46 protein-coding genes, 2 tRNA genes, 1 other RNA gene, 1 pseudogene and 1 other annotated feature (2 of these 51 only partly in view) are annotated in these 57,671 nt (G+C 56.5%); of the genes and pseudogenes, 17 read left to right on the forward strand and 33 right to left on the reverse strand.

What is annotated here, in order from left to right; genetic code table 11:
• Nucleotides 1-557, forward strand: partial view of a ribonuclease T gene (gene rnt / locus EH164_RS12570; protein WP_124968458.1) — the 3' portion only. 100 nt of this gene lie to the left of the window's left edge; the window shows 557 of its 657 coding nt (coding positions 101-657); its start codon lies off the left edge, out of view; it ends in the stop codon at nucleotides 555-557.
• A gap of 29 nt (nucleotides 558-586) precedes the next feature.
• Here rnt and EH164_RS12575 read toward each other — a convergent pair whose 3' ends face one another.
• Nucleotides 587-1,522, reverse strand: coding sequence for an omptin family outer membrane protease (locus tag EH164_RS12575; protein ID WP_124968459.1), 936 nt, complete (start codon nucleotides 1,520-1,522; stop codon nucleotides 587-589).
• A gap of 232 nt (nucleotides 1,523-1,754) precedes the next feature.
• Nucleotides 1,755-2,099 carry a Grx4 family monothiol glutaredoxin gene (locus EH164_RS12580; protein WP_023481856.1) on the reverse strand — a complete coding sequence of 115 codons (345 nt, stop codon included), beginning with the start codon at nucleotides 2,097-2,099 and terminating at the stop codon, nucleotides 1,755-1,757.
• Nucleotides 2,100-2,432: 333 nt separating this feature from the next.
• Between EH164_RS12580 and EH164_RS12585 the strand changes: the two genes are divergently transcribed.
• Nucleotides 2,433-3,278 carry a C40 family peptidase gene (locus EH164_RS12585; RefSeq protein WP_124968460.1) on the forward strand — a complete coding sequence of 282 codons (846 nt, stop codon included), beginning with the start codon at nucleotides 2,433-2,435 and terminating at the stop codon, nucleotides 3,276-3,278.
• Nucleotides 3,279-3,322: 44 nt separating this feature from the next.
• Here the strand turns inward: EH164_RS12585 and EH164_RS12590 are convergent, their stop codons facing one another.
• Both EH164_RS12590 and EH164_RS12595 read right to left on the reverse strand, forming a co-directional pair.
• A complete protein-coding gene (locus EH164_RS12590; protein WP_124968461.1) occupies nucleotides 3,323-4,492 on the reverse strand; it encodes an MFS transporter in 1,170 nt (389 codons plus the stop codon).
• 166 nt (nucleotides 4,493-4,658) lie between these two features.
• Complete coding sequence (locus EH164_RS12595; RefSeq protein ID WP_094192965.1) at nucleotides 4,659-4,748, reverse strand: YnhF family membrane protein; 90 nt, start codon at nucleotides 4,746-4,748, stop codon at nucleotides 4,659-4,661.
• Nucleotides 4,749-5,045: 297 nt separating this feature from the next.
• On the opposite strand from EH164_RS12595, the gene purR reads away from it, so the two are divergent.
• The gene (gene purR / locus EH164_RS12600) at nucleotides 5,046-6,071 is read left to right on the forward strand and encodes an HTH-type transcriptional repressor PurR (RefSeq protein WP_023481848.1); all 1,026 of its coding nucleotides are present in this window, start codon (nucleotides 5,046-5,048) and stop codon (nucleotides 6,069-6,071) included.
• On the opposite strand, the pseudogene punR reads toward purR, so the two are convergent.
• Nucleotides 6,068-7,001 (reverse strand): annotated as a pseudogene (punR, locus tag EH164_RS12605) (DNA-binding transcriptional activator PunR). The gene purR and the pseudogene punR sit on opposite strands and share 4 nt — an antisense overlap.
• 112 nt (nucleotides 7,002-7,113) lie before the next feature.
• Here punR and punC point away from each other — a divergent pair.
• The gene (gene punC / locus EH164_RS12610) at nucleotides 7,114-8,310 is read left to right on the forward strand and encodes a purine nucleoside transporter PunC (protein WP_124968463.1); all 1,197 of its coding nucleotides are present in this window, start codon (nucleotides 7,114-7,116) and stop codon (nucleotides 8,308-8,310) included.
• Between the two features lie 297 nt (nucleotides 8,311-8,607).
• The gene (gene cfa, locus EH164_RS12615) at nucleotides 8,608-9,756 is read left to right on the forward strand and encodes a cyclopropane fatty acyl phospholipid synthase (protein ID WP_124968464.1); all 1,149 of its coding nucleotides are present in this window, start codon (nucleotides 8,608-8,610) and stop codon (nucleotides 9,754-9,756) included.
• Between the two features lie 68 nt (nucleotides 9,757-9,824).
• On the opposite strand, the gene EH164_RS12620 is transcribed toward cfa, so the two are convergent.
• On the reverse strand, nucleotides 9,825-10,463 hold the full coding sequence (locus tag EH164_RS12620; protein WP_023481404.1) for a riboflavin synthase: 639 nt from the start codon (nucleotides 10,461-10,463) through the stop codon (nucleotides 9,825-9,827).
• A 268-nt stretch (nucleotides 10,464-10,731) separates the two neighbouring features.
• On the opposite strand from EH164_RS12620, the gene mdtK reads away from it, so the two are divergent.
• The 3 genes from mdtK to EH164_RS12635 all read left to right on the forward strand — a co-directional run bounded on the left by mdtK (nucleotide 10,732) and on the right by EH164_RS12635 (nucleotide 12,421).
• Nucleotides 10,732-12,105 carry an MdtK family multidrug efflux MATE transporter gene (gene mdtK / locus EH164_RS12625; protein WP_124968465.1) on the forward strand — a complete coding sequence of 458 codons (1,374 nt, stop codon included), beginning with the start codon at nucleotides 10,732-10,734 and terminating at the stop codon, nucleotides 12,103-12,105.
• Between the two features lie 150 nt (nucleotides 12,106-12,255).
• A tRNA-Val gene (locus EH164_RS12630) sits at nucleotides 12,256-12,332 on the forward strand.
• A 12-nt stretch (nucleotides 12,333-12,344) separates the two neighbouring features.
• Nucleotides 12,345-12,421 (forward strand) — tRNA-Val (locus EH164_RS12635).
• A 163-nt stretch (nucleotides 12,422-12,584) separates the two neighbouring features.
• Here EH164_RS12635 and EH164_RS12640 read toward each other — a convergent pair.
• Together EH164_RS12640 and EH164_RS12645 are read right to left on the reverse strand one after the other, a co-directional pair.
• Nucleotides 12,585-19,115 (reverse strand): AIDA repeat-containing protein, encoded by a 6,531-nt coding sequence (locus EH164_RS12640; protein ID WP_124968466.1) that lies wholly within the window; start codon nucleotides 19,113-19,115, stop codon nucleotides 12,585-12,587.
• Nucleotides 19,116-19,146: 31 nt separating this feature from the next.
• Complete coding sequence (locus EH164_RS12645) at nucleotides 19,147-20,403, reverse strand: autotransporter strand-loop-strand O-heptosyltransferase (protein WP_124968467.1); 1,257 nt, start codon at nucleotides 20,401-20,403, stop codon at nucleotides 19,147-19,149.
• A gap of 1,011 nt (nucleotides 20,404-21,414) precedes the next feature.
• On the opposite strand from EH164_RS12645, the gene pykF reads away from it, so the two are divergent.
• Both pykF and EH164_RS12655 read left to right on the forward strand, forming a co-directional pair.
• Nucleotides 21,415-22,827: a pyruvate kinase PykF gene (pykF, locus tag EH164_RS12650; RefSeq protein ID WP_054802861.1), complete on the forward strand. Its 1,413-nt coding sequence runs from the start codon at nucleotides 21,415-21,417 to the stop codon at nucleotides 22,825-22,827.
• Nucleotides 22,828-23,139: 312 nt separating this feature from the next.
• Nucleotides 23,140-23,376: a major outer membrane lipoprotein gene (locus tag EH164_RS12655; protein WP_006118977.1), complete on the forward strand. Its 237-nt coding sequence runs from the start codon at nucleotides 23,140-23,142 to the stop codon at nucleotides 23,374-23,376.
• Between the two features lie 67 nt (nucleotides 23,377-23,443).
• On the opposite strand, the gene EH164_RS12660 is transcribed toward EH164_RS12655, so the two are convergent.
• From EH164_RS12660 to sufA, 7 genes are all read right to left on the reverse strand, one after another.
• Nucleotides 23,444-24,454, reverse strand: coding sequence for a L,D-transpeptidase family protein (locus EH164_RS12660; RefSeq protein WP_124968468.1), 1,011 nt, complete (start codon nucleotides 24,452-24,454; stop codon nucleotides 23,444-23,446).
• A 98-nt stretch (nucleotides 24,455-24,552) separates the two neighbouring features.
• A complete protein-coding gene (sufE, locus tag EH164_RS12665) occupies nucleotides 24,553-24,969 on the reverse strand; it encodes a cysteine desulfuration protein SufE (protein ID WP_124968469.1) in 417 nt (138 codons plus the stop codon).
• 12 nt (nucleotides 24,970-24,981) lie between these two features.
• On the reverse strand, nucleotides 24,982-26,202 hold the full coding sequence (sufS, locus tag EH164_RS12670) for a cysteine desulfurase SufS (RefSeq protein ID WP_124968470.1): 1,221 nt from the start codon (nucleotides 26,200-26,202) through the stop codon (nucleotides 24,982-24,984).
• Nucleotides 26,199-27,470 (reverse strand): Fe-S cluster assembly protein SufD, encoded by a 1,272-nt coding sequence (sufD, locus tag EH164_RS12675; protein ID WP_124968471.1) that lies wholly within the window; start codon nucleotides 27,468-27,470, stop codon nucleotides 26,199-26,201. Before sufD ends, sufS begins: the two co-directional genes overlap by 4 nt.
• Nucleotides 27,445-28,191, reverse strand: coding sequence for a Fe-S cluster assembly ATPase SufC (gene sufC, locus EH164_RS12680; protein ID WP_023481658.1), 747 nt, complete (start codon nucleotides 28,189-28,191; stop codon nucleotides 27,445-27,447). Before sufC ends, sufD begins: the two co-directional genes overlap by 26 nt.
• A 17-nt stretch (nucleotides 28,192-28,208) precedes the next feature.
• Nucleotides 28,209-29,693 (reverse strand): Fe-S cluster assembly protein SufB, encoded by a 1,485-nt coding sequence (gene sufB, locus EH164_RS12685; protein ID WP_023481479.1) that lies wholly within the window; start codon nucleotides 29,691-29,693, stop codon nucleotides 28,209-28,211.
• 8 nt (nucleotides 29,694-29,701) lie between these two features.
• Complete coding sequence (gene sufA / locus EH164_RS12690) at nucleotides 29,702-30,058, reverse strand: Fe-S cluster assembly scaffold SufA (RefSeq protein WP_124968472.1); 357 nt, start codon at nucleotides 30,056-30,058, stop codon at nucleotides 29,702-29,704.
• A 390-nt stretch (nucleotides 30,059-30,448) separates the two neighbouring features.
• On the opposite strand from sufA, the gene EH164_RS12695 reads away from it, so the two are divergent.
• Both EH164_RS12695 and EH164_RS12700 read left to right on the forward strand, forming a co-directional pair.
• Nucleotides 30,449-31,240, forward strand: coding sequence for an alpha/beta fold hydrolase (locus tag EH164_RS12695; RefSeq protein WP_124968473.1), 792 nt, complete (start codon nucleotides 30,449-30,451; stop codon nucleotides 31,238-31,240).
• A 469-nt stretch (nucleotides 31,241-31,709) separates the two neighbouring features.
• Complete coding sequence (locus tag EH164_RS12700) at nucleotides 31,710-32,282, forward strand: hypothetical protein (protein ID WP_124968474.1); 573 nt, start codon at nucleotides 31,710-31,712, stop codon at nucleotides 32,280-32,282.
• Nucleotides 32,283-32,296: 14 nt separating this feature from the next.
• Here the strand turns inward: EH164_RS12700 and EH164_RS12705 are convergent, their stop codons facing one another.
• The 4 genes from EH164_RS12705 to EH164_RS12720 form a co-directional block, all read right to left on the reverse strand.
• Entirely contained in the window at nucleotides 32,297-32,653 is a 357-nt protein-coding gene (locus EH164_RS12705; RefSeq protein WP_241174961.1) for a hypothetical protein, read from the reverse strand.
• 55 nt (nucleotides 32,654-32,708) lie between these two features.
• Nucleotides 32,709-33,623 (reverse strand): kdo(2)-lipid IV(A) palmitoleoyltransferase, encoded by a 915-nt coding sequence (gene lpxP, locus EH164_RS12710; protein WP_023481826.1) that lies wholly within the window; start codon nucleotides 33,621-33,623, stop codon nucleotides 32,709-32,711.
• Nucleotides 33,624-33,830: 207 nt separating this feature from the next.
• Nucleotides 33,831-34,241, reverse strand: a complete 411-nt coding sequence (gene menI / locus EH164_RS12715; protein ID WP_124968476.1) for a 1,4-dihydroxy-2-naphthoyl-CoA hydrolase — start codon at nucleotides 34,239-34,241, stop codon at nucleotides 33,831-33,833.
• Nucleotides 34,241-37,294 (reverse strand): FAD-binding and (Fe-S)-binding domain-containing protein, encoded by a 3,054-nt coding sequence (locus EH164_RS12720; RefSeq protein ID WP_124968477.1) that lies wholly within the window; start codon nucleotides 37,292-37,294, stop codon nucleotides 34,241-34,243. The genes menI and EH164_RS12720 overlap by 1 nt, the downstream gene beginning before the upstream one ends.
• A gap of 200 nt (nucleotides 37,295-37,494) precedes the next feature.
• Between EH164_RS12720 and ydiK the strand changes: the two genes are divergently transcribed.
• Nucleotides 37,495-38,610, forward strand: a complete 1,116-nt coding sequence (ydiK, locus tag EH164_RS12725) for an AI-2E family transporter YdiK (RefSeq protein ID WP_124968478.1) — start codon at nucleotides 37,495-37,497, stop codon at nucleotides 38,608-38,610.
• Between the two features lie 188 nt (nucleotides 38,611-38,798).
• Nucleotides 38,799-38,906: antisense sRNA RprA (rprA, locus tag EH164_RS12730), an RNA gene on the forward strand.
• Between the two features lie 64 nt (nucleotides 38,907-38,970).
• Here rprA and EH164_RS12735 read toward each other — a convergent pair.
• From EH164_RS12735 to ppsA, 3 genes are all read right to left on the reverse strand, one after another.
• The gene (locus EH164_RS12735; protein WP_124968479.1) at nucleotides 38,971-41,343 is read right to left on the reverse strand and encodes a glycoside hydrolase family 3 N-terminal domain-containing protein; all 2,373 of its coding nucleotides are present in this window, start codon (nucleotides 41,341-41,343) and stop codon (nucleotides 38,971-38,973) included.
• Nucleotides 41,340-42,749 (reverse strand): MFS transporter, encoded by a 1,410-nt coding sequence (locus EH164_RS12740; RefSeq protein ID WP_094420031.1) that lies wholly within the window; start codon nucleotides 42,747-42,749, stop codon nucleotides 41,340-41,342. Before EH164_RS12740 ends, EH164_RS12735 begins: the two co-directional genes overlap by 4 nt.
• Nucleotides 42,750-42,965: 216 nt before the next feature.
• Nucleotides 42,966-45,344 carry a phosphoenolpyruvate synthase gene (gene ppsA / locus EH164_RS12745; protein ID WP_124968480.1) on the reverse strand — a complete coding sequence of 793 codons (2,379 nt, stop codon included), beginning with the start codon at nucleotides 45,342-45,344 and terminating at the stop codon, nucleotides 42,966-42,968.
• Between the two features lie 331 nt (nucleotides 45,345-45,675).
• On the opposite strand from ppsA, the gene EH164_RS12750 reads away from it, so the two are divergent.
• The 3 genes from EH164_RS12750 (at nucleotide 45,676) to hemP (ending at nucleotide 48,029) form a co-directional block, all read left to right on the forward strand.
• Complete coding sequence (locus EH164_RS12750) at nucleotides 45,676-46,509, forward strand: pyruvate, water dikinase regulatory protein (RefSeq protein ID WP_023481661.1); 834 nt, start codon at nucleotides 45,676-45,678, stop codon at nucleotides 46,507-46,509.
• 151 nt (nucleotides 46,510-46,660) lie between these two features.
• Nucleotides 46,661-47,707 carry a 3-deoxy-7-phosphoheptulonate synthase AroH gene (gene aroH, locus EH164_RS12755; RefSeq protein ID WP_124968481.1) on the forward strand — a complete coding sequence of 349 codons (1,047 nt, stop codon included), beginning with the start codon at nucleotides 46,661-46,663 and terminating at the stop codon, nucleotides 47,705-47,707.
• A 142-nt stretch (nucleotides 47,708-47,849) separates the two neighbouring features.
• Nucleotides 47,850-48,029, forward strand: a complete 180-nt coding sequence (gene hemP, locus EH164_RS12760; protein WP_124968482.1) for a hemin uptake protein HemP — start codon at nucleotides 47,850-47,852, stop codon at nucleotides 48,027-48,029.
• 1 nt (nucleotide 48,030) lies between these two features.
• On the opposite strand, the gene selO is transcribed toward hemP, so the two are convergent.
• The 11 genes from selO to rplT all read right to left on the reverse strand — a co-directional run.
• Nucleotides 48,031-49,473: a protein adenylyltransferase SelO gene (selO, locus tag EH164_RS12765; RefSeq protein WP_124968483.1), complete on the reverse strand. Its 1,443-nt coding sequence runs from the start codon at nucleotides 49,471-49,473 to the stop codon at nucleotides 48,031-48,033.
• A gap of 62 nt (nucleotides 49,474-49,535) precedes the next feature.
• Nucleotides 49,536-50,249, reverse strand: a complete 714-nt coding sequence (locus EH164_RS12770) for an EAL domain-containing protein (RefSeq protein ID WP_034814005.1) — start codon at nucleotides 50,247-50,249, stop codon at nucleotides 49,536-49,538.
• Nucleotides 50,250-50,564: 315 nt separating this feature from the next.
• Nucleotides 50,565-51,029, reverse strand: coding sequence for an NlpC/P60 family protein (locus EH164_RS12775; protein ID WP_124968484.1), 465 nt, complete (start codon nucleotides 51,027-51,029; stop codon nucleotides 50,565-50,567).
• Between the two features lie 78 nt (nucleotides 51,030-51,107).
• On the reverse strand, nucleotides 51,108-51,857 hold the full coding sequence (btuD, locus tag EH164_RS12780; RefSeq protein WP_124968485.1) for a vitamin B12 ABC transporter ATP-binding protein BtuD: 750 nt from the start codon (nucleotides 51,855-51,857) through the stop codon (nucleotides 51,108-51,110).
• The gene (locus EH164_RS12785) at nucleotides 51,857-52,408 is read right to left on the reverse strand and encodes a glutathione peroxidase (protein WP_124968486.1); all 552 of its coding nucleotides are present in this window, start codon (nucleotides 52,406-52,408) and stop codon (nucleotides 51,857-51,859) included. The genes btuD and EH164_RS12785 overlap by 1 nt, the downstream gene beginning before the upstream one ends.
• A 34-nt stretch (nucleotides 52,409-52,442) precedes the next feature.
• Nucleotides 52,443-53,423 carry a vitamin B12 ABC transporter permease BtuC gene (gene btuC / locus EH164_RS12790; RefSeq protein WP_124971436.1) on the reverse strand — a complete coding sequence of 327 codons (981 nt, stop codon included), beginning with the start codon at nucleotides 53,421-53,423 and terminating at the stop codon, nucleotides 52,443-52,445.
• Between the two features lie 104 nt (nucleotides 53,424-53,527).
• Entirely contained in the window at nucleotides 53,528-53,827 is a 300-nt protein-coding gene (gene ihfA / locus EH164_RS12795; protein ID WP_006820203.1) for an integration host factor subunit alpha, read from the reverse strand.
• Nucleotides 53,828-53,831: 4 nt separating this feature from the next.
• The gene (pheT, locus tag EH164_RS12800; RefSeq protein WP_124968487.1) at nucleotides 53,832-56,219 is read right to left on the reverse strand and encodes a phenylalanine--tRNA ligase subunit beta; all 2,388 of its coding nucleotides are present in this window, start codon (nucleotides 56,217-56,219) and stop codon (nucleotides 53,832-53,834) included.
• Between the two features lie 14 nt (nucleotides 56,220-56,233).
• Nucleotides 56,234-57,217, reverse strand: a complete 984-nt coding sequence (gene pheS / locus EH164_RS12805; RefSeq protein WP_023481633.1) for a phenylalanine--tRNA ligase subunit alpha — start codon at nucleotides 57,215-57,217, stop codon at nucleotides 56,234-56,236.
• A 40-nt stretch (nucleotides 57,218-57,257) separates the two neighbouring features.
• Nucleotides 57,258-57,382, reverse strand: a sequence feature (Phe leader region).
• Nucleotides 57,333-57,377: a pheST operon leader peptide PheM gene (pheM, locus tag EH164_RS22590; protein ID WP_001386830.1), complete on the reverse strand. Its 45-nt coding sequence runs from the start codon at nucleotides 57,375-57,377 to the stop codon at nucleotides 57,333-57,335. Its footprint overlaps the feature before it by 45 nt.
• A gap of 119 nt (nucleotides 57,383-57,501) precedes the next feature.
• Nucleotides 57,502-57,671 carry the end of a 50S ribosomal protein L20 gene (rplT, locus tag EH164_RS12810; protein WP_007374646.1) on the reverse strand. 187 nt of this gene lie beyond the right edge of the window, so only the last 170 of its 357 coding nucleotides appear in the window; its start codon lies beyond the right edge, outside the window — the gene reads right to left on this strand; it ends in the stop codon at nucleotides 57,502-57,504.

Raw genomic sequence — 57,671 nt, forward strand, 5'->3', positions numbered from 1 at the left:
ACGCCCTGCTGGAAGTCGCCGCCGTTACGTTAAAAATGGATGAGCAAGGCTGGCTGATGCCTGACAGCACCCTGCACTTTCACGTTGAGCCATTCGAAGGAGCTAATTTACAACCGGAAGCGCTGGCGTTTAATGGGATCGACCCGACGAACCCGCTACGCGGCGCGGTGAGCGAATATGACGCCCTGCACGCCATTTTCAAAATGGTGCGCAAAGGGATGAAAGAGCAGAACTGCAACCGCGCGATCATGGTGGCGCACAACGCGACCTTCGATCACGGTTTTATGATGGCCGCCGCCGAGCGTGCGGCGATGAAACGCAATCCGTTTCACCCCTTTGTCACCTTTGATACCGCGTCATTAAGCGGGCTGGCGCTGGGTCAGACCGTGCTCTCTAAAGCCTGTGCGGCCGCTGGCATCGCTTTTGACGCCACGCAGGCACACTCCGCGTTGTATGACACGGAGCAGACCGCACAGCTGTTTTGTGAAATCGTTAATCGCTGGAAGCGGCTTGGCGGCTGGCCGTTGCCGACGCCAGAAGTCGATTCAGAAGCCTGAAAAAAACCGGTCTGTTGACCGGTTTTTTATTAAAAGTGGTAGACCAGCCCGGCGGTGGTGAGCAGCGCGTACTGTTCGATGCCAGCGATATTCCTGAAAGAGGCGCGCGCATAGATATCTCCGTTAGAGAAGACAGAGATATTGTCCCCTTTTTTGTTTAACGTGCGGTTCCATGTGCTTTCCAGATAGAGCTTTACCTGCTGCGTGAGGTAATACCCGACGCTGGCAGAGAGGGAAAAGCTCTGCTGCTGCCGGGTACTATCCCTGAAGGTGAGGCTGCGCAGGTAGTGCTGGTCTGTTGTTTGCGCCCCTCCCCAACGGCTGTATTTCAGGCTGGTTGCCGCTTCAATATTTTCATGGCGATAGCGCCCGGTAAGGCCAACATAGGGGATGCCGAAGCGCTGTGCGTAACCGATGGCTTTTACATTGGGGAAGCGACCAATCTCTGCGCCATTATTATTGCTGAACGTGCCGCCACGCGCGGAGAAGCTGGTACGATCTTGTCGATAACCGCCCATCACGCCGAACCGCCAGCGAGGTTGGTGAACCAGCCAGCCGGTTAAATGGAGATCCCACTGATTAGCGAAATTGAGCCGCGTATTCGGGTGTGAACTGTGATTGGACCACTTTTTTTGCGACGCCAGCAGCCAGTCAAAATCCTCCATGTTGGCGCTATTTTGTGACAAGGTCGTCCATCCCTGCGCACCAAAAGATAACCAACCGCGCACCTGCCACTCCATAAACCCCTGAACCACGGCGACGTGACGGTAGCGCCAGTCAAGCTGGCTCACTTTGCGCCCGCCCTCTTCGGGTTCGTAGACCCGCTCCTTTGCTACTCCGCTCAGCGTGCCGAGTGAGATCCCGGTCGTCACCTCGTAGGAGCTAACCGCCGTTTGCGGCTGCGCCGCCACTGAAAAAGAGAGTGGAAGCACCATAAACGCAATTAATTTGTCCTTTTTTTCCATAATTCATCCTGCATTAATGCGATCTTATTAATAGCGCGATCATCAGAAAAATCATGCCGGCGTTTATTAAAACTCCTAAAATAAGATATTTTACAATGACTTAACTAAAAACCTCGAACAGTAATACCCAATGATTTAGGTTAAGTCAACGCAATGTGGGCAGGTGACGGGCAATAAAAAAGGGCTCATGTCGCAACATGAGCCCTTTCAAGGCAGAGCGAGGAACGCCAGATTATTCGGCGTCCGGTACGCCTTTATATTTAGCGGCAGCCTCTTTGATCAGCGGCTGCAATTCACCGCGCTGATACATTTCGATAATGATATCGCAGCCGCCAACCAGCTCACCCTCAACCCACAGCTGCGGGAAGGTTGGCCAGTTTGCGTATTTTGGCAGTTCAGCACGGATATCCGGATTTTGCAGGATATCCACATAGGCAAAACGCTCGCCGCATGCAGAGAGCGCCTGTACCGCCTGGGCGGAGAAACCGCAGCTTGGCAGTTTCGGCGAGCCTTTCATGTACAGCAGAATCGGGTTCTCAGCGATCTGGCGCTGAATTTTCTCAAGAGTCTCACTCATTGTCTTTGCTTCCTTCAACTTCTTCTACGGCAGAGATCGAACATTGTAGCGGGTCAGGCTGGCTTCGGAAAATAACATTTTATTCACCGCGCGGATTTAAGGTGTTACAGGCACGATAAGGTAAAGGTGACTTAAGCCAACCCGGCGCGGTTCAGGTGATGGAAAAACCGTTTTTAGCGAAACGTTTTGCTCGTTTTTTTGCGCTTGTTAACGAAACGACGCTATAGATGCAAAAACAGTATTAACGTTTGGGCTTTTTATAGATTAGAATCGACGAGTTTTTTAAATCATACGCAAGCATTATAGATGCCTGCCCTAACAGGGGATTGCTCAGTGGCGCGGATACCAAAAGCTTCAATCACGCTCTGTGCTTTGTTGTTCACCACGTTGTCTTTCACGCCATTAGCGAGCGCTTCTGAACAAGCGCCAGCCTCGGCCGTGCAAAAAACACATCTGGCGAAAGCATCCGAACGTAAGAAAAAAAACAGTTCTACAAAAACAGCAAAGAAAAGCAGTGGCACTCCAGCAGAAAAAGCCAGCAGTAAAAAAACCGCAAAAACCAAAACGTCGACCAAAACGATAAAAAAGAAAAACAGCGCTACCCCGCAGAAAACCGCTAAAACTCCCTCGCGTCGTAAAGCATCCAGTTCACAGAAAACCGCAACCGTTAGCTGGACTGAGAAGTGTACGCCGCGCAAAGGCCACAAGCCGCACTGTATTAAAGTGAAAAGCAGCCAGGCGGGCACGCTGGCAGACGTGCATAAACTGCGCGTGCAAAAAGTGCAAAAAACCGCGATGTCGAAGCTGATGAACCAGCTCGGCAAACCCTACCACTGGGGCGGTACCTCACCGAAAACCGGTTTTGATTGCAGCGGGCTGGTCTATTACGCCTATAAAGATCTGGTGAAATTCCGTATTCCGCGTACCGCCAATGAGATGTATCACCTGCGTGATGCCTCGCCGGTTAACCTGCGCGAACTGGAGAGCGGCGATCTGGTCTTCTTCCGCACCCAGGGCCGGGGTACCGCCGATCACGTTGGTGTCTATGTTGGCAACGGCAAATTTATCCAGTCACCGCGCAGCGGCCAGGATATTCAGGTCACTTCATTAAGCGAAGATTACTGGCAGCGCCACTATGTTGGTGCGCGCCGCGTGGTCACGCCGAAAACCATTCGCTAATCCCCTCTCCCACCTGCCGCTCGCGCGGCAGGTGTTACTTCGCCTTACTCCGCTGCCGCGCAGACGCGCGACGCTGAATTACGCCCGGAGAAGAGCACCAGCAGCAGCCCCAGCCCGGCAATAATCGCCCCCATAACCGGAACAAAGCTGTAGCCGAGGCCGCCGGAGATCACCGCCCCGCCTGCCGCCGCGCCAAGGGCATTACCGAGGTTAAAGGCGCCAATATTGACCGATGACGACAGCCCCGGGGCTTCATGGGCAACACGCATTACGCGCATCTGCAACGGCGGCACCACCGCGAAGGTTGCTGCGCCCCACACCACCATGGCGATCGCCGCACCGATCTCGCTACGCGCCAGCAGCGGGATCGCCAGCATGATGGCAATCAGCAGCAGTAAAAAGCCTTTCAGCGTGCCGGTCACCGAGCGGTCCGCCAGTTTCCCACCCAAAAAGTTACCAATCGAGAAACCAACGCCAATCAGCACCAGCATGGCGGTGACAAACACCGGCGTGGCGTCCGTCAGCGTGCGCAACACCGGCGAGATGTAGGTATAGAGGGTAAACATTGCCCCGGCACCGAGCACGGTGGTCAGCAGCGCCGTCAGCACCTGCGGACGCATCAGTACCGCCAGTTCGTTGCGCACGTTGGGTCGCGCGCCCGCGCCGCCTTTCGGTAATGAGAAGAAGAGCGAAACCATGGAGATCACCCCAAGCCCGGCTGTTGCCATAAAGGACATGCGCCAGCCGATGGTCTCCCCAAGCCAGGTGGCGGCAGGCACACCGCCGATATTGGCGATAGTCAGCCCCATAAACATCGTCGCCACCGCGCTGGCCTGCTTCTCTTTCGCGACAACGCTTGCGGCGACGACCGAGCCAAGGCCGAAGAACGCGCCGTGGTTAAGGCTGGTGATGATACGGGCGATCATCAGGGTGGCGTAATCCGGCGCAATGGCAGAGAGCACATTGCCGACGGTGAAAATAGCCATTAAGAAAATCAGCGCATTACGACGGCCGCGATGGGAAAGCAGCAACGTCATCAGCGGCGCGCCCACCATAACGCCGATGGCGTAGGCGCTGATCAGCATCCCCGCCGCCGGAATAGAGACCCCAACACCCTGCGCAATCACCGGCAGTAACCCCATCGGTGAAAACTCGGTGGTGCCAATGCCAAAGGCACCAATTGCCAGCGCAAGCAGGGGGAAATTTATTTTCATCTTTTGACTCCGAAATGGACATGCCGACCCTCTGGCGGGTCGCGAAAGGCAAAAGTATGACAGGAGTCACAAAAAACAGAAGTGAGCGTACGGAGAAAAGTTTATTGCGCAACGGGGAACAATGGTGGCGCAAGAACCGAGGGAGAGGGCTCTCCCTCGCATCAGATCAATGCAGTGCAGCGGTCAGCGCGCCGAAAACGATCAGGCTCAGAACGATGACGGTGGTGAAGAGTGAATACTTAAGATCGGTGCTCATCAATTTTTCTCCATTTAATTTCCCCACAAAAAGTGAGCCTGCGCATTTTTGCACAAATTATGGGAAAAATCTTGCGTGATTTGCCAGCAGAACCGTTTTAATACTTCCCCTTTTGCTCAAGATCAGACAAAATTCGACGCTAAATTTATTAGCGTACCGGCCATTGACTCCCCTCCTGACGTCCAGTGTCGTTTTCCCGGCGTACCGCACTCACTTTGATGGGTTCAGGGTGATTAAAGGCAAACGTTTACCTCAAGAATTATCAGGAGCTTACGATATGGTCTGGAGTAATATCTGATGGCAACGATTAAAGATGTCGCGAAACGAGCAAACGTTTCCACTACAACCGTATCACATGTAATTAACAAAACCCGTTTTGTCGCTGAAGAGACGCGCAACGCCGTCTGGGCGGCAATCAAAGAGCTGCACTATTCGCCAAGCGCCGTCGCGCGCAGCCTGAAAGTGAATCACACCAAATCGATTGGTCTGCTGGCGACCAGCAGTGAAGCGGCCTACTTCGCCGAGATCATCGAAGCGGTTGAGAAGAAGTGTTTCCAGAAGGGTTACACCCTTATCCTCGGCAACGCCTGGAACAGCCAGGAGAAGCAGCGCGCCTATCTGTCGATGATGGCGCAAAAGCGTGTCGATGGCCTGCTGGTGATGTGCTCTGAGTACCCGGAAACCGTGCTCACCATGCTCGAGGAGTATCGCCATATTCCGATGGTGGTGATGGACTGGGGCGAATCGAAGGCGGACTTCACCGATTCGGTGATCGATAACGCCTTCCAGGGCGGCTATATGGCCGGTCGTTACCTGATCGAGCGCGGCCATCGCGACATCGGCGTGATCCCGGGCCCGCTGGAGCGCAACACCGGTGCAGGCCGTCTTGCCGGTTTTATGAAGGCGATGAACGAGGCGATGATCAACGTGCCGGAGAACTGGATTGTGCAGGGCGACTTTGAGCCGGAGTCCGGCTACCGCGCCATGCAGCAGATCCTCGGCCAGTCCTCGCGCCCCACCGCGGTCTTCTGCGGCGGCGACATTATGGCGATGGGCGCACTCTGCGCCGCCGATGAGATGGGGCTGCGCGTGCCGCAGGATATCTCCGTCATTGGCTATGACAACGTGCGCAACTCGCGCTTCTTTACTCCGGCGTTGACGACGATTCATCAGCCGAAAGACTCGCTGGGCGAAACGGCATTCACCATGCTGCTCGATCGCATTGTGAATAAGCGCGAACAGTCGCAGTCGATTGAAGTGCATCCGCGCCTGGTGGAGCGCCGCTCGGTGGCCGATGGCCCCTTCCGCGATTACCGCCGTTAATCCCCTCCCGCGGGAGCCTTACTCCGGCTCCCGCAGCCACTCCTTATTCAACGTTTCACTGTCACCCAGGTAATCGAGCAGCCAGTTCAGCGCAGGCGACGCCTCGTTTTGTTGCCATGTCAGGCAGCAGGCGGCATCCGGAAACGGGTTTTCCAGTTCAAGCGCCACCCAGTCGCCGCTATCGAGCCACGGGCGGGCAAAATGGGCCGGTACCATCCCCACGCAAAGCCCCGCCGACAGGCACGCTTCCGACGAGGCCCAGTCGGGCACCATTACCCTTTTCTGGTTATCCAGCAGCCAGGTAATGCGCTTCGGCAGCGAGCGGGAGGTATCCTCCTGAATCAGCGACGGCCAGTTGCGCAACGTCTCATCGCTTAACGGACCGTTGAGTTGTGCCAGCGGATGTTGACGTGAAACAACACACTTCCAGCTCAAAGTGCCCATATCGCGAAAAGCATAGCGCCCCCCGACGGGGATCGCCTGCGTAGCGCCAATCGCCAGTTCAACACGGCCATCGGCGAGCGCATCCCAGACGCCGTTGAACACCTCCTGGTAGACCACCAGCTCGACATCGCTGAAGTGACGGTAGAAATCGACGATCATCTGCCGGGTACGTGCGGGTTTCACAATGTTATCAACAGCAATCGGCAACTGCCCGCGCCAGCCGTTGGCAATCTGCTGACACTGCTGGCGGGTGATCAGCATTTTTTTGATAACAGATCGCCCCTCCTTTAAAAACCAGACCCCGGCAGGGGTGAGTTCCACATCGCGGTGGCGGCGCACGAACAGCGGCACCGCCAGCCACTCCTCCAGCTGGCGCACGGTGTAGCTCACCGCCGAAGGCACGCGGTGCAACTCCTGCGCCGCGCCGCTAAAGCTGCCGTTACGCGCTACGGCATCCACCACTTCAAGGGAGTATTCTGACCACATATTCTGCCTGCAAAATTTTTGAAACCAATGTGCAAATATTAGCGTTTCACAACCAGGAAAGCACTCCTTACACTTCCCCACCCTGATTACCTGCAATTAAAGAGAAATGAGAATGCAACCTGGCAAAGGATTTATAGTCTGGCTCGCGGGCTTAAGCGTGCTGGGCTTTTTAGCCACCGACATGTATCTGCCCGCTTTCAGCGCGATTCAGCAAGATTTAAACACCTCCCCCGCCGTGATCAGCGCCTCGCTGAGTCTGTTCCTGGCCGGGTTCGCGGTGGCGCAGCTGCTGTGGGGGCCGCTGTCGGATCGCTATGGTCGCAAACCGATTCTGCTGATTGGGCTGTCGATTTTCGCCCTGGGCTGTCTTGGCACCCTCTGGGTGCGCGACGCCACCTGGCTGCTGGTGCTGCGTTTCGTGCAGGCCGTCGGCGTCTGTGCCGCTACCGTTAGCTGGCAGGCGCTGGTGACGGATCACTATCCGGCGCACCGCGTTAACCGTATTTTCGCCACCATTATGCCGCTGGTCGGCTTCACACCGGCGCTGGCCCCGCTGCTCGGTGCCTGGCTGCTGGCCCATATTGAATGGCAGGCAATTTTCGCCACCCTGCTGGCCATCACCGTGGTGTTGATGATCCCGGCTTTCCGCCTCAAATCGCCGGTAAAAAAAGTGGCGCACGACCAGCAGGCGCTCACCTTCCTCGATCTGCTGCGCGCCCGTGATTATCGCGGCAACGTAATGATCTACGCTGCCTGCTCCGCCAGCTTCTTTGCCTGGCTAACCGGTTCGCCGTTTATCCTGCACGAAATGGGCTATGGCCCGTCGGTGATTGGCCTGAGCTATGTGCCGCAGACCTTCGCCTTCCTGATTGGTGGTTACGGCTGTCGCGCCGCGCTGCAAAAATGGCAGGGATCGCGCATGTTACCGTGGTTACTGAGTGGCTACGCCCTGAGCGTACTGGCGACCTGGGCAGTCGGCTTTATTCCCGGCGTCTCGCTGACCGCGCTGATGATCCCCTTCTGCCTGATGGCGGTGGCGAACGGGGCTATTTACCCTATCGTGGTTGCGCGGGCATTGCGTCCCTTCCCGCAGGCGACAGGGCGCGCAGCGGCGTTGCAGAATACCCTGCAACTGGGGCTCTGCTTCCTGGCAAGCCTTGTCGTCTCGTGGCTGATCGTTACCCCACTGCTGACCACCACCAGCGTAATGCTCGCCATGGTGCTGCTCGCCGCGCTCGGTTATGGCATTCAGCATCGTGCAGGCGAAGAGCAGGATGAGGTGCGTGAGCCCTCCTCCGCGCGCGGGTAGTTGCCGGGGGGACTGTCGCTGATGGCGTAATTAGCACGCTATTAGCGACAAGTTGAATCACCTGATATTGAGGCCTATACTGATTTTCGGCTATCTCATAAATACGATAAATATTATGCAGTAACGGGCACCGGAGCGTGCTCGTTTCCCCAAGGAGGGCCTTTTCTGGCAAGGGTCTCTCCCTTCCTCTGTTCTACGTCTGATATCAGCCTCACGGTGCAAACCGTGAGATCTCTCACAAATTCTGCCAGCGTCTACGCTTGTAGAGTTCTGATCGCTATTCGTGATGGAGAAGGTATGAGTTCATCGTGTATAGAAGAAGTGAGCGTGCGGGATGACAACTGGTTCCGTATAGCAAACGAACTGCTGGGCCGCGCAGGCATTCATATTAATGGTCCCGCCCCCGCAGATATTCAGGTGAAAAATCCTGATTTTTTTAAACGCGTTTTACAGGAGGGATCGCTCGGACTCGGCGAAAGTTATATGGACGGCTGGTGGGAGTGCGAACGGCTGGACATCTTCTTTACCCAGGTACTGCGCGCCGGCCTGGAAAAACAGCTTCCACACCATCTCAAAGATACCCTGCGCATTGCCGCCGCCCGGCTCTTCAACCTGCAAAGTAAAAAGCGGGCGTGGATTGTCGGCAAAGAGCACTACGATCTCGGCAACGATCTCTTTACCCGCATGCTCGACCCCGCAATGCAGTACTCCTGCGGTTACTGGAAAGAGGCGACTACCCTTGCCGAGGCGCAGCAGGCAAAATTGCGGCTTATTTGTGAAAAATTGCAGTTAACGCCCGGCATGCGCGTGCTGGATATCGGCTGCGGCTGGGGCGGCCTGGCGCAATTTATGGCACAGCACTATGGTGTCCGCGTGGTCGGCGTCACTATTTCGGCAGAGCAGCAGAAAATGGCGCAACAGCGCTGCGCCGGGCTGGATGTGGAGATTCTGTTGCAGGATTATCGCGATCTGCGCGATCAGTTTGACCGCATCGTCTCCGTCGGCATGTTTGAACACGTCGGGCCAAAAAACTACGCCACCTACTTTGATGTGGTGGACAGAAACCTGAAGCCGGACGGTCTCTTTTTACTCCACACCATCGGCTCCAGACAGACCGACAACAATGTTGATCCGTGGATCAACCGCTATATCTTCCCGAACGGCTGCCTGCCCTCGGTGCGCCACATCGCTACCGCCAGTGAGCCGCACTTTGTGATGGAGGACTGGCACAACTTCGGCGCTGATTATGACCGCACGCTGATGGCCTGGTATGGGCGCTTTCTCGCCGCGTGGCCGGAGATCGCCGACAACTACTCCGAACGTTTTAAACGCATGTTCAGCTACTATCTGAATGCCTGCGCCGGGGCGTTTCGCGCCCGCGATATTCAGCTCTGGCAGGTGGTGTTTAGCCGCGGCATCGAAAAAGGGCTGCGCGTCGCGCGTTAATGCCATGTTTGACTAACAAAAAAGCCGCAACGGGGACGCTGCGGCTTTTTGTTCTCTGCGACGTCGGATTATTCGACGACATTCACTACGACAGCGGCCTCTTTTGCCGCCAGCACGCGCTCGACGGTGTCGACGACGGCCTGGGTTTGCGGATCGATCTCAATATTGACGCGCTGGCCCAGTTTTTTGGCACTCAGGGTGGTGCGTTGCAGCGTTTCCGGGATCAGATGCACGCAAAAACGCGTGGCGGTCACTTCGCCGACCGTCAGGCTGATGCCGTCGATGCCGATAAACCCTTTATAGAGGATGTATTTCATCAGCGTCGGATCCTGCACCTTAAACCAGATCTGGCGGTTATTTTCCGAGGCGAGGATTTTGACGATTTCCGCGGTCGACATAATATGGCCCGACATTAAATGCCCGCCGATCTCATCGCTGAATTTCGCCGCGCGCTCAACGTTGACGATATCCCCGACTTCGAGCTCGCCAAGGTTGGTAATACGCAGCGTCTCTTTCATCAAATCGAAGCTGATATGGCTACCGTTGATCTCGGTGACGGTCAGGCAGCAGCCGTTATGCGCAATGGACGCCCCGGTTTCAATTCCGTCCAGCATCGTTTCAGGCAGCTCAACAACGTGGGTGCGAAAATTCGGTTTTTCGTCAATCGACACCACTTTTGCCGTGCCCTGTACAATACCCGTAAACATAATCATCACTCCTGTTTCATTCTTACGGCATTACCGTGTGCTTCACGCACAATAACAGGTGAAAAATCCCCTTGCCAGCCTGAAGCCCGCTTTGCGGCGAAAGATAATTTTGATTTATGGATAACGTGGCAAAAAGGGGCGTTAACAGGTACTATTTGAGCAGATGTCGCACTTATCGCAGTGCGGCATTTTTTGTCGCACAAGGATATAACTCCTTTCTCTTAAGTATTTCCATTCTCTTTTATAACAACAATATATAGGTGTTAGTGTGCAGAAGTATGTAACAGAGGCGCGTCAATTACTGGCACTTGCCCTGCCGGTGATTTTTGCGCAGGTTGCCCAGACGGCGATGGGCTTCGTCGATACCGTGATGGCCGGGGGCTATAGCGCCACGGATATGGCCGCGGTCGCTATCGGTACCTCTATCTGGTTCCCCGCGATTCTGTTTGGTCACGGCCTGCTGCTGGCGATGACGCCGGTTATTGCGCAGCTGAATGGTTCCGGACGTCGCGATCGCATTGCCCATCAGGTGAGCCAGGGGTTTTGGCTGGCGGGTGCCGTTTCAGTACTGATTATGATTGTGCTGTGGAACGCCGGGCATATTATTCGCACCATGCATAACATCGACCCGCTGATGGCCGATAAAGCGGTCCACTTTTTACGTGCGCTGATGTGGGGCGCGCCGGGTTACCTCTTCTTCCAGGTGTTGCGCAACCAGTGCGAAGGGCTGGCGCGCACCAAACCCGGGATGGTGATGGGCTTTATCGGCCTGCTGGTCAATATTCCGGTTAACTACGCCTTTATCTATGGCCGTTTCGGCATGCCGGAACTGGGCGGCGTCGGCTGCGGCGTGGCGACCGCGTCGGTCTACTGGGTGATGTTTATCTTTATGCGCCTCTACGTGAAGCACGCCGGTGCCATGCGCGACATTAAACATGCTGCCCGCTTCGCACGGCCCGATATGGAGGTGCTGAAACGGCTGACCCAGCTTGGCTTGCCGATTGCGCTGGCGCTCTTCTTCGAAGTGACCCTGTTCGCCGTGGTCGCGCTGCTGGTCTCGCCTCTCGGCATTGTCGATGTTGCCGGGCACCAGATTGCGCTTAACTTCAGTTCACTGATGTTTGTGTTGCCGATGTCGCTGGCGGCGGCGGTCACCATTCGCGTCGGCTTTCGCCTCGGCCAGGGCTCGACGATTGATGCCAAAACCTCGGCGCGTACCGGGTTGATGGTCGGCGTTTGTATGGCGGCTATTACCGCGGTGTTTACGGTGCTGATGCGCGAGCAGATCGCCCTGCTCTATAACGACAACCCGGAAGTGGTGGCGCTGGCGTCGCATCTGATGATGCTGGCGGCAATCTATCAGATCTCTGATTCGATTCAGGTCATCGGTAGCGGCATCCTGCGTGGGTATAAAGATACGCGCTCGATCTTCTTTATTACCTTTATCGCCTACTGGGTGCTGGGGCTGCCGACTGGCTATATTCTGGCGCTGACGGATCTGGTGGTCGCACCAATGGGTCCGGCAGGTTTCTGGATGGGCTTTATTATTGGCCTCACCTCGGCGGCGGTAATGATGATGCTGCGCATGCGTCATTTGCAGCGTCAGCCTTCGAGCCGTATTTTGCAGCGCGCGGCACGCTAAACCGCTGTAGCCGCCTGCGGGCGGCTACTTTCAGCGCGTTTTGCTCAGTTGTTCCGCAATCGAGTGAATTCAGTAAGAAATCTGCCATTTTCCGCTTGCCACATCTGCGGCCTGCCGCTAATATTCGTCCCCGTTGTCAACCACAACATTGCGTTCATAGCTCAGTTGGTTAGAGCACCACCTTGACATGGTGGGGGTCGTTGGTTCGAGTCCAATTGAACGCACCATCCTTCTTCAGTGCGTCCGTAGCTCAGTTGGTTAGAGCACCACCTTGACATGGTGGGGGTCGGTGGTTCGAGTCCACTCGGACGCACCATTCGTTGTTACTCTCTGTTTTATCCCCTTTATTTCATCTCAGCTTCAGCATCACCCGCACGCCTTCTGCGCGTTACCGGTCGTGATAAAAATTTTCCTACAGAAATAAGAGATAAAAAAAGCCGCACCTTGCGGCGCGGCTTTTCATACTACTGCAAGGCTTATCAGAAGCCGACTTTCAGCGTGATTTGACCGCCGTAGCCGCCGGTTCCCGCGTCATCGATGCTGCGGGTATAGCCCGCGCGCACCCCGAGGGTCACGTTATCGCGGATCTGGCCGTCGATGCCGATATCCAGCGCTGCCGCGGTGCCATCCTGATCCGGATTGAACGACGTTTCGCTGCCAGCCACACCCGGCGCGCTGACGTTCAGCGTACCCTTCGAGTCGAAGGTCTGAATAAAGGATGGACGGATAAACCAGCTTACCGGTACCGGTTTGCCACTCTCTTTCAGCGTCGCGTTGTTGCCAAGACGCAGACCGGCACGCACCTGCTGGCTGTGACCATCACCGAACTGAACGTCGGCCACATCATCACTGCCATCTTTCAGGTTCACGCCGCGATACTGGTACTGCACCTGCGGTTCCAGCACCAGGCCGCTGCCAATCTCAAACGGCAGACCGGTTTCGAAGGAGCCAACGTAGCCCCAGCCGTGGGTTTTCAGGCCGTCGCCGTCGCGCGGATTGGTGTCGAAGTTGTGGCGAGTACCCTGTGCCACTACGTCCATCCACCAGCCGCTCTCATGCACGCCATTGAGGTAGAGACCGCCGCTGTAAGCGTCATCGCGAACCGTACCGGCTTTTGACTTGTTGTTACGCTGCACGTCGATGGCAGAGAGGCCTGCCGCGCCGTAGATCCCAGCGGTCCACTCCATGCCCGAGCCTGAACCCTGCCACAGATCGCTACCGATCTGCAGGAAGGTGTAGCCGCCTTTGCTTTCCGGCGTGTTGCCGTTGCTCAGGTCACTGCCGCCGTGATCGTGGCTCAGCTGACCGGCCTGAAAACGGGCCCACATATTGCTGCCGCCTTCAGTTGGGGTACGCGCCGCATAGCGACGGGCATCCAGCGAGCCGAGCAGCGCACTGTCATAGTCCATCGCCTGAGCGTAGACGGAGCTGTAGAGGTACATCGCCGAACGGTAGTTCTGCGGGCCGTCTGCGTTACCGCCTGCTTCAGCGGTGGTCAGATACCAGCTCTCGTCGGCGCTGCCCTGTTGCAGGGTGTAGTTATACGCACCCGCCTGCAGGCTGCCGTCAAGACGGAACGCATCATCGGTAGTGGTCGCGCCGTTAATGGCGTTCACCACCTGAATGCCGTTACCGGCGGTACGCGCCCCGAGGCCGCCCTGGCTGCGAATGGCGATATTGGTGTTACCGGTGGCGGTACCGCCATCCAGTACCAGGCTGTCACTCACTGCGGTGTTGCCAGCAAACAGGGTATTGAGGGTGATGGTGCCGCCATTGCCCACCAGGTTAGTGACGGTCAGGGTTTTCGGTACAAATGCCCCGGTCGGTGCCTGGTAATCAATAGTGCCGCCCAGCGTCAGGTTATCGAGCAGGGAGCTGTCGGTCATGAGCCAGTTGGAACCCGCATCGACGGTCAGGTCGGTCGGGTCAATCATCCCGGTCAGCGTCGAGCCATTGGTAAGTTGCAACGAGGTTCCGGCCTGGGCGATGATATCGGTCACCGCATCCAGCCCGCTGAATACCAGCGCACCGCTCTGCAGGAAGGTGCCGCCCGCCTGATTAAGCGCCCCGCTCAGGGTCAGGGTGTTGTTACCCTCTTTATAGAGCGTACCGTTGCCGTTGATCGCCGCGTTAACGGTGCTGGCGCTGTTCTCAGTGGTAATACGCAGTTCGCCGTCGTTGTTCACATTACCGGCCAGCGTACCGCCATCATTGACTTTGGTAACCCCGGTCAGCATGCCGCCCTCGGCAACACTCAGCGTACCGTTCTCGCTGACCACGGTGTTGTTGGCGCTACCGTCTGCGGCAACCGCCAGCAGACCGCCGCTTTCCAGCAGCAGGCTATCGGCGATCTTATTGGCAATGGAGAAGCTGCCGTTAGCGTTGGTGCCGTTAAGGGTGGTGTCGGTGCCCGCCATCAGCGCTGCACCGCTGTTGAGATTGATATTGGTGACCGTGGCGCCATCTTCCAGCGCCAGCATGCCGCCGCGTTCAATGGCCGTCAGATCCGCCACGCCCCCGGCGCGAACGAACTGTGCCCCGCCTTTGCTGACGGTGGTGGCGATAGCCTTGCCGCCGAAAGTGACGCTCTGAGCGCCGTTTTCGCTGACGGTGGAAGATGCGACAGTGCCGCCCTGGTTAACCACCTGATCGCCCACCACTTTGTTGTCGATGACGATCGCGCCGTCATTGACATTCTGGATCCCGCCTTCGCGGATGATGGTGGAGATCACCGTCCCGCCGCTGTTGACGTTCTGCGTACCACCACCGTTAATGGTAGTGTTGCTGGCGGTGCCGCCGGTCAGCACGTTCTGGATCCCGCCGACGTTGATAACAGCAAAATCAGATGAACCACCGCTGTAGATATTCTGCGTGCCGCGCTCGTAGAGCGTGGTGCGTGTCGCCGTACCGCCGCGGTAGACGTTCTGTACGCCGTTCGAGGAGAGATCGGTATCCACCGCGCTGCCGCGCACGTTCTGCTGGCTGTCGTTACCCAACGAGGTGTTGACCGCGGTTCCCCCGGCGGCGATATTCTGCACCGCAAAGTTATCCATCAGGTTATTTTCCGCACGGCCACCGCTGTAGATATTCTGGATGCCGTGACGGTTGCGGGTATCGGTGACCACGGCGCCGTCGTAAATCCCCTGTACCGCATCGTCGTTCAGCACGGTTGAGGTAGCTGAACCGCCGCTGTAGATACGCTGTTCTGCACGGGTGATTTCTGAACCGGTAGTGGTGCCGAATACCTCCTGGATACCGCCATCAATGACGATAGAGACTTCGGCGTTGGCATTTTTGTTGATTATCTGACGCCCGCCGTTTTTCACGATGCTGACAATCGACGTGCCGTCAACGACCTGCAGGCCTCCATCAACAAAGGTGAAGTCGGTGACGCCGCCAGCCGCAACGTTTTGTCTGCCACCCTCAGAGATAGTGCCGCCGTAGGTATAACCGCCATTATTAACGTTCTGCACGCCGCCCTTCTCAATACGCGCTTCGAAAGCCTGGCCACCGCTGCCGATATTCTGCGTCCCGCCCAGCACGCGCGCAGCGAAGGATTTCGCGCCGTTATTGACGTGCTGCTCACCGCCGTTGAGCACGGTGGAGATTGCCACCGCCGCGTTGCTGAGGATCTGCTTGCCGCCCGCGTTAATTACGCTCTGGCGCGACCAGCCGTACGGGTCAACGATCTGCTGCCCGCCGTTATTGATCACCGCATCGAACGACTGGCCGTCGACGCGCTGTACACCGCCGCTGTTCACCAGCGTGCCGCGAGCCTGGCCGCCTTTGGTGACCAGCTGCACACCGCCGTCGCTGATGCTGGTGCCGGAAGCCGTACCCTGAACCAGCTGCGTACCGCCGCCAAACACCGTGCCGTCAGAGGCTGCGCCACCGGCTGAAATATGCTGCACGCCGCCGTTTTTGACGATTGAACCGGCAGCGAGGCCGCCGTTGTTGACGATCTGCTGACCGCCATCGTTAACGACTGACGAGATGGCGGTGCCATCTACGCTCTGCACGCCGCCGTTGTTAATGTGGGTATCAGTGGTTTTACCGCTCGTCTGCACGATCTGCTGACCGCCATCGCTCAGGCTGGTGCCGGACGCCGTGCCCGCAACCACCTGTTTGCCGCCGCCAAATACCGTACCGTCGGATGCCGCGCCGCCAACATTGATATGCTGCAGACCGCCGCTGTGCACGGTTGTGCCTGCCGCCAGACCGCCCCGGTTCACCAGCTGCGTACCGCCGTCGCGCACGACCGATGAGGTAGCGTTACCGTCGACGCTCTGCACACCGCCATTGTTGATTTGGGTATTGGTGGTTTTACCGCTCGCCTGCACGATCTGCTGACCGCCATCGCTGACGCTGGTACCGGAAGCCGTACCTGCCACCAGCTGTTTGCCGCCGCCGAAGATCGTGCCGTCAGAGGCCGCGCCGCCGACATTAATGTGTTGCAGGCCACCGCTGTTAACGATTGAGCCCGCAGCAAGCCCGCCGCTGTTAACCAGCTGCACGCCGCCGTTGTTGACCACGGCTGAGGTCGCCGAACCGTCAACGCGCTGCAAACCGCCGCTGTTGATAAGCGATCCCGTTGCGATGCCGCCCACCTGCACGTGCTGAATGCCGCCGTCGCCGATGACCGTATCACCCGCCAGACCGGCAACCTGCTGCGTTCCGCCCAGCAGGGTGGTTTTTGACGCCGCACCGTTGGCCCGCACAATCTGCACGCCATCTTTATCAACGCGGGTATCGTTCGCGTGAGCGCCGCTGCGGATCAGCTGTTTGCCGCCGCTGTAGACGGTGGTGCCGTTCGCCGTGCCGTCAACATCCTGGAAACCGCCGTCATAGATTTTGCTGTCGGTGGTTTTGCCGGTCACATGAACTTGCTGCACGCCGCCTGCATCGACACGGGTGTTGGAAGCTGTCCCTTCAACAACCTGGGTACCGCCAAACAGCAGCGCATCCGACGCTGCACCGCCTTCGTTGATATGTTGCAGACCGCCGCTGTTCACTTGCGAACCGCTGGCCAGCGCGCCGGAGTGGATCAGCTGTACGCCGCCGTCGTTGACCACGGCAGCAATTGCCGCGCCGTCTACCGCCTGGGTGCCGCCGCTATTGATGATGGTATCGGTAGCTTTACCGGTGGCCTGCACCAGCTGATGACCGCCGTTATTGATGCTGGTCCCGGATGCCGTCCCGGCGACAACCTGCTTGCCGCCGCCAAACACCGTGGTGTCGGACGCCGCTCCGCCTTCATTAATGTGCTGCAGCCCGCCGCTGTTAACGGTCGCGCTCTTCGCCAGACCGCCGCGGTTCACCAACTGGGTGCCGCCGTCATAGATAACCGAGGAGGTGGCCGTGCCATCCACGCGTTGCAGGCCGCCGTCGTTGATAAGCGATCCGGTCGCGCTGCCGCCCACCTGCACGTGCTGTACGCCGCCCGCACCGATAATGGTGTCTGCCGCCACGCCCGCCAGTTGCTGAATACCGCCCAGCAGCGTGGTGGCAACGGTTGAACCGCCCGCAAGCACGCTCTGGATGCCGCCGGTGTTGATCACCGCGCTGGTCGCGCTGCCGCCGCTGCGCACTTTTTGCAGGCCGCCGTCGTTCACCTCTGCCGAGAGCGAAACGCCGTCAACATCCTGTTCACCGCCCGCGTTAACAATCGCGTCTTTGCTCATGCCGCTGGCGTGGATCTGCTGCAAACCGCGGTTATTGATGACGGTACCGGAGGTCATGCCTTCCACCAGTTGGGTGCCGCCGAGCAGAGTGGCGTCGGATGCCGCACCGCCTACGCTGATATGCTGTAGCCCGCCGGTGTTGACCACGCCGCCAGTCGCCAGACCGCCGCGGTTAACCAGCTGCGTACCGCCCGCGTTGACCACGGAGTCGATCGCCTGGCCGTCAACGGTCTGGGTGCCGCGATTGTTGATGATGGTCCCGGTGGATTTACCGGTTGCCTGGACTAACTGCGCACCGCCGTCGCTGACGCTGGTGCCGGATGCGGTTCCCGAGAGAACCTGGGTGCCGCCGCCGAATACAACGCCGTCGGAGGCTGCGCCGCCCTGTTTGATATGCTGGATGCCGCCGCTGTTGACGGTGGTGCCCGCTGCCAGCCCGCCGCTATGCACCAGTTGGGTACCGCCGCCGTTGACCACCGCAGAGATCGCGGTGCCGTCGACGGTCTGGGTACCACGATTATTGACGATGGTGCCGATGGCTTTACCGGTTTGCTGAACCAGCTGCGCGCCGCCGTCGTTGAGGTGGGCGCCGGATACCGTACCGGCAACAATTTGATTACCGCCGCCAAAGATAGCGGTATCGGCGGCGGAACCCCCGACGTTAACGTGCTGGATGCCGCCGCTGTTTACCGTCGCATCCTGGGAAAAACCGCCGTTGTTGATAAGCTGCGTGCCGCCAGCGTTGACCACGCCCTCGACCGATTTGCCGCTAACGGCCTGTACGCCGCCGTTGTTAATCACTGTCTGGCTAGCCAGCCCGCTTTGCAGCACGGTTTGCACGCCGCCTGCACCAACCACGGTACCGCTCGCCTTACCGGAGACCGCCTGCGTGCCGCCGCTGTTAAGCTGCGAGCCGGTTGCCGTGCCGTCCACTTCCACAATCTGTACACCGTTAGTAACAACGGTCCCGGTGGTCTGGCCGTTCTGGCGCACAATCTGCGAACCGCCATCCTGCACGCGGGTGTCAACGGTCTGACCGCCCGCCACGATCTGGGTGCCACGGGTGCCGATAGTATGGTTAGTGGTTAACCCACCGGTGCGCACATTCTGTACGCCCTCCTGCACTACCTCATCCCGCACCGAATCAGTGACATCGGGGGTGAATGCCATTGCCCCGCTGCTGGCGAACAGACCGCCTACCGCCGCCGAGATCAATACCGCGCCGCCTGCGCGCTTGCCTTTTGCCCGTGTCAGTTCGGAAACCACCACGAACGCCCGCTGAACGTCATTCCACACCAGCCGGTAACTGCAGTTAAGACTTTTCTTCATTTCAATGTCCTCGAAACCCGTCTCTCATCCGCTATGCGGCGTGTTGATCGGGGTCTGCCAATGCTGTTGTTTTGATGCCAAAGGGATTGCTTCGCAGGGCCATCAGCCGGCGTAAATGGCCGATGACCTGCTTGCCAGTGATAAATCGTGTGCATTCGTACTGCCGGTCCGTGCCTTTGTGGCGCGGACACCAGAAATAGTCCTGATGATCGAAATTGAGCCGCACGTCATCCCAGCAGCCGTTGCAGACATGGGTGTTGATGACGCGCCAGGGGGTATAAAACTCGCTGTTGGGCAGGCTGAAACCGCTGATCAGCACCACCGGGATATGGCAGCCCCAGGCAAGCCAGGAGAGGCCGCTGCCGAGGCCGATAAAAAAGTCGGCGTGCTCCAGCAGCGCCACGCGTTCAGCCAGCGGCAGATTGCCGGTGAAATCTTCCGCGCCGTGGGGGATTTTGTTCCAGACGTAACCGCGGCCGACCACGCGCTCTTTGTCGATGCAGAGCACGCGGTAGCCCTGGGCTTTCAGATAGTCGATGACCTCATGCCAGCCGGTGCCGTTGTTCCAGAATTTGGCCTGGCTGGTGGACTGGGTGGCGATGCAGACATAGGGCTCAGCGATGCGGCGCGGCGTATGCTGGCGCAGATCGGGAATGATTTCGCTCGGATCGACGCCGAGAATATGCCCGGCGGTGCGGTGCAGGCCGACAGAGCGGAAATCAAAGGGCTGCTTGTCGAGATCGCCATTAAAAAAGAGTCCGACGCGCCAGCTGGCGTAGGGTGGCGTGCTCTCGCCCGGCCCGGCCAACCAGCTTTCCGGGGTGTAGAAATTGAGCTGCGGATAGACCGGCGAGAAGAGATCGGCGATCGGCTGCGCCAGGGTGCAGTCAACACCGCACTGGAAGGTCTGACGGAAGCGTTCAGCGTAAGGCACCCAGCCGACCAGGTCGCCAAGTGTGCCGCTGGGGAAAGAGATCAGTACCCTTTTGCCGCGCATATCCAGCGCATGATCCAGCACGGGCTCCGACTGCACCCCGTCCCAGACCCGCAGACGAAACGGCACATAATATTTTTTCGTACTGATGACCCACCCCTGCCCGACATTGTCAGCAAAGAGGATATTTCCCGTTTCGTCATCGCTTATTTCTACCCGCCAGTTACCGGCCGGCAACAATAAACGGGCACCGTCATTAAAATCATACAGGATACCCATTGGCCCCTGCTGGGTCGGAATTTCTGGCGGTGAAATAAAAGCATATTCATGACCAACAACTGTGGAAGTCGTCATCGCCTAACCTTCATCAAGAGTCATCGCATTAAATAGGGCTGGCGGTAAATAACGAGCAGGCACCAGCCGACCTCCGGGAGTCATTCCCCGGAACGAATGTTTTTATAAATTTTTTGGGTCTCATTAAGAGTCGCTTAAGAGTAGTTACGCCGTGCTTTATTGCAAATTATCTCAAAAAGTTAAGATCTATATATTTCAATGATTTAGATTTTTGGCTTTGTTACGCTCCGTTACAAGAAACTAACTAAAACAAAAAGTTAGCCACGCTTAAATGCAAGCATTTTAGGATTTTCCTTAATCTAAATTTCGTGCAAAAACGTGATATTGATTCGGAAATATAAAATATATTTCTGCGATATTGATGACGTAATGAACGATATATCCGCCTGGTCAAAGGTCAATGTGATTAAAAAATTAGCTATCGTGGTAATTAATTAGAGTGCAAGCAGTTTATCTTTTATTTATTTAATCCCCCTGCGTGTACAGTTAGTCAACCGAAATATAGAGAACTTTCTTATTGCTAATTCTTTTGAGTAAAAGAGTGGCTCGAGAAATAAGCACTTGCGCAGGTGTACAATATTGTTGCCGCAAAATGCGGTCATTCTCACACTACTGTTAGCTTTGTGTTGGGTAGCCGAGGGAACGCATACGGTAGTGCAACGGTTGCGCAATTATGTGATAACGGTTGCATAACGAAACGATGCTGCTCATCAATTCGCATTTTGAAACAGCGTTTTTAATTCCTTTCTGTCACTGTGGACGCTATAATGCCGCAATCCTAATTTGAATGGATTCAGCTGATTGAACTGTAAAGCAGATAACTCACATCAATGTTTTCCCAGACTGGCTGAACCTCAGGCACACATTCCTCTGCACGCTTTTTTGATGTCACCTATCCTTAGTCTGTGGCATCGCTCTTTTCGCAACACAGGTTTGACTCCGGCGCCGTGCGCATCCCGGAGCGTGAATTCCCATTCCTTCTCAACCCAAACTTAAAGACCAGAAACTGTCATGAAAAAGACCAAAATTGTATGCACCATCGGGCCGAAAACCGAATCCGAAGAGATGTTGACCAAAATGCTGGACGCAGGCATGAACGTCATGCGTCTGAACTTCTCTCACGGTGACTATGCTGAGCACGGCCAGCGCATCCAGAACCTGCGCAACGTGATGAGCAAAACCGGTAAGAAAGCGGCCATCCTGCTGGACACCAAAGGTCCGGAAATCCGTACCATCAAACTGGAAGGCGGTAACGACGTTTCGCTGAAAGCGGGTCAGACTTTCACCTTCACCACCGACAAATCCGTTGTTGGCAATAGCGACACCGTTGCCGTGACCTATGAAGGCTTCACCAACGATCTGAGCGTCGGCGATACCGTGCTGGTCGACGATGGTCTGATCGGGATGGAAGTGACCGCCATCGAAGGGAATAAAGTTGTTTGTAAAGTGCTGAACAACGGCGATCTCGGCGAAAACAAAGGCGTGAACCTGCCGGGCGTCTCCATCGCCCTGCCGGCGCTGGCAGAAAAAGATAAGCAGGATCTGATCTTCGGCTGCGAGCAAGGCGTCGATTTCGTTGCTGCTTCCTTTATCCGTAAGCGTTCTGACGTGGTTGAAATCCGTGAGCACCTGAAAGCGCACGGCGGCGAAAACATCCAGATCATCTCCAAAATTGAAAACCAGGAAGGCCTGAACAACTTCGACGAGATCCTTGAAGCGTCGGACGGCATCATGGTTGCCCGTGGCGACCTGGGCGTTGAGATCCCGGTTGAAGAGGTGATCTTCGCGCAGAAGATGATGATCGAAAAATGTATTCGCGCACGTAAAGTGGTGATCACCGCTACCCAGATGCTCGATTCCATGATCAAAAACCCGCGTCCGACCCGCGCTGAAGCTGGCGACGTGGCGAACGCCATCCTCGACGGCACCGATGCCGTGATGCTCTCTGGCGAATCTGCAAAAGGGAAATACCCGCTGGAGTCCGTCTCCATCATGGCAACCATCTGCGAGCGTACTGACCGCGTGATGACCAGCCGTCTGGACTACAACAACGACAGCCGCAAACTGCGTATTACCGAAGCTGTCTGCCGTGGCGCAGTGGAAACCGCTGAGAAGCTGGAAGCGCCGCTGATCGTTGTGGCAACTCAGGGCGGTAAATCTGCGCGCGCTGTGCGTAAATACTTCCCGGATGCGACTATCCTGGCGCTGACCACCAATGAAGTGACTGCGCGTCAGCTGGTGCTGAGCAAAGGTGTTGTTGCCCAACTGGTGAAAGAGATCTCCTCTACGGATGATTTCTACCGTCTGGGTAAAGAAGTGGCGCTGGAAAGCGGTCTGGCAAGCAAAGGCGACGTGGTAGTGATGGTCTCCGGCGCGCTGGTTCCGAGCGGCACCACCAACACTGCATCTGTCCACGTACTGTAATAATTACCGGACTTTTTGGCAGATTAAAAAAGCGTCCTTGCGGCGCTTTTTTTTAAATATTTTTGCTTGCGGATGGAATTAAAAATTTCAATCGGATTTTGCTATTTAAATCGCCCTTTATCTAAGATGAATCCGATGAGAATCCGCTGTTTTAATAGGCGTTTTTAGCAAGTTAAATCAAAGTCGGTGCTTCTTTGAGCGAACGATCAAATTTAAGTGCATTCTCATCAAAAAAATATTCTCAACATAAAAAACTTTGTGTAATACTTGTAACGCTACATGGAGATTAACTCAATCTAGAGGGTATTAATAATGAATCGTACTAAACTGGTACTGGGCGCGGTAATCCTGGGTTCTACTCTGCTGGCTGGTTGCTCCAGCAACGCTAAAATCGATCAGCTGTCTTCTGACGTTCAGACTCTGAACGCTAAAGTTGACCAGCTGAGCAACGACGTGAACGCAGTGCGTTCTGACGTTCAGGCTGCTAAAGACGACGCAGCTCGCGCTAACCAGCGTCTGGACAACCAGGCTCACTCTTACCGTAAGTAAGAGTACCTGTAATGAAAATGGCGCACATTGTGCGCCATTTTTTTTGCCTTCCTTCTATCCCTCAAACCTACTGCATCACCACTTCGCTCTGCCCTTCAACGCTGGCTGTCGGCTTAATGCTGTTCTGTACCGACAATACCGCGGTTGACGCAGAGGTGGCTTTCCCGCCCGCAATCACTACCGGATAACCGGCACGGCGCGAGAGCGCTTTCTCAATCATCGAATGGTCGCCGCCAGACTGCTTAATCAACGCGCCCAGCGCCGGTGAGAAGACGATAGGCTGCGTCTGCGTGTCCTGTTCAACGGTCTGCGCCAGTGGGCGATGCACTTCAATGTAGTGCTTACCATCAGGCTCGACGGCATACTTCACCGGTTCATTGATGATAGCTACCCGCGTACCCGCAGCGACCTGCGCAAACAGCGCTTCAATATCGGGCGCGTTCATGCGGATACAGCCGGAGCTAACGCGTAAGCCGACGCTGTCCTGTGCATTGGTGCCGTGAATCAGATACTCGCCATTGCCAATCCCCAGACGCATGGCAAAGCGTCCCAGCGGGTTATTTGGCCCGGCGGGCACCACTTTCGGCAACTCTACGCCACGCTCCAGCGAGCGCGCACGGATGCCAGCAGTCGGCGTCCAGGTCGGGTTAGGGATTTTCTGACTGATGCGGGTTACCGACACCGGCGTTTCCAGCCCCTGCTGGCCAATGCCAATCGGGTAGACCTGCACGCTATTTTTACCCGGAGGGTAGAAGTAGAGCCGCAGCTCCGCGAGGTTGACGACAATCCCCTCCCTGGGTGTATCCGGCAGCAGCATTTGTGTTGGGATCGTCACCGTCGTGCCCGGTGCAGGAACTGGCGCGATGGTGTTATTCGCCTCAAGGATCAGCATTGCCGCCGTATCAAAATGGCGGGCGATGGCCTGCAGGTTTTTATCGCTGGCCTGTACGGTGTAGGTCTGGTTCTGGCCAATCAGGCGACCGCCGTTCGCAGGCAGGCTGTATTCCGCCGCATGGGCCAGCTGAAGTGTGCTTAGTGCACCAAAAAGGGAAAGAAAAAGTAAAGACGCGCGTTTCATGCTGTGTTTCCTGTAATCACTGACAGGCTGTCAGAAAGCTGAAGAATCAGCGAGGCGGCAAACGCCCCGCGTAAACAGGATAGAAGGGTCTTTTGAGTTTAGCTAAGATTGGCAGCTTTGGTACGGATGGCGCGGATCATCGCTTCCAGCCCCTGCGAGCGGGAGGGGGTTAAGTGCTGCGTCAGGGCAAGTTTTTCAAACCACGGGCGGACATCGAAGGCCACGATGTCCTGCGGGGTCATCTGCTGATAGAGGGCAAAAACAATGGCGATAAGCCCTTTGACGATGGCGGCATCGCTGTCGCCGGTCAGCTCAATCACGCCCTCTGCATTACGCTGCATCACAATCCACACCTGGCTCTGACAGCCCTGAATAAGATTGTCTGCGTTATGCGCTTCAGCGCTCAGCGCCGGTAAGCGCTGGCCCAGTTCAATGATGTAGAGGTACTTCTCTTCCCAGTTGGCGCAACGGTTAAAGTTGCGCACCAGCTTCTCTTTATCGGGTAGTGCGGCCATGTGTGCTCCCTGTTAGCCCAGTAACTGATGAATACGTTTCAGGCCGGTAACCAGACGATCCACCTCTTCATGCGTGTTGTACATCGCAAACGACGCACGACACATTGCCGGGACATTATAGAAGGCCATCAGCGGCATCGCACAGTGGTGGCCGGTACGCACCGCAATACCGTAATTATCCAGGAAGCTGCCCACGTCATAGGCGTGATGTTTGCCGAGATTAAAGGCAATCACCCCTTTTCTGTCGGCCGGGCCGTAGAGCGTCAGATCCGGCACCTCGCGCAGCGCATCGAGGGCGTAGCGCATCAGCGTCTGCTCATACTCGCCAATCGCGTTCAGACCAAGGCGCGTGACGTATTCCATCGCCGCGCCAAAGCCCATGATGCTGCCGGTATTCGGCGTACCGGCCTCGAAGCGCCACGGCGCTTTCGCATATGTTGTGCCTTCCGTCAGGCTGACGGTGGCGATCATCGCCCCGCCCCCTTCCCACGGCGGCATCGCCTGCAAAATATCCTCTTTGGCGTAGAGCACGCCAATGCCGGTCGGGCCGTAGAGTTTATGGGCGGAGAAGACGTAGAAGTCGTAATCGAGCGCCTGCACATCAATCGAATGGTGCATTACCGCCTGCGCACCGTCCACCAGCACCTTCGCGCCGTGCTGATGCGCCAGCGCGATGATCTCAGCAACCGGGTTTTCCGTACCCAGCACGTTAGAGATATGGGTAATCGCCAGCAGTCTGGTGCGCGCATCCAGCAGGCCGGGTAACGCCTCAAGTTGCAGGGTGCCATCCTGGTTCAGCGGGATGACGCGTAGCTCGGCGCCAACCCGCTCACAGAGCATCTGCCACGGCACGATATTGGCATGGTGCTCCATGGCGCTAATGATGATGTTATCGCCCGCGGTTACCTGGCTGTTGCCCCAGCTATTGGCAACAAGGTTGATCCCTTCGGTGGTGCCGCGCACAAACACGATTTCTTCCGGCAGACGCGCGTTCAGGAAGCTTGCCGCCTGCACCCGCACATTTTCCATCCGCTGCGTTGCTTCCGCGCTGAGCGTATGGATGCCGCGATGCACCGCGGCATAGCCGTGGCGGAAGAACTCCGCTTCGGCATCGATTACCGCATTCGGTTTTTGCGCGCTGGCGGCGCTGTCGAGATATGCCAGCGGGAGTCCGTTTACTTCACGTTGCAGTACCGGAAAATCGGCACGTACCTCGTTCACGGGAAAACTCATGCTTCGCCCCCTGCAAGACGCTGGCTGATACGCGCCAGAATCTGCTGTTTTAGCGCCTCGTCGCTGATGGCTTCGGTCAGCTCAGCGGCAAAGGCATGGATGATCATCTGCTGCGCTGCGTTCTCATCAATGCCGCGCGAGCGCAGGTAAAACATCTGCTCATCGTCGATGCGTCCAATGGTTGCACCGTGGCTACATTTCACGTCATCGGCATAAATTTCCAGCTGCGGTTTGGTATCCACTTCCGAAAGACGACCGAGCAGCAGGTTGTTGTTGGTCATTTGACCGTCGGTCTTAATGGCGTGTTGCGCCACCTTGATCAGACCGTTGAACACCGCTCGCCCCTTGCCGCTGACAATGGTTTTATGCAGCTGGCGGCTGTTGCAGTAGCCCTTATTGTGCTCAAGCCAGGTGCGGGTGTCGCACACTTCGCTCTTCACCGGCATCGCCAGGCTGTTGATATTCAGCTGCGTGTTTTCACCGTTCAGTTGGGTACTGGTGTTATGTCGCAACACCGCGCCGCCGAGCAGGAAGCTGTGGCTGTCGGCTGCGCCATCGTCGCCGAGCACAATATCGTTATGGGCAAAGTGGTAGCTGAGCGGGTTCTCGAAAGCCAGCTTGACATGGTGCAGCCGCGCATTGGCGCCGACCTGCATGGTGAAGCGCGAGCCGGTAAAATGGCGCGCGTCGTTGAGGCTGACATAGTGTTCATAAACCGTCGCTTCTGCGCCCTGCGCCAGTTCGATATGGTGGCGATAGTGCGCCGTGTTCATCTCTTCCCCGGCCAGCCCTTGCGTAACGTGCATCAGCAGCAGCGGCTTTTCAGGGCGCTGGTTGCGCGCGACCTCAATACGGGTGACGTTCTGCGCCAGGCTTTCGGTAAGGTGTAAAAAGACCTCCGGCTGCACCGGCGCTGGCAGGTTTTCGGCCGCTTCGCTTACCGTCACCGCAAACCCGGAGCCGGTGACGTCGTCGCTTAATTCTGCGCTGAACAGGCCGTCAACGAAGACCAGACGCAGCGCATCAACCGGCAGCGCCAGCGCATCACGCTGCGCGGCGTCGAGGGTTGCGTTGCTGGCGACAAACTGGCTGTTCAACAGGCCATCCAGCGGCGTATATTTCCAGTTCTCATGTTTACGCGTCGGCAGGCCGAGACGCAGCATCTGTTGCAGGTGCTGCTCAGCCGTGGCGGAGTGCGCGCCTCTCTTTGTTTCAAACAGATGGTGCCACTGTTGCAGCGCGTTACTGCTGTTCTGTAAGCCAGCCATAGCCCTGCTCCTCCAGTTGCTTAACCAGCGTGAAATCGCCTGATTTCACGATGCGCCCCTGATACAGCACATGCACAAAGTCCGGTTTGATGTAGTCGAGAATGCGCTGGTAGTGGGTGACGATAATAAAGGCGCGCTTCTCATCGCGCAGCGCGTTCACCCCTTCAGCAACGATCTTCAGCGCATCGATATCAAGCCCTGAGTCGGTTTCATCAAGAATGCAAAGTTCCGGCTCCAGCACCGCCATCTGCAGAATGTCGTTACGCTTCTTCTCACCGCCGGAGAAGCCAACGTTAACCGAGCGGGTCAGCAGATCTTCCGGCATCTTCAGCAGTTTGATCTTCTCTTCCATCAAATCCTGAAAATCGAAGCGATCCAGCGCCTCTTCGCCGCGATACTTACGCACCGCGTTGAGCGCCGTTTGCAGGAAGAACTGGTTGCTGACGCCCGGGATCTCGACCGGATACTGGAAGGCCATAAAGACGCCTTCGCCCGCGCGATCTTCCGGGGAGAGTTCCAGCAGATCTTTGCCGTTAAACTCCACGCTACCGCCGGTCACTTCGTAATCTTCACGCCCGGCGAGGGTCGCGGAGAGCGTACTTTTCCCGGAACCGTTCGGGCCCATAATGGCGTGCACTTCGCCCGGACGCACCTCAAGGCTCAGGCCGCGCAGAATCGACTTATCTTCAACACCAACCTGCAAATCTTTGATACTTAACATTTATTATCCTTTAATTCTTAACCGACGCTGTGTTCAAGGCTGATGGCCAGCAGTTTTTGCGCTTCGACGGCAAATTCCAGCGGCAGCTCGGAGAAGACATCTTTACAGAAGCCGTTAACAATCATTGAGATGGCGTCATCTTCGCTGATGCCGCGCTGCAAGCAGTAAAAGAGCTGATCTTCACCGATACGCGAGGTGGTCGCTTCGTGCTCCAGCTGCGCGCTGTTGTTGCGGCACTCGACATAGGGGAAGGTGTGCGCGCCGCTATCGGGGCCAATCAGCATCGAGTCACACTGGGTGAAGTTTCGCGCGTTGGTCGCCGTCGGCATGATTTTCACCAGCCCGCGGTAGCTGTTCTGGCTGTGTCCGGCCGAGATGCCTTTGGAGATGATCGTCGATTTGGTGTTCTTACCGATGTGGATCATCTTGGTGCCGGTGTCCGCCTGCTGATGCCCGCTGGTCAGTGCCACCGAGAAGAACTCGCCAATCGAGTTGTCGCCGCGCAGGATACAGCTCGGGTACTTCCAGGTGATCGCCGAACCGGTTTCTGACTGGGTCCACGACATTTTGCTGTTCTCACCTTCGCACAGCGCACGCTTGGTAACGAAGTTGAGGATGCCGCCGGTGTTGTTATCGCCCGGGAACCAGTTTTGCACCGTCGAGTATTTCACTTCCGCATCTTTGTGGATGATCACTTCCACCACCGCCGCATGCAGCTGGTAGCTGTCGCGCACCGGTGCAGAGCAACCTTCGATATAGCTGACGTAGCTGCCTTCATCTGCCACCAGAATGGTGCGCTCGAACTGGCCGGTCTTCTCCGCGTTGATGCGGAAATAGGTCGACAGCTCCATCGGGCAGCGCACCCCTTTCGGGATGTAGATAAAGGTGCCGTCAGAAGCGACAGCCGCATTCAGCGCGGCGAAGAAGTTATCGTTTGAAGGCACCACGGTGCCGAGGTACTTCTGCACCAGTTCGGGGTGATCGTGGATCGCCTCACCGAAGGAGCAGAAGATAATCCCCTGCTCGGAGAGCTTTTCACGATAGGTGGTGGCAACCGACACCGAGTCAAAAATGGCGTCAACCGCCACCTCTTTGCCTTCACGTACCGGCACGCCGAGCTGGTTAAAGGCCTCTTCGACCTCTTCGGTCAGCCAGGTATTGCCATTCGTTTGCTGTACCGCGCCGGGCTGCGAGGCGCAGGCGTCGTCGCAGTTGCCGCAGGAAGGAGCGGAGTAGTAGCTGTAATCCTGGTAGTTAAGCTTGTCGTAATGGGCTTTTAACCAGTGCGGCTCTTCCATCTCCAGCCAGGCGTGAAAAGCGTTCAGGCGAAACTCCAGCATCCACTCAGGCTCATTACGTTTCGCCGAAATGGCGCGCACGACCTCTTCGTTGATGCCTTTCGCCAGCTCATCCGTATTCAGCCGGGTGAAAAAGCCCTCTTTATAATTGATATTACCGGTCCAGGTTTTGACATCGTCAGTTGCTTCAGTATTACGAGACATAGTACCGCCTATACCCCAAAGCTTTCGCCGCAGCCGCACTCGTGCTGCGCTTTCGGGTTATTAAATTTGAAGATCTGGTTCAAGCCTTCGCGTACGTAATCCACTTCGGTGCCATCGATAAACGGCATGGCCTGTAAAGGGACGTAGAGGCGAGCGCCATCAGATTCGTACAGCAGGTCGTCGTCGTTTGGCTCGCTTACGGTGTCGAGCACATAACCAAAGCCTGCGCAGCCGGTCTGTTTAATGCCAAGCCGCACGCCGAGGAGGCCGGCCTGTTTTTCGGTTAGCTCACGGATATGCTCCGCGGCGGCCGGCGTCAGGGTGAGCCCGCGCCATGCAAAATCTTCGGGATTAAATGATTCCATCGTGTTACCTCACTTCATCTGAGCTGAAGGGCATAACGCTATGTTAGTGATAATAATTCTCACTTCAACCTTCTGAGCGCAGGGTTATTCCCCCACGGGCCCTTTTTACAGCGTATCTGTTAAGCATAGACCCTGTTGAAAGGGTATAGAGAACGTTAAAAAAATGATTAATAAATTGATAAATAATGGCTTTAGCAAGCGTAACGCGTTAAATCGGTAAAAGCGCAAAAAATGTATAGGAAATGCCTATTTTTATTATAGGAAGGGCTTAAAGATGACCGCCCGCTGAAGAATAGGAATTTGCAGGCTCCCGAGGGGATCGATCTTTTATATGATGAGCGCACTTTTACCGCGCTCACGCCAACGGGCGCTCATATAAGGAAAAGAGTGATGCAGACACCATCTACCCTGTCATACATCGATAGCGGCAGCGGCTATCCCCTCCTGCTTGGTCACAGCTACCTGTTTGATAAGACCATGTGGTCACCGCAGATGACCGCGCTGGCGAAGCAGTTTCGCGTCATCGTGCCGGACTTGTGGGGACATGGTGAATCGCCCGCGCTGCCCGCAGGGAAAAGCACCATGGCCGATCTCGCCGCCGATCATTTGCAGATTATGGACGATCTTGGCATTGAGGAGTTTGCGGTTGTTGGGCTGTCGGTAGGTGGAATGTGGGGCGCTGAACTTGCCGCCATGGCCCCGCAGCGGGTTAAAGCGCTGATGCTGATTGACACCTTTGTCGGCAGTGAAACGGATGAGGCGCGTGAAAAGTATTTCGCAATGCTTAACGCTATTGATGCCGCAGGCACCCTGCCCGCACCGCTGCTGGAGTATGTCGTTTCGCAGTTCTACTCTCACCATGCCGATCCGTCTGACGTGCAGGCGCTCACCGCCCGGCTTGGCGCACTCAGCGCAGGGCACCTGCGTGAAAGCATTGTTCCGCTAGGCAAACTCATTTTCGGGCGTCCCGATCGCATGGCGGTGCTGGAAAAAATCACCTGCCCGGTGCAGATTGCCACCGGGGAACTCGATTTACCGCGCCCGCCGCTGGAGGGGCAATTAATGGCGGAAAAAGTGGGCTGTGAATTTAGCCTCATCCCCAACGCTGCCCATATTAGCAACAGAGAAAATCCTGAATTTGTTACCCGGCTGATTATCGACTTCCTGGCCCGTCACGCTTAATTGGCGTTTTTTTCTCCCGGGCGCGCCTTTTTTCTTCTGGCGCGCCCGCGCTATTTTCATCATGACCGGTGATTTATTGGCAGCGGTGAGTAGCTGTTTAAACAATTAATGCTTTTATTGCGGCATAAAAAACAAAACCCGGCGATAGCACGGCAGTTTCGTGACGATTTTTTCAGACAGTATAGAAATAAATTTTTCACGTTTTATCAGCGATAACAAGAAGATAAGAAAAACCCAAAACAAACCTGCAGATAATAATATGCCGTTAATTGAAATATTACGTCGATAACGCTAACCAATTATATAGATTTAAGCGATCGGTTTTGTAATAGCAATAGATAGAGGCTATCAAACAGCAACAGATCGATCACTTAAAACAATTTTCAAATGTGATGATTGCGTAGGTAAAATTGCACTCTTGTATATTGGAAAAGTCCTGTTCTTTTGAGTAGGGAGCTTAATCAGGGAAATGAAATCAATAATAGTCGATATTGCTGATAAGAAACTTCTCGTGACGGCAGAATTTCTGCCAGTGACCGATTTATCGGGAAAAAATATTCTTTGTTACCAGACGAGCGCGCGTTTTTTTGAATACAGCGAGCAGCCCACACTTCCTCGGCCGGTAGAGATAACCTGCGCGCAGCCGCCGGGCGTGGACGATTTTATTTTTACCACGCTGTGCCAGCTGGCGAAAAAGAAAGAGACGCTCTGCTTCTCCTTTACGTTACAGCCGCAGCGGCTTAACGATAGCGATTATCTCGCCACGCTTTATCATCTTTGCACCAGCAATGATGTCGCCGCAGAGCGTATTGAGATCGTTCTTGATAAGCGGATCGCGCATGAGGACCTGCAACAGAGCCTGCCCTTTTTGCGCGAGATAAAAGCCTGTGGCTTTATGCTGGGGCTGCAAAATCGTGCTGAGCATCTTCTGCAGAGTCGCGACAGCGAATGGCAAAGCCTCTTCCCTGCCGTTAAAGGCTATGCGCTCCCCCACGCCCTGACCCTTTCACAGCTGCAGTTATGGGAAGATCTCAGCAGTTAGCCCAGCGCTCGCCTTTACGGTGACGGTGTTTCCTGCTGCTGGCTACAGAGGATCGCTTTGTCATCGGTATGGTTATTATCTGAATAGAAAAAGGCTTTTTTACCGCTTCCCAGCTGCGTAATGATATGGATCGCAACCCAGTTTGTTTCTGCGTTCTGATCCTGCTTATCGCTGTAAAAAAGCGAACGTCCGGTGTATTGATCGCCAATCTCATACGGCTTCTCTTGCGGATCGCTGTAGTGACGCCCGTTTACCGTAAGCCCGTTGGGCTCCACCTCAACGCTGTACTCATCGCAGAGCAGCGCGATGCCGGCTGACCATGAGCAGGCAGAGAAAAGTGCAAAACAGCCTGCGGCAATAATCCTGAGCATAACCACTCCCTTTAATTAAACGGCAAAACGCCCCTGAATGGGGCGTTAAGAAAGATTAGCTGTAAAGCGAAGGTTCGCCGATCGGGCGCGTCTTGAAACGCCGGTGGATCCACAGATACTGTTCCGGCGCGCGGAGGATTTCACGCTCGATCACCCGGTTCATATAGCTGGCTGCGGCAAATTCGTTATGGGCGGGATAATCATCCAGCGCCTGGCCGATGTGCAGCGAGTAGCCGGAGCTGTCCTCTTTACGCACCATTGTTACGGTCAACATCTTCGCGCCAGAGAGGCGGGAAAGCACGAACGTACCGTTGGTGGTCGCCGCGTCTTTGACCGAGAAGAATGGCGCGAAGCTGCTGCCCTTACGGCCATAATCCTGATCCGGTGCAAACCAGACGGCTTCGCCCTGCTTCAGCGCCTGTACCAGCCCTTTCAGGTTGCGGCGATCGATCATCGATTTATTAGAACGCATGCGTCCACGGGTTTGCACCCACTCCATCACCGGGCTGTTATGCGGGCGATAGGTTGCCATCATCGGCTGGCAGAGCCCCATCACGCGGCCACCAAGCTCCAGCGACATAAAGTGCACGCCCACCACCATCACGCCCTGCCGGCTTGCCTGCGCGGCCTGCAAGTGCTGATAGCCGTCGACGTCAAACCAGCGACGCACGCGTTTATCGGACCAGAACCAGGCCATGCCGGTTTCAATCAGGCCCATGCCCAGCGAGACAAAGTTTTTGGCGATAAGCGTTTCGCGTATCTCGTCGCTCATATCAGGAAAACAGAGTTCAAGATTACGTTTTGCGATCTTCTCGCGGCGTTTGAGGAAGCGGCGTGATTGTCGCCCCAGACCGGCGCCAAGACGCGAAAGAAAAGGATAAGGGAGTTGCACCAGCAACCAGAGAAACCCCAGACCAGCCCAGGTGAGCCAGTAACGCGGGTGGAGAAAAGCTAATTTAAATGCCGTCATTCATCAATCCTTCAAGCATGTATCCAGTAGCGCTTAAAGAGACAATGAAGAACTTCATCAGGTCATTACGCGTTACAGCCCAATCGCTTGCATCAGAGCGCAAGCGTTACATCCCGTAGCGCGCAATATAGCACGGAGTGCTAATCGATTATCTTAAGAATAGTGAATAAATCGTGAATATTTTCGGCGGTTACCCGCCGAAATTTCTCATACCACGGCGGTGGTTAGCCGCGAAGAGCAGCAGAGGCGCGCCTGCTCATCAAAGATATCGATCTGCCACACCTGATGACGGCCGCCGGTGTGCAGCGCTTTACAGACACCGCGCACCCGACCGCTGCGTACCGAGCGCAGGTGGTTGGCGTTGACCTCCAGCCCGACCACCTTTTGCTCCCCTTCCGTGCAGAGATAACCCGCCACCGAGCCGAGGGTTTCGGCCAGCACCACCGACGCACCGCCGTGCAGCAGGCCAAAGGGCTGATGCGTGCGCTCATCAACAGGCATCGAGGCTTCCAGCGTATCGTCGCTGATGCGCTCAAAACGGATATCCAGCAGGCCAACCATATTGCCTTCTCCCATGGCGTTGAGCGCTTCCAGCGTAACCGCACGTTTCCAGATCATCACACCATCTCCAGCAGAGCCTGTAACGGATGGCGCACACCGTTTCCTTCGATGCGCTTCACCTGGCTACGGCACGAATAGCCCGTCGCCAGACAGCGGTTGCGCGGAAGACGCTGCATCGCCTGATGCCACGACAACTCATAAATACCGAGCGAATTGGCATGGTTCTTCACTTCATGACCATAAGTACCGGCCATGCCACAGCAGCCGACGCTGACATTTTCCAGCTGTGCGCCGAAACGCGCGAAGATAGCCGCCCACTGCGCAGGCGCGCCGGGCAAGGCGGTCACTTCGGTACAGTGACCGAAAAGATACCACGGCTCGCCGCTCACAGTGCGTGGCTCAACCCTTTCCAGCACGCCCGGCAGCCACTCATGCACCAGTTGCACATGGAAGTCGCCGCGTTTATCCGCCAAAGCCAGCTTGTACTCGTCGCGATAACAGAGCACCAGCGCCGGATCGACACCGACCATCGGCATCCCCAGCTCCGCAACGCGGTTGAGGAAATCCGCGGTCTTCTGCGCCGTCTTCGCAAAGCGATTCAGAAAGCCCTTGATGTGCTGCGCTTTGCCGTTTGGTGAAAATGGCAGCACTACCGGCCGGAAACCTAAGCGCTCGACCAGACGGACAAAATCCGCCACCACCTGCGCGTCGTAGTAGCTGGTAAAGGGATCCTGCACCACCAGCACCGTTTTCGCGCGCTGCTCTTCGCTCAACGCCTCAAGCTGCTCCAGCGTCATATTGGCAGAGTGATGGCCAACCATCTGTCGCTGCAACGACGGCACAGAGAGTAACGGCAGATCGACCATGCCAATATGCTTCGCCGAAAGATCCCGCACCCACGGCTGGCTCATAAAGAAGTTGAAAGTCTTCGGTGCGCGCGCCATGAGCGGTGCATAGCTTTCGACCGTTGCTACCAGATGATCGCGCAGCGGACGCAGGTAACGACCATGGTAGATTTGCAGAAAACGGGAGCGGAACTCCGGGACATCAATCTTGATCGGGCACTGGGTCGAACAGGCTTTACAAGCCAGGCAGCCGGACATCGCCTCTTTCACTTCGTGAGAGAAGTCATACTCGCCGCGGCGCGCATGCCAGCTGTTGCGGGTGCGCTCAATCAAGGTGCGCAGCGAGGCGCGTTTTTCCGGCAACTCTCTCTCAAGCTTCAGCGGATCGATACCGCGGTCAGCCAGCAGGCGCAGCCATTCGCGCACCAGCGTGGCACGCCCCTTCGGTGAGTGAATGCGGTTGCCGGTGATCTTCATCGACGGGCACATCGGGCTTTTGACATCAAAGTTAAAGCACAGCCCGTTACCGTTACACTCCATCGCTCCGCGCCAGGCGGTGCGCGAAGTGGTCGGGATCTGCCGGTCAAACGTCCCACGCTTCACCGCATCAACCTGCTTCATCGGCGCATCAAGCCCCTCTGGCGGGCAGATTTTCCCCGGATTCAGGCGGTTCTCAGGATCAAACGCCGCTTTGATTTTCCGCAGCTCACCATAGAGCGCCTCGCCGAAGAAGGCCGGGCTGTACTCGGCGCGGAAACCTTTACCGTGCTCGCCCCACAATAACCCGCCATATTTCGCCGTCAGCGCTACTACCTCATCAGAGATAGTTTTCATCAGCACTTCCTGCTGCGGATCGCACATATCCAGCGCCGGGCGCACGTGCAGCACACCGGCATCGACATGACCAAACATGCCGTAGCTCAGCCCGTGCCCGTCGAGCAGCGCACGAAACTCAACGATATAATCGGCCAGGTGCTCCGGCGGCACGCAGGTATCTTCCGCAAAGGGGATTGGCTTGGCCGCGCCTTTGGCATTGCCCAGCAGGCCAACCGCTTTTTTGCGCATCGCATAAATACGCTCAATCGCCGCCAGCTCATCGCAGCGCTGCCATCCAATCACGCCGCCTTCGCCACGCGCCATCAGCTCATCCAGACGCTGACAGAGCGAGGTGACCTGCGCATCGATCAACGCTTCATCATCCCCGGCAAACTCGACGATATTGAGCCCGAGCAGGGTTTTGTCGGGCACATCAGTAATCAGCTCTTTGACCGAGTGCCAGACGATATCTTCCCGCGCCAGGTTGAGCACTTTCGAATCGACGGTCTCTACCGACAGGGCGCGCGCCTCGACCATAAAGGGGGCGTTACGCAGGGCAGAGTCAAAAGAGTCATATTTGATGTTCACCAGCCGGCGCACTTTCGGCAGGCGGGTAATATCGAGCCGCGCTTCGGTAATGAAGGCCAGCGTGCCCTCCGAGCCGGTTAACACGCGCGTCAGGTCAAACTCGGTCATCTCGTCATTAAAGACGTGGCGCAAGTCGTACCCGGTGAGAAAGCGGTTGAGCTTGGGAAAGTTATCGACAATCAACTGGCGGTTGTCGCGACAGCGCTCGAGCACGGTTTTATAGATACGCCCGATGGCGGTGCTGGCCTTGCCGAGGGTTTCGGCCAGCGTGACCGGCATCGCCTGAGTATCAAGGATATCGCCGCCCAGCAGCACCGCGCGCAGCCCGAGTACGTGATCGGAGGTTTTACCATAGACCAGTGAACCCTGGCCGGAGGCATCAGTATTGATCATGCCGCCAAGGGTCGCGCGGTTGCTGGTAGAGAGCTCCGGCGCGAAGAAGAATCCGTACGGTTTAAGAAACTGGTTAAGCTGATCTTTGATGACGCCCGCTTCAACCCGCACCCACCCCTCTTCGGGGTTAATCTCAATAATGCGGTTCATATAGCGGGACATATCAACAATGATGCCCTGGTTCAGCGCCTGGCCGTTGGTGCCGGTACCGCCGCCGCGCGGGGTAAAGACCAGCGCCTTAAAACGCGCTTCGGCTGCGAGGCGTGTGATCAGGGCAACGTCTGACGTTGAACGTGGGAAGAGAACGGCGTCGGGAAGTAGCTGGTAAATACTGTTGTCTGTCGCCATCGTTAGCCGGTCGGCATAACTGGTGGCGGTATCACCTGTAAAACCTTGCTGCTCCAGTGCTTGCAAAAAATTGAGCACCAGTTGAACGACGCCTGGTGCCTGGGAAATCTGTGGGATCATTATGCTTGACCCTGCCTGACAGTTAATGTTGTTAAAAGTTAATCGTTTGCTTTAAGCCCTCATCGTTGTATCACATTTTTTTCTTAGGTGCTCAGCAGAATTGCAGGCAGAATCAGGCGGTGCAAATCAGCGCATATCGCTTCGCATAATAATGGGTGCTTGCCTGCCGCACCGCCCCTTCAGTACTGGAAAGGTGAATAATGGATAAAGTTGATAGTCGTCACTCCAGGGATGTGCCGCAATTAATGCTGTCGGTACTGTTTTTAGCCCTGATGATCATTGCCTGCCTGTGGGTGGTGCAGCCGTTTGTTCTCGGCTTCGCCTGGGCAGGAACCGTGGTGATCGCCACCTGGCCTTTGCTGCTGCGCCTGCAGCGATTACTCTTCGGCCGCCGCTCGCTGGCGGTGCTGGCGATGATGCTGCTGCTGATCCTGCTGTTTATTATCCCGGTCGCCCTGCTGGTCAATAGTCTTGTCGACTCCAGCGGCACGGTGATCCATGCCGTTACCAGCGGCGTCTCTTCACCGCCGGATCTGGCATGGCTGAACAGCATTCCGCTGGTGGGCGGTAAGCTCTACGCCGGCTGGCACAGCCTGCTCGATATGGGCGGTAGCGCGATTATGGCGAAACTGCGCCCCTACGTCGGGACCACAACAACATGGTTTGTCGGCCAGGCCGCGCATATTGGTCGCCTGATGCTGCACTGCGGCCTGATGCTGCTATTCAGCGCCCTGCTTTACTGGCGCGGTGAGCAGGTGGCAGAGGGTATTCGCCACTTCGCCTTCAGGCTGGCGGCTGAGCGCGGCGATGCCGCGGTGCTGCTGGCAGGCCAGGCGATCCGCGCCGTCGCGCTCGGCGTGGTGGTGACGGCGCTGGTTCAGGCGGTGCTGGGCGGTATCGGGCTGGCCGTCTCGGGCGTGCCTTACGCTACCCTATTTACCGTGCTGATGCTGATGACCTGCCTGATTCAGATTGGCCCGCTGCTGGTGTTGGTGCCGGCGATTATCTGGCTCTACTGGAGCGGTGATTCAACGTGGGGAACGGTGCTGCTGGTGTGGAGTGCGGTGGTGGCTACGCTTGATAACTTTATCCGCCCGGTGCTGATTCGCCTCGGCGCCGATCTTCCGCTGATCCTGATCCTCTCCGGCGTTATCGGCGGCCTGGTGGCCTTTGGCATGATCGGCCTGTTTATCGGCCCAGTGCTGCTGGCGGTCTCCTGGCGCCTCTTCTCTGCCTGGGTGAATGAAGTCCCGGCACCGAAAACGCCCTCAGACGACGCGCTGGCACAAGTCGACGATTTAGACAAGCCTGCCTGATACCGTTAAGGCGGGGTAGCCCGCCTTAATAATCATTAAGCATTACTTATCATTTTAACGCCGCTGTAGCACTCACCTTGTATAATGTCCGGTATATCGCCCCTTTTGCAGCATATATTCTTTACCTGCGTTTAACTAATGAGACGAATCTGATCGACGCAAAAATTCTGCATGCCTACTATAAGAGCACGGTTATAAATCAACACCTTGATTTATAAGCATGGAAATCCCCTGAGTGAAACAACGAATTGCTGTGTGTAGTCTTTGCCCATCTCCCACGATGGGCTTTTTTTTATCCTTTTTTTATTGATATCGCTGATAAAAAAGAAACCCGCTTTACATTGCGGGTTTCGTCTGAAATTAGCGACTTACTTCACAATTACTCATCATTCGCCAGCGTTGCGGCAGCACTTTTGTCTGCCCGGTTACCGTTACGGTTGTGCGCCCGCGGATATCGGCCGAAGACGCACCGACCTGCAACTCAAACTCTCCTGGCTCGACAATGCGCTTTCCGTCCCGGCGGGTGAAGTTGAGCATATCGACCGGTAGCGTAAAGGTGAGCGTCGCCGTCTCGCCGGGGCTTAACGCCACGCGCTGAAACGCTTTTAACTCCTGCACCGGCCGCACCATTGAGGCGACCTTATCGCGCACATAGAGCTGCACCACGTCACTGCCGCTGCGCTCTCCGGTATTGCTTACCTTCACGCGCAGCGTAATTTCGCCGTCGATATCGACCTGACTGCTCGCCAGTTCAGGCTCGCCGTAGGCAAACTGCGTCCAGCTCTGTCCATACCCGAAGGGGTAGCGTGAGCCAAAGTGGAAGGCGAAAGGCGTTCCGCCGCTCTTCAGTTTGTGGTTGTAATAATAAGGCATAGCGCCCGCGCTTTTCGGCACGCTCACCACCAGCCTGCCCTGCGGCTCCGCACGCCCGGTAAGCACATCGGCGATCGCCCAGCCGCCCTCCTGCCCCGGAGCCCATGCCATCAGCAGAGCGGCAACGCGCGTTTCCAGCCCCTGCAGGTTGTACGGACGCCCGCCGGTCATCACCACCACCACCGGCTTGCCGGTTTCTACCAGCGCCTCCAGCAGCTGCTGCTGGACGCCGGGCAGGGTCAGGCTGTCGGTGTCGGAACCCTCACCGACCGTGCCGCTCTGAAACAGTCCAGCAAGATCCCCCACGCAGGCAATCACTACCTCACTCTCCTGCGCCGCGCGCACCGCTTCGGGGATCAGGCTCATGTCATTTGAGACCGGCGACGCCTGCATCGGTTTTCCTGAGGCGTCGCCCGGAAAGACCGGCGCGCCCGCCATCCGTTTTTCAATGATATGACAGCCTTTAGCATAACGAACCTGCGCTTCGCCGAGAGTCTGGCGCAGCGCGGCAAGCAGTGTGGTGACCTGCGACGTCTCCTCCAGCATATCGCTGATAATCAGATGCACCGGGAAGCTGTAGCCGCTCAATAAGGCCAGCGGATCGTCGGCGGTCGGGCCGATAACCGCCACCTTCGGCGCGCCGCTCAGGGGGAGTACGCCGTTATTCTCCAGCAGCGTCAGCGATCGGGTTGCCACCTCGCGCGCCACCTGCCGCGTCTCCTCCGCTTGCAGAACAATCTTCTGCTCATCGCTGTAGGGGTGTTCAAACAGGCCGAGACGGAACTTCACCGCCAGCAATCGCGCGACAATCTCATCCACTTTCTCCATAGTGATAAGACCGCGCTCCACCGCCTGCGCCAGATGGCGCGCGCAGTCATCTTTCGGCAACTCGACATCGAGCCCGGCGTTAAAGGCCAGCGCCGCCGACTCGGCGGCATCATGAGTAACGCCGTGATGCTGGTGCAGCAGGCTGACGCCGCCATAATCTGCTACGATAATCCCCTCAAAGCCCCACTGTTCACGCAGCACGGTGGTGAGCAGGAAGCTATCGCTATGGCCGGGCTGGTTATCGATATCGTGATAGGCGGGCATCACCGATCCGGCATTGGCGCACTTCACCGCCATCTCAAAGGGCAGCAGGAAGGTGTCGTTCAGCTCGCAAAAACCGAGATGCACCGGCGCATGATTACGCGCCCCTTCACTGAATGAGTGGCCGACATAGTGCTTGAGCGTCGCCAGCATATCGCCCTTCTCACCCTGCAACCCGTCGACATAGGCGCAGGCCATCACGCCGACCAGCCAAGGGTCTTCGCCAAAGGTCTCTTCCGTGCGGCCCCAGCGCACATCGCGCGAAACATCCAGCACCGGCGCCAGGCCCTGTTTACAGCCGGTCGAGCGCGCCTCATCACCAATGTGCTGCGCGGCGCGTTTAATCAGTGCCGGATCCCACGTCGAGCCGTAGTTGAGCGAGGAGGGAAACAGCGTGGCATCTTTACAGAGCAGCCCCACCAGACACTCCTCATGGAACAGCGCCGGAATGCCGAGGCGCGTCTCCTCCATCAGCGTTTTTTGCAGCCGGTTGGCGGCACGCACGCCCTGTTTCGCCTCGACAATATGGGTACCCAGCGGACGGGTGATTTGCCCGACGCCGAGTTTCAGCCGCTCCGCCAGCGCCTCCTGCGCGCTTACACCGGCAAATTCATCGCTTAAATCGGTCCGCTCGCGGTGGTCGCCCTCCTCTGAGAGCACCAGCCACAGCCCATGCATCTGGGCGAACTTCTCCTCTGGCGTCATACGGGCAAGAAGATCGGCCACGCGCTCGGCGACGGGGCGGTTTGCGTCTTTGTAAATTGCGGTCATCGGGTCACTCCTGTGTTGCTGAGATCCGGGGTGGTTTGCGCGTCGGCGGCTTCATTACTGCCACCACGTTTTTGCAGAAGCTCTTGTGCGATGCTGTCGGCGACGCTGCTGTTGAGTTTGTAACGGGTCAGCAGCAGCACCATGCAGATAAATAACAGGCAGGGAATCAGGGTAAACAGCGCATTGATGGTGGTGAGCACGGTTGCACTCTGCTGAGCCTGGTTCGGAATATAGTCAACCGCACCGAGCACCCAGCCCACCACTGCGCCGCCGAGGGCCAGACCAAATTTAATGGCGAAGAGCGCGGTGGAGAAGACCAGCCCGTCGAGGCGGCGTCCGCTGCGGTGCTCTTCATAATCCACCACGTCGGAGAACATCGTCCATTGCAGCGGCGTAGTCAGGTTCTGAATAAAGCTGAAGACAATATTGAGGGTGAAAATAAGCCACACCTGCGATGGCGGAATGATAAAGATCAGCGCGGCAAAGATGACGAAAGTAATAATCGTCCACTGGTAAGCGCGCACGCGATCGAATTTACCGAGTAGACGCGCCGATAATAGTGCGCCGGTGAGTGAAGCGAGCATGCCGGAGACAATAAAGGTGAAGACCATTTCCGGGCGCAGTAACACATATTTGACGTAATACATGGTGGCTGAACCGCGGGTCACGACGGCGGTCAACAGCAAAATATTAAACAGGAAAACAATGCGCCACTGGCTATTTGCTGCCAGCAATTTGAGATCGCCAATCATCGAGCCGGAGGTGTCATTACGCGGCGTAAAGCGTTCGCGGGTCATAAAGAAACAGCTAAAGAAGAGCACAATCCCCAGCACGCCCATCATGCTCATGGCGTAGAAGTAGCCCTTCTGCACGTTGCCATCGCCAAGGTGCGCCACCAGCGGCAGGGCAATGACGGTGACAATCAGCCCGCCGATAAATGAGAGGCCAAAGCGCCAGGATTGCAGCGAGTGGCGCTCGTGCGGATCCATGGTCAGCGCGCCGGGCATGGCGCAGTAAGGAACGTTAATGGCGGAGTAGATAAAGCTGAGAATGGCGTAAGTGACGCAGGCATAAATAATTTTCGCCGTGGCGCCCGCTTCCGGCACATAGAAGGTGATGACGCAGCTGACGCCGAAGGGAATGGCGAACCAGAGCAGCCACGGGCGAAAACGGCCGTGCCGGGTTTGCGTGCGATCCACCAGCGCGCCGATGCAGGGATCGACAAACGCATCAATAACGCGAACGACTAAAAACATGGTGCCCATAATGGCGGCGGGTAAACCAAAAACGTCGGTATAGAAATAGGCGAGAAATAGCGTCGCCGTTTGCCACACCAGGGCGCTTGCCATATCGCCGAGGCCATAGCCTATTTTGTCTTTCGTACGCAGGACAGAGGAAATTGTCATTGTTATTAGCCTTGTGAGGTGAAAAATTATTTCATCCTGGTGCGTTATTTCTTATCGCACCGCTCACTACAGGCTCAAGTATTAGAAGAAGGCAGCATCGGAACAATTGCAATAATTGCCAGGCTTTTTACGTTTTTTAGTTATTGTGATCGGCCACATATTCGCGGCTGAAATAAAAAAATCCCCGACATTATGCCGGGGATTTTGTTTTCGCCGTTATTTTTTCAGTTCGGCGAGGCTAAGCCAGGTTTGCACCACCGTATCCGGGTTGAGCGACAGACTGTCGATGCCCTCATCCATTAACCATGCGGCAAAGTCCTCATGGTCAGACGGCCCCTGGCCGCAGATGCCGACATATTTGCCCTGCTTTTTCGCCGCGCGGATTGCCATCGACAGCAGCGCCTTCACCGCTTCGTTACGCTCGTCAAACAGCTCCGACACCACACCGGAGTCGCGATCCAGCCCGAGCGCCAGCTGGGTCATGTCGTTCGAGCCGATGGAGAAGCCATCAAAGTGTTCGAGGAACTGCTCCGCCAGCAGCGCGTTGGACGGGATTTCGCACATCATAATGATCTTCAGCCCGTTCTCGCCGCGCTTCAGCCCCTGGCGCGCCAGCTCATCCACAACCGCTTTCGCCTGGTCAACGGTACGCACAAACGGGATCATGATCTCGACGTTGGTCAGCCCCATCTCGTTGCGCACGCGTTTTACCGCTTCACACTCCAGCGCAAAGCAGTCGCGGAAGCTCTCTGCCACATAACGGCCCGCGCCACGGAAGCCGAGCATCGGGTTCTCCTCTTCCGGCTCGTAGCGCTCGCCGCCCACCAGGTTGGCATATTCGTTGGATTTGAAGTCGGAGAGGCGCACGATAACGCGCTTCGGCCAGAAGGCCGCGCCGAGCGTTGCGATCCCCTCCGTCAGGCGACCGACATAGAACTCAACCGGCGAATCGAAGCCCTTCATCATTTCGCGGATCTCGTTCTGCAGCTTCGGCTCCTGGTCGTCAAACTCCAGCAGCGCGCGCGGGTGTACGCCGATCATGCGGTTGATAATAAATTCGAGACGCGCCAGCCCCACGCCCTCGTTTGGCAGGCAGGCAAAGTCAAAAGCGCGATCCGGGTTACCGACGTTCATCATGATCTTCAGCGGCAGATCCGGCATGGTGTCGACGCTTGAGCTTTTCACGCTGAAATCGAGCAGTTCGGCATAGACATAGCCGGTGTCACCTTCGGCACAGGAGACGGTTACTTTTTCGCCGGTTTTGATGCGCTCGGTGGCATCGCCGCAGCCGACCACCGCCGGAATGCCCAGCTCACGGGCGATAATCGCCGCATGGCAGGTGCGCCCGCCCCGGTTGGTGACAATCGCCGCCGCCTTTTTCATGATCGGCTCCCAGTCCGGGTCGGTCATGTCGGTGACCAGCACGTCGCCAGGCTCAATCAGGTTCATCTCGCTGATATCGTGGATCACTTTCACCGTGCCCGCGCCAATGCGATGGCCGATTGCACGCCCCTCGGAGATGATTTTGCCCTGTGCATGCAGGGTGTAGCGCTCCATCACCTGGCCGCGCGAGCGCACGGTTTCCGGGCGCGCCTGCACGATAAAGAGCTTGCCGGTGTGGCCATCTTTCGCCCACTCGATATCCATCGGGCGGCCGTAATGTTTTTCAATCTGCACCGCCTGTTTCGCCAGCGCCTGCACCTCCTCATCGGTCAGCGAGAAGCGATCGCGCTCGGCCTGCGGTACATCTTCAATCTGCACCTGCTTGCCATGCTCCTGATTCGCTGCGTAGACCATGCGGATTTTTTTCGAGCCCATGGTGCGGCGCACAATTGCCGGGCGATCGTTGGCAAGCGTCGGCTTATGCACGTAAAACTCATCCGGGTTGACCGCGCCCTGCACCACCATTTCACCGAGCCCAAACGCGGAGGTGATAAACACCACCTGGTCGAAACCGGATTCGGTATCAATGGAGAACATCACGCCCGAGGAGGCGAGATCGGAGCGCACCATGCGCTGCACGCCCGCCGAGAGCGCCACGCCGCGGTGATCGTAACCCTGATGCACGCGATAGGAGATGGCGCGGTCATTAAAGAGGGAGGCGAAGACGTGCTTAATCGCCACCAGCACGGCGCCGTAGCCCTGCACATTGAGGAAGGTTTCTTGCTGGCCGGCAAACGAGGCATCCGGCATATCTTCTGCGGTAGCCGAGGAGCGCACGGCAAACGAGGCCTCTGCGTCATCGGCGGAAAGTTGGGCATACGCTTCATGTACCGCCTGTTCCAGCGCGGGCGGGAACGAGGTGTCCACAATCCACTGGCGGATCTGCGTCCCGGCTTTCGCCAGTTCGGAGACGTCGTCGATGTCGGTTTTATCAAGCAGTTCATAAATACGCTGATTTAAACCGCTCTGTTCGAGGAACTGATTAAACGCGTCGGCGGTGGTCGCAAATCCGTTCGGTACGGAGACGCCCATACCGGAAAGATTAGTAATCATTTCACCCAGGGAGGCATTTTTGCCTCCAACTCTGTCTACATCATTCATGCCGAGTTGGTCATACCAAAGCACCAGCGGTGACGAGCCATTGTTGGACATCGAGACAATCCTTTTGTGATATATGAAGGGGTACATAACGTCTTACAGCGTTTTTTATCCTGGCATAATAAATTGCGTTGAAAAAACGGTGAATCGTGTAAGCAATTACCCTTTGCGGTTTTTCGGACAGATACCCATCAATAAATGGCGACCAGGTTAATTCTCACTACCCCGGCGCTTCGTGCACTTCTCGATGCTAAAAAATGAACCGTACAGTTCATTAAAAATAAAAACACTATTTCATTTTAAAATGAGATAAAGGTTATACGCAGCAACAGGTTTTTTAATTTAAGCTTTCAGATAATTGCGCATCACATTCAGGATGGGATTAATGGACAACGCAGTCGATCGTCACGTATTTTATATTTCCGATGGAACCGCTATCACCGCTGAAGTATTAGGCCATGCGGTGATGTCGCAATTTCCGGTTGCCGTCAGCAGCATCACCCTGCCTTTTGTTGAAACCGAGAGTCGCGCCCGCGCGGTCAAGGAGCAGATAGATGCGCTCTACCAGCAAACTGGTAACCGCCCGCTGGTCTTTTACTCGATTGTGCTGCCGGAAATACGCGCCATTATTTTGCAAAGCGAGGGTTTTTGTCAGGATATCGTGCAGGCGCTGGTGGCCCCGTTGCAGCAGGAATTAAAACTCGATCCGACGCCGATTGCCCATCGTACTCATGGCCTGACGCCGGGAAATTTGACCAAGTATGACGCGCGTATCGCCGCCATTGATTACACGCTGGCGCACGATGATGGTATTTCGTTGCGTAACCTCGACCAGGCGCAGGTGATTCTGCTCGGCGTCTCCCGCTGCGGTAAAACACCCACCAGCCTCTATCTGGCGATGCAGTTTGGTATTCGCGCCGCGAACTACCCCTTTATTGCGGATGATATGGATAATCTCGGGCTGCCTGCCGCGCTCAAGCCGTTGCAGCATAAACTCTTTGGTCTGACCATTAATCCTGAACGCCTTGCCGCCATCCGCGAAGAGCGCCGTGAGAACAGCCGCTATGCGTCATTACGCCAGTGCCGTATGGAAGTGGCCGAAGTGGAAGCGCTTTACCGCCGCCATCAAATCCCCTGCCTTAACAGCACCAACTACTCCGTGGAGGAGATCGCCACCAAGATGCTCGACATGATGGGATTAAGCCGCCGCATGTACTAATAAGCTAGTACATGAATGCATTCTGCGCTATCATGCTTCCCACTGATGTGTTGCGCCCCGTAGCGGGCTTGTTTTCAGCCGCGATTGGTTTATGGTGAGCGCATCACTTCCGGCACCTTTGCCGCTGAAGCCCCTAATTTCGAGATCTTTAATGAACAAAACAGATGAACTTCGCACCGCGCGTATTGATAGCCTGGTGACGCCTGCGGCGCTGGCGCAGCGCTATCCTGTCAGCCCGGAGGTCGCCGCACATGTAACGGCTTCCCGGCGGCGTATCGAAAAAATCCTTAATGGTGAAGATCGCCGCCTGCTGGTGGTTATCGGCCCCTGCTCTATTCACGATCTGGATGCGGCGATGGAGTACGCCCGGCGTTTGCAAGCTTTGCGCACGCAGCACGAAGCGCAGTTAGAGATTGTGATGCGCACCTATTTTGAAAAGCCGCGCACGGTGGTTGGCTGGAAGGGGTTGATCTCCGATCCCGATCTAAACGGCAGCTATCGCGTGAATCACGGTATCGAACTGGCGCGCAGGCTGCTGTTGCAGGTCAACGAACTGGGTGTGCCGACCGCCACCGAATTTCTTGATATGGTGACCGGCCAGTTTATTGCCGATCTGATTAGCTGGGGTGCCATCGGCGCGCGCACCACCGAAAGCCAGATCCACCGCGAAATGGCCTCGGCGCTCTCCTGCCCGGTGGGCTTTAAGAACGGCACAGATGGCAATACCCGTATCGCCGTCGATGCGATCCGCGCCTCGCGCGCCAGCCATATGTTCCTGTCACCGGATAAAGATGGCCAGATGACCGTCTACCAGACCAGCGGGAACCCGTGGGGCCATATCATTATGCGCGGCGGCAAGCAGCCGAACTTTTACCCGCAGGATATCGCCAACGCCTGCGGCACGTTGCGCGAGTTTGATCTGCCCGAGCAACTGGTGGTTGATTTCAGCCACGGCAACTGTCAGAAGCAGCATCGCCGCCAGCTTGAAGTGTGTGATGAGATCTGTGCGCAAATTCGCAACGGTTCAACGGCTATTGCCGGGGTGATGGCGGAGAGTTTCCTGAAAGAGGGAACGCAAAAAATCGTTGCCGGGCAGCCGCTGATCTATGGTCAGTCGATCACCGACCCGTGCCTTGGCTGGGATGACAGCGTCCTGCTGCTGGAGAAACTGGCCGCCGCCGTCGCCACGCGCGGCTAACCCGCGACTCTGCGATGCTTGCAGAGGTTACCTACAGATTTTAGGGGGATCGGCGCGATCTCCCTGAAACGCACTTGCCTCACTGCGCGGTTTATCGATAATAATTCTCATTGTTGATTTACCGTTAAGCGCGATTTTGCCTATGGATAGCCCCGCCACGCCCACCAGCCCGCACGAAAAACCGGATCAGATTCAGGCCGATGATCGGCACATCACCAGCCAGGCGCTGCTCGGCGAACAGCGCCGTGTTGTGATTGAGCATAACGGGCAGCGCTATTTGCTGCGCGAAACCCATGCCGGCAAGCTGATCCTCACCAAATAAACTAGCTCGAGCAGCTCACTTCCAGCCGTTTGCCCCAGTCCGGCGGACGGCGGGCATAATCATCGCTGCGATCGCTAAAGGGCTGGCGCAGGATCTCATGCAGCCTTTCCAGCTCTGCCATATCGCCCTGCTCCGCCGCATCGATGGCGCGCTGCGCCAGCCAGTTGCGCAACACCACCGCCGGGTTAACGCTCTGCATCTGCTGCTGCCGTTGCGCATCGTCAATCCCCTCCTGCTGGAGGCGCTGGCGATAGGTGGCGAACCAGTTATCAAACGCGCCGCGATCGATAAACTCATCGCGCAGCGGCGAGGCCGCGCTCTGCTGCTCGGTGTGGCTTAGCATGCGGAAGGTTCGCGTATAGTCGCTTCCCTCCCGCGCCATCAGCGCAAACAGCGCGTTGAGGATCTCGTTATCCCCCTCTTGCGGCACAAACAGGCCGAGCTTGCTGCGCATCAGGCTGCCATACTCGGTCAACAGCTCTGTCTGATACTCATCCAGCGCCGCGTTTAGGGCATCGACGGCAATAAACGGCGACAGGGACTGCGCCAGGCGTTGCAGGTTCCACTGCGCGACCACCGGCTGATTTTCAAAACTGTAGCGTCCCTGGTAGTCAGAGTGGTTACAGATAAACGCCGGGTTGTAGTCGTCGAGAAAACCATAGGGCCCGTAATCCATCGTTAAGCCGAGGATCGACATATTGTCGGTGTTCATCACGCCGTGGGCAAAACCGACCGCCTGCCAGCGGGCAATCATCACGGCAGTACGCCGTACCACATCGCGGAACCATGCGACGTAGCGGTCAGGCTCCTCCTGCAGATGGGGCCAGTGATGGCGAATGACAAAATCGGCCAGCTCGCGCACTTTTTCAGGCTGACGACGATAGTAGAAGTGTTCGAAATGGCCGAAACGGACATGGCTTTCCGCGATACGCATCAGCATCGCCCCCTGCTCGCGGGTCTCGCGCATCACCGGCGTGTCGCTGGTGACAATGCTTAACGCACGGGTGGTGGGAATGCCGAGATAGTGCATCGCTTCTGAAGCAAGACTTTCACGAATGGTCGAGCGCAGCACCGCGCGGCCATCGCCCATGCGCGAGTACGGCGTCAGCCCGGCGCCTTTAAGGTGCCAGTCGCGGGTTGAGCCATCCGCCAGCTGCTGTTCGCCGAGCAGAATGCCGCGCCCATCGCCCAGTTGCCCGGCCCAGACACCGAACTGATGCCCGCTGTAGACCTGCGCCAGCGGCGACATGCCGGGCAGCAACGTTTCGCCGCCCCAGACGCCAGCGCCGGATTCAGGGTGAAAGAGCGCCTCGGGTACGCCGAGGGTTTCTGCCAGCGGGGCATTGCGCCAGATAAGGCGTGCGTTGCTGAGCGGAGTGGGCGTTAACGCGGTGTAGTAATCTGGCAGTTCATCACGCCAGCGAGTGGTAAAAGTCAGGGTCATAGATCCTCCAGCCTTTTAGTGTAGTGCCTAATGCGGTGTTTAAACACCGGGCAACACAAGGGCTATGGGTGGATCAATGACGTCAGCTGCGCGGGGCTAACCGCTGGCCAGAGTGCGCCTTGCATAGCGCTGAACTGAAACGCCCTTGCGCGCTTCAGCGACGGCTCATCATCAATGCCGGCAATCATCACCGCATCGCAATAGGGTTCGACCTGCGAAATGATGGCGCGCATAAAGGGTTCGAAGGCAAGCGTAGATAAACGTTGGTGAATAAAGTTTTTATCCAGCATGACCCTTTTAAACAGCCCGTCAAATACCGCTCTGGTTGACGCAGCGCCAACGCCGAAATTCCATAGCACCAGCGGATATTGTTTCGCCAATAGAGACAGAATTTTGTTCTCTTTTCCGCTATTGAGATCTGGATAATTCTCATTGATGGCTAATTCAAGGCACGGGAATTTTCTTACCTGTGCCGCCAGGGTGTCATCCGTCAGTAATTGCTCGGCAATTTCCGGAGAAATATTAATCCAGGCGGTAAGATGATGCTGAATTAAAAAGAGCTGGCAGACTTCAATTAGAGCAAGTTGCTCAGTAAACAGCGTCACTTTTTCAGCGACCGTCAGGCGTGGCAAGACCAGCTCTGTCGGGGCGCGGACGGTGCTGTCCTTTCCAACAAAGTTAACGATAATTTCGACACCCTGAAGCATTCCGTTACCGTCTCTTGCCGGTAGTAATAAAAGCTCAGAGCGATAGCTGTAATCGAGTGAAACTATCATTTTGCCAGCCCCGCATTATGGGTTAAATCCGGCGTTAACAAACCTGTCTGACGATATTCCATATTTACTGATTTTAATGAGATTGGCTTCATTTTTTTCCCGTTCTATTTTTCTACCCTCCCCTCCGTTGTTATTCGTTTGCTCCCGCATTCTCCTGCCCCCTGGCGGTGAGTCGCGGACAATCATAATTAATTTGAAAAAAGCGAATTAGTGGAAACGTCCTGGTTTATATGAAAATGTTCCGCCGCCAGAAACAAAAAAGGGAGGCCTGCATTACGCGCGCTCCCTTTTTTTGCACCCTCTGTCGATGTCACGTCAGATACGTCGCGCCTGCCAAAAATTTTTGCGCCAGTAGACATTATCCAGCGAAGAGCGCATCACGCCCCGGCTGGTTGAAGCATGAATAAAGGCGTTATCGGTGTCGTAGATGCCAACATGCAGCCCGCTCTCACCGGAGCCGGTTTTGAAGAACACCAGATCGCCAGGCAACAGATCCTCTTTATCGATCTCGGTACCGAGCTTCGCCTGTTGACGCGTTTCGCGCGGCAGCTGCAACGCGAATTTGTCGCGGAACGTCATCATCACAAAGCCAGAGCAGTCGACGCCTGAGCGCGCCATGCCGCCATAGCGATAGGGCGTGCCGCGCCATTCGCTTAGCTGATCGTTCAGATTGGCAATCACCGTAATGGAGTCCGACAGCATTGGGTTCGGCGGTGGCGCGCGGTGAGAACTACATCCTGCAAGGAAAAGCGCCGTCGCCAGTAAAAACCAGATACGCATTCTGCAATACGCCTCGTTATCTCTTTTTATCGGATTAATCTACAGTGGGAGCGCGCGCTGTGGCAAGTCACCATTGCGTCACACGGCCGGGATCAGCATTCGGTGGCCTTCCACCTCAACCTGCTGGAAAGCCATGCCGTAGGCGTCAGCCAGATGCGCTGGCGTCATCACCTGCGCTTTTGTGCCGCTCGCCAGTAGCTTTCCCTCACGTAATAGCCAGACCTGATGGGCCTGGCGCAGCGTATGATTGAGATCGTGGCTGCTCATTACCACCGTAATGCCTGCGCTTACCAGTTCACCAATCACCCCATCCAGCGCCGCCTGCTGCGCCACATCGAGGCTGTTCATTGGCTCATCCAGCAGCAACAGCTGTCCGCGGTCGTTGCCCTGCGGGTGGATCTGCAAAATCACCGCCGCCAGGCGCACCCGTTGCCATTCGCCGCCGGAGAGCTGGTTGGTTGCCCGCGCCAGCTTATTGTGCAGGCCAAGCTGACCGGCAATGTGCGTCAGCAGGGCGTGCTGGCTTTTGTCAGGCTGATGCAGCGACAGGTAGTGCCACACCGGCATCGCAAAGGATGCACTCTGCTGTTGTGCGAGGAAGGCGCGATGCCGGGCCAGCGCCGTTGCTGACCACTGCTCAAGCAGTTGTCCGCCAAAGGTAACCTTACCCGGCCCGCTGGACAGCCCGGCGATGCGCATCAAAAGCGTGCTCTTCCCTGCCCCGTTCGGCCCGACAAGATGCACGATCTGCCCGTGGGGAAGTGACACGCTCATCGGCTCCAGCCTGCCCGGCTCAGCAACCTCCTGTAGCTGCATCAGCATCGACATTACTTCGAGACGGCCTGCTTAATGGCGTTGACCAGCAGCGGATCGTCCGGCGTCATATCGGGTGAAAAGCGCTGAATAACCTGGCCATCGCGGCCAATCAGGAACTTTTCGAAGTTCCACAAAATATCGCCCGGTGCCTGCGGTGCGCGGCCTTTGCTGACCATGCGCTCATAAAATTCGCTGTCTGCCGGGGCAAGTGCGGTTGGCGCCGCAGCAATCAGTTTTTCATAGAGCGGATGGCGCGCGTCGCCATTGACGTCGATCTTGCTGAAAAGCGGAAAGGTGACGCCATAGGTGGTGCTACAGAAGGTTTTGATCTCCTCTTCCGAGCCCGGCTCCTGCCCGAGGAACTGGTTGCACGGGAAGCCCAGCACGCTAAAACCTTCCCCTTCCCACGCTTTCTGCAGGTTTTCCAGCTGCTCGTACTGCGGCGTCAGGCCACATTTTGACGCGACGTTAACCACTAAAAGCACTTTGCCGCGCCAGGCGCTGAGCGAACCCTTTTCGCCATCAATGGTGGTGACTTCGGTATCCAGAATATTCTGTTGCATAACATCCCCTTAATGAATGTGATGAGTGACGGGCTTAGCGCCCGACCCTCAATAATAGCCAGATAAACACCGGCGCACCTAGTGTCGATGTTACAACGCCTATCGGCAGTTCTGCGGCGCTGAGCGCGAGGCGCGAGACAATATCCGCAAACAGCAATGCGACCGCGCCCGCCAGTGCGCAACCCGGGAGCAGAACGCGATGATCGCTTAAGCCACATAAGCGCAAAATATGTGGGATAACGAGCCCGATAAAGCCGATAGCCCCGGCAATCGCCACGCTGACGCCCACCATCCAGCCGGTGGCTGCCACCAGCAGATTACGCCATAACCAGAGCGGCAGCCCCAACTGACGGGCTGAGATTTCACCCAGCGCTAACACGTTCAGCGCCGTGGATTGCAGGCAGATCCACACCATTACCGGCAGGAGTGCGGCCATCAGCCAGCCCTGCTGCCAGTCGACGCCGCTAAAGCCACCCATCATCCAGTACATCAGCTGACGTAAATCAAGCGAGGTGGAGAAGTAGACCGCCCAGGTCATTAAAGCGGTGCAAATAATGCCGAGTGCCACACCGGCAAGCAGTAAGCGACTCGTGGAAAGATGGCGGCGCGCAAAACGCAGCAGGATAAGCGTCACCGTCAGCGCACCGGCAATAGCGCAGAGACCGAGCGCCCAGCCGGGCATCATGCCGCCGCCGAGAAATACCGCCGCAACCAGGCCTACGCCCGCGCCGCTCGAGACGCCAAGCAGCCCTGGCTCTGCCAGCGGGTTTTCAAATAAAGCCTGCATGGTGGCTCCGCACAGCGCCAGTGCGGCACCGACCAGCAGCACGGCAAGAGTGCGCGGTAAGCGTATCTGCCAGACAAAAAGCTCACCCTCAGGGGTGAACCAGCGATCGGGGCCTATCCAGTGCTCGCCTGCGCAAAGGCTCAAGGTCAGCGCAAGCAGTAAAAGCAGCGCTAGCGCGACGAGCCAGCGGCGATTGTGGTGCTGTTGAAGGTGGGCATATGCCAGCATGGTTTCACGTTTACTCATCAGCCAGGTGACTGATTCTAAGAGGGATAGCGAATGCTGAAAAGAAAAAAGGCCGCGAGGCGGCCTTTTTGGTTAGTGCAAAAAAATCATTCAGCTTTGGGCGAAGCGTTTTCAACGCGGCTCTTTAACTTCTGGCCGGGTCTGAAGGTCACCACGCGCCGTGCTGTAATGGGAATATCTTCGCCGGTTTTTGGGTTACGGCCCGGACGTTGATTCTTGTCACGCAAATCAAAGTTGCCGAAGCCGGAGAGTTTGACCTGCTCACCATTTTCCAGAGCGCGACGGATCTCTTCGAAAAACAGCTCTACCAGCTCTTTTGCGTCCCGCTTGCTAAGCCCAAGCTTATCAAACAGATATTCTGACATTTCAGCTTTTGTAAGCGCCATAGGTTCAATCCCTCAATGATGCCTGGAATCGCTCTTTTAATGCCTCTACACATCTGGCAACGGTAGCGGCAATCTCCTCTTCTTCGAGTGTACGGCCGGTATCCTGAAGGATCAGACTGATGGCAAGGCTTTTCGACCCTTCCACGACGCCCTTACCGCGGTACACGTCAAACAAGTTTACGCCAACTACCTGATTTGCGCCAACTTTCTTACATTCAGCCAAAACATCTGCTGCGGGTACATTTTCATTGACCACAACAGCGATGTCGCGGCGGTTCGCCGGGAAGCGAGAAATCTCCTGAGCCTGAGGCACGGCGCGGTCTGCGAGGGCATTCCACTCCAGTTCAAACACCAGCGTACGGCCGTTCAGATCAAGCTTACGCTCCAGCTCCGGATGTACCACGCCGATAAAGCCAATGCGTTTATCTTTCAGATAAATCGCGGCAGATTGACCCGGATGCAGTGCCGGATTGGTCTCAGCACGGAACTCAATCGCTTCTAACTTACCGGTCAGATCCAACACAGACTCCAGATCGCCTTTCAGATCGAAGAAATCAACGCTGTTTTTTGCCAGGTCCCAGTGCTCTTCATAACGGTTTCCGCAGATAGCGCCCGCCAGCATCACGTCCTGACGGATGCCGAGGTTCGCCTGGGTATCCGGCACGAAACGCAGGCCGGTTTCGAAAATGCGCACACGGCTCTGCTGACGGTTCTGGTTGTAGACAATCGTGCCCAGCAGACCGGTCCACAGTGAGAGACGCATCACCGACATTTCGCTGGAGATCGGGCTTGGCAGCACCAGCGCTTCTTCGCCCGGGTGGATCAACTGCTGCAGTTTCGGATCAACGAAGCTGTAGGTGATCACTTCCTGGTAGCCTTTGTCGTTAAGCATAGTTTTCACTCGCTTAAGGGACAAGTTGGCTTCGCGATGTTCGCCCATCACCAGCCCGGCCTGCACCGGCTCGTCAGGAATATTGTTGTAACCGTAAACACGGGCAACCTCTTCCACCAGGTCCTCTTCGATCTCCATATCGAAACGCCAGCTCGGCGCAACCGCCAGCCACTCATCCTGGCCTGCGGTCACTTCGCAGCCAAGGCGGGTCAGAATATCGCTCACCTGCTCATCAGCAATGTGATGGCCAATCAGGCGATCCAGCTTGCTGCGACGCAGACGGATAGTGGCGCGTTTCGGCAGTGACGCTTCATCAGTAACGTCAATGACCGGGCCCGCTTCACCGCCGCAAATATCCAGCAGCAGGCGCGTAGCACGCTCCATCGCTTTATATTGCAGCTGCGGATCGACGCCGCGCTCGTAGCGGTGAGAAGCATCGGTATGCAGACCGTGACGACGTGCGCGGCCGGTAATGGAGAGCGGGTTGAAGAAGGCGCACTCCAGCAGGACGTTTTGCGTTTCGCTGTTCACACCGGAGTGTTCACCGCCGAAGATACCGCCCATCGCCAGCGCGTTTTTCTGGTCTGCAATCACCAGCGTGTCGGCACTCAGTTTCGCTTCGTTGCCATCAAGCAGCACCAGCGTTTCGCCCTCTTTCGCCATACGCACCACGATGCCGCCTTCGAGGCGATCGCTGTCGAAGGCGTGCATCGGCTGGCCGAGCTCAAGCAGAACGTAGTTAGTGACATCGACAACCGCATCGATTGAACGAATGCCGCAGCGACGCAGCTTCTCTTTCATCCACAGCGGCGTCGGCGCGCTGACGTTGATACCTTTGACCAGGCGGCCCAGGTAACGCGGACAGGCCTCTTTCGCTTCCACAACGATCGGCAGCGTATCGTTAATGGTTGCAGCAACCGGCGCGATTTCTGGCTCGTTCAGCGGGGATTTATTCAGCACCGCAACGTCGCGAGCCACGCCGATAATGCCAAGGCAATCGGCACGGTTTGGCGTAACGCTGATTTCGATGGTGTTATCGTCGAGCTTCAGGTATTCGCGAATATCGGTGCCGATCGGCGCATCTGCCGGCAGTTCAATGATGCCGTTGTGATCGTCGGAAATACCGAGTTCGGAGAAGGAGCAGAGCATCCCTTCGGAGGGTTCGCCGCGCAGTTTCGCCGCTTTGATTTTGAAATCGCCTGGCAGTACCGCGCCGACTGTCGCTACGGCCACTTTCAGCCCGAGACGGCAGTTCGGCGCGCCGCAGACGATATCCAGCAGGCGATCGCCGCCCACATTCACTTTTGTTACGCGCAGCTTGTCAGCGTTCGGGTGCTGAGCGCACTCCATCACTTCGCCAACCACCACGCCATGAAACGCACCGGCGACCGGTTCAACGCCGTCCACTTCCAGGCCGGCCATGGTGATCTGCCCGGAGAGCGCTTCGCTATCAACCGCTGGGTTTACCCATTCGCGTAACCACAGTTCACTGAATTTCATTGTTTCGCCTGCCCTTATTTAAACTGTTTGAGGAAACGCAAATCGTTTTCGAAGAATGCGCGCAGATCTGTCACACCGTAGCGCAGCATGGTGAGACGCTCCATCCCCATGCCAAACGCGAAGCCGGAGTAAATTTCCGGGTCGATGCCAACGTTACGCAGCACATTCGGGTGGACCATGCCACAGCCCAGCACTTCCAGCCATTTACCGTTTTTACCCATCACATCCACTTCGGCGGAGGGTTCGGTGAACGGGAAGTAGGAGGGACGGAAGCGGATTTGCAGATCCTCTTCAAAGAAGTTACGCAGGAAGTCGTGCAGCGTCCCTTTCAGGTTGGTAAAGCTGATGTTTTTATCAACGATCAAGCCTTCCATCTGATGGAACATCGGGGTGTGGGTCTGATCGTAGTCGTTACGGTAGACGCGGCCCGGGGCAATAATGCGAATCGGCGGCTGCTGGTGCTCCATGGTGCGGATCTGCACGCCTGAGGTCTGCGTACGCAGCAGACGCGTAGCGTCGAACCAGAAGGTGTCGTGATCGGCACGCGCCGGGTGGTGGCCCGGAATGTTCAGCGCGTCAAAGTTGTGGTAATCGTCTTCGATCTCCGGCCCGGTGGCGACGGTAAAGCCCAGCTCGCCGAAGAAGCTCTCGATACGATCGATGGTACGGGTCACCGGGTGCAGACCGCCATTTTCGATACGACGGCCCGGCAGGGAGACATCAATGGTCTCAGCGGCGAGGCGGGCATTCAGCGCGGCGCTTTCGAGATCGTTTTTGCGCGCGTTCAGCGCTTGCTGAACCTGCTCTTTCGCTTCATTGATTACCGCTCCGGCAGCCGGGCGCTCTTCTGGCGGCAGCTCACGCAGGGTGGTCATCTGAAGGGTCAGATGCCCTTTCTTACCCAAATATTCGACGCGTACGTTGTCCAGCGCGGCGACATCTGAAGCATCGTTAATGGCTGCCTTCGCACTGGCAACCAGCTCTGCGAGATGTGACATGGTTTTCCTCGTTATATGACGATATTTACACGCGGCAGATACAAAAAAAGCCTCCACAAGGGAGGCTTTCTGGCGCTGTTTTCCGTTTCTTCTTTCACGCGCAAGCCCCCTGGGTTCAGGTGCTAAAGTAAAAAAAGAAGCGGAAAATAGCAGCATTCATGCTTGCATTACCTTAATCGGCTACGTGGCGACGATGGGCTATTGAAAACGCATCACGGCAAAAAGTCAATGTATTGATACTGTTAAAGCAAAAGAGGGAGCCAGGCTCCCTCTCTTAAACTGGCTTACGCCAGAGCTGCTTTCGCTTTTTCAACCAGGGCAGAGAATGCCACTTTGTCGAATACGGCGATGTCAGCCAGGATCTTACGGTCAATTTCAACAGAGGCTTTTTTCAGGCCGTTGATGAATTTGCTGTAAGAAATACCGTTCTGACGTGCTGCTGCGTTGATACGTG

Source organism: Kosakonia sp. CCTCC M2018092 (assembly GCF_003864115.1).
Classification (GTDB): domain Bacteria; phylum Pseudomonadota; class Gammaproteobacteria; order Enterobacterales; family Enterobacteriaceae; genus Kosakonia; species Kosakonia cowanii.

Excerpts from the sequence above, each read along its gene's own strand:
- EH164_RS12580 (WP_023481856.1), bottom strand. The coding sequence starts at position 2,099 with ATGAGTGAGACTCTTGAGAAAATTCAGCGCCAGATCGCTGAGAACCCG.
- sufA (WP_124968472.1), bottom strand. The coding sequence starts at position 30,058 with ATGGAATCATTTAATCCCGAAGATTTTGCATGGCGCGGGCTCACCCTG.
- EH164_RS12660 (WP_124968468.1), bottom strand. The coding sequence starts at position 24,454 with ATGAAACGCGCGTCTTTACTTTTTCTTTCCCTTTTTGGTGCACTAAGC.
- EH164_RS12720 (WP_124968477.1), bottom strand. The coding sequence starts at position 37,294 with ATGATCCCACAGATTTCCCAGGCACCAGGCGTCGTTCAACTGGTGCTC.
- EH164_RS12750 (WP_023481661.1), top strand. The coding sequence starts at position 45,676 with ATGGACAACGCAGTCGATCGTCACGTATTTTATATTTCCGATGGAACC.
- EH164_RS12655 (WP_006118977.1), top strand. The coding sequence starts at position 23,140 with ATGAATCGTACTAAACTGGTACTGGGCGCGGTAATCCTGGGTTCTACT.
- ppsA (WP_124968480.1), bottom strand. The coding sequence starts at position 45,344 with ATGTCCAACAATGGCTCGTCACCGCTGGTGCTTTGGTATGACCAACTC.
- EH164_RS12640 (WP_124968466.1), bottom strand. The coding sequence starts at position 19,115 with ATGAAGAAAAGTCTTAACTGCAGTTACCGGCTGGTGTGGAATGACGTT.
- EH164_RS12590 (WP_124968461.1), bottom strand. The coding sequence starts at position 4,492 with ATGAAAATAAATTTCCCCCTGCTTGCGCTGGCAATTGGTGCCTTTGGC.
- ydiK (WP_124968478.1), top strand. The coding sequence starts at position 37,495 with ATGGATAAAGTTGATAGTCGTCACTCCAGGGATGTGCCGCAATTAATG.
- sufC (WP_023481658.1), bottom strand. The coding sequence starts at position 28,191 with ATGTTAAGTATCAAAGATTTGCAGGTTGGTGTTGAAGATAAGTCGATT.
- pheT (WP_124968487.1), bottom strand. The coding sequence starts at position 56,219 with ATGAAATTCAGTGAACTGTGGTTACGCGAATGGGTAAACCCAGCGGTT.
- EH164_RS12735 (WP_124968479.1), bottom strand. The coding sequence starts at position 41,343 with ATGACCGCAATTTACAAAGACGCAAACCGCCCCGTCGCCGAGCGCGTG.
- selO (WP_124968483.1), bottom strand. The coding sequence starts at position 49,473 with ATGACCCTGACTTTTACCACTCGCTGGCGTGATGAACTGCCAGATTAC.
- punC (WP_124968463.1), top strand. The coding sequence starts at position 7,114 with ATGCAACCTGGCAAAGGATTTATAGTCTGGCTCGCGGGCTTAAGCGTG.
- sufB (WP_023481479.1), bottom strand. The coding sequence starts at position 29,693 with ATGTCTCGTAATACTGAAGCAACTGACGATGTCAAAACCTGGACCGGT.
- sufE (WP_124968469.1), bottom strand. The coding sequence starts at position 24,969 with ATGGCCGCACTACCCGATAAAGAGAAGCTGGTGCGCAACTTTAACCGT.
- EH164_RS12770 (WP_034814005.1), bottom strand. The coding sequence starts at position 50,249 with ATGATAGTTTCACTCGATTACAGCTATCGCTCTGAGCTTTTATTACTA.
- sufS (WP_124968470.1), bottom strand. The coding sequence starts at position 26,202 with ATGAGTTTTCCCGTGAACGAGGTACGTGCCGATTTTCCGGTACTGCAA.
- cfa (WP_124968464.1), top strand. The coding sequence starts at position 8,608 with ATGAGTTCATCGTGTATAGAAGAAGTGAGCGTGCGGGATGACAACTGG.
- hemP (WP_124968482.1), top strand. The coding sequence starts at position 47,850 with ATGGATAGCCCCGCCACGCCCACCAGCCCGCACGAAAAACCGGATCAG.
- pheS (WP_023481633.1), bottom strand. The coding sequence starts at position 57,217 with ATGTCACATCTCGCAGAGCTGGTTGCCAGTGCGAAGGCAGCCATTAAC.
- EH164_RS12595 (WP_094192965.1), bottom strand. The coding sequence starts at position 4,748 with ATGAGCACCGATCTTAAGTATTCACTCTTCACCACCGTCATCGTTCTG.
- btuD (WP_124968485.1), bottom strand. The coding sequence starts at position 51,857 with ATGTCGATGCTGATGCAGCTACAGGAGGTTGCTGAGCCGGGCAGGCTG.
- ihfA (WP_006820203.1), bottom strand. The coding sequence starts at position 53,827 with ATGGCGCTTACAAAAGCTGAAATGTCAGAATATCTGTTTGATAAGCTT.
- aroH (WP_124968481.1), top strand. The coding sequence starts at position 46,661 with ATGAACAAAACAGATGAACTTCGCACCGCGCGTATTGATAGCCTGGTG.
- EH164_RS12700 (WP_124968474.1), top strand. The coding sequence starts at position 31,710 with ATGAAATCAATAATAGTCGATATTGCTGATAAGAAACTTCTCGTGACG.
- EH164_RS12775 (WP_124968484.1), bottom strand. The coding sequence starts at position 51,029 with ATGCGTATCTGGTTTTTACTGGCGACGGCGCTTTTCCTTGCAGGATGT.
- EH164_RS12645 (WP_124968467.1), bottom strand. The coding sequence starts at position 20,403 with ATGACGACTTCCACAGTTGTTGGTCATGAATATGCTTTTATTTCACCG.
- sufD (WP_124968471.1), bottom strand. The coding sequence starts at position 27,470 with ATGGCTGGCTTACAGAACAGCAGTAACGCGCTGCAACAGTGGCACCAT.
- menI (WP_124968476.1), bottom strand. The coding sequence starts at position 34,241 with ATGATCTGGAAACGTGCGGTTACGCTGGAAGCGCTCAACGCCATGGGA.
- pykF (WP_054802861.1), top strand. The coding sequence starts at position 21,415 with ATGAAAAAGACCAAAATTGTATGCACCATCGGGCCGAAAACCGAATCC.
- EH164_RS12785 (WP_124968486.1), bottom strand. The coding sequence starts at position 52,408 with ATGCAACAGAATATTCTGGATACCGAAGTCACCACCATTGATGGCGAA.
- EH164_RS12575 (WP_124968459.1), bottom strand. The coding sequence starts at position 1,522 with ATGGAAAAAAAGGACAAATTAATTGCGTTTATGGTGCTTCCACTCTCT.
- EH164_RS12705 (WP_241174961.1), bottom strand. The coding sequence starts at position 32,653 with ATGCTCAGGATTATTGCCGCAGGCTGTTTTGCACTTTTCTCTGCCTGC.
- EH164_RS12695 (WP_124968473.1), top strand. The coding sequence starts at position 30,449 with ATGCAGACACCATCTACCCTGTCATACATCGATAGCGGCAGCGGCTAT.
- lpxP (WP_023481826.1), bottom strand. The coding sequence starts at position 33,623 with ATGACGGCATTTAAATTAGCTTTTCTCCACCCGCGTTACTGGCTCACC.
- EH164_RS12620 (WP_023481404.1), bottom strand. The coding sequence starts at position 10,463 with ATGTTTACGGGTATTGTACAGGGCACGGCAAAAGTGGTGTCGATTGAC.
- btuC (WP_124971436.1), bottom strand. The coding sequence starts at position 53,423 with ATGCTGGCATATGCCCACCTTCAACAGCACCACAATCGCCGCTGGCTC.
- purR (WP_023481848.1), top strand. The coding sequence starts at position 5,046 with ATGGCAACGATTAAAGATGTCGCGAAACGAGCAAACGTTTCCACTACA.
- EH164_RS12740 (WP_094420031.1), bottom strand. The coding sequence starts at position 42,749 with ATGACAATTTCCTCTGTCCTGCGTACGAAAGACAAAATAGGCTATGGC.